Consider the following 55,558-nt stretch of genomic DNA (forward strand, 5'->3'; position numbering starts at 1 on the left):
GACCGCACCCGGCTGCACGCCGAGCGGCAGCTCAGCTCCTTCGTCATGGAGAGCCGCAAGCGCCGCCGCCAGGAGGCCCGGCAGGCCCAGCGGCAGGCCGACGCCGACCTGCTCGCCACCACCGCGACCGGCCGCCGGACCCGCCGCGAGGACGCGCCGCTGGTTGCGGCGGACGGGCCCCGCGGGCCGGTCGGCGAGCTGCGGCTCCCGCGCAAGTGCTACGTCTGCAAGCAGGCCTACCGCCAGGTCGACGGCTTCTACCACATGCTCTGCCCGGACTGCGCGGCCGACAACACCGCCCGCCGCGCCCTTGGCACCGACCTGCGCGGGCGCCGGGCGCTGCTCACCGGCGGGCGGGTCAAGATCGGCTTCCAGCTCGCGCTGATGATGCTGCGGGACGGCGCCGAGCTGGTCGTCACCAGCCGCTTCCCGCAGGACACCGTCCGCCGCTTCCGGGCCGCGGAGGGCAGCGGGCAGTGGTGGGAGCGGCTCACCGTCGTCGGCATCGACCTCCGCGACCCGCGCCAGGTCATCGGCCTGACCGACCGGTTGCGCGCCGAGGGCCGCCCGCTCGACATCCTGGTCAACAACGCCGCGCAGACCCTGCGCCGCCCGCCCGAGTCGTACGCGCTGCTGGCCGCGGGCGAGCAGGACGCCCTGCCCGCCGCCGACCGCCGGGCGATCGGCCACGCCGCACCCGGATTCCGTCCGGTCACCGGCCTCGCCCAACTCCCGTCCGGCGCCGGTTCCTTGCTGGATCTCACCGACGAGGCCGGACTGCTGCCCGACCTCGCCCCCGCCAACTCCTGGTCCGCCACGCTCGGTTCGCTCGACCCGGCGGAGGTCCTGGAGACCCAGCTGGTCAACGCGCTGGCCCCGGCCCTGCTCTGCGACCGGCTGCTGCCCCTGCTGCTGGCCTCGCCGCACCCCGCCCGCTACATCGTCAACGTCACGGCAGTGGAGGGCCGGTTCGCCGTCCGCAACAAGACCGCCCGGCATCCGCACACCAACATGGCGAAGGCCGCGCTCAACATGCTCACCCGCACCAGCGCGGCCGAACTCGCCGACCGGGGCGTGCACATGTGCGCCGTCGACACCGGCTGGATCACGGACGAGAACCCGGCGCCGAAGAAGGCCAGGATCGCCGCCCACGGGTTCCGCACCCCGCTCGACGTCGTGGACGGCGCGGCCCGGATCTACGACCCGATCGTCCGCGGCGAGGCCGGGGACCCGGTGTCGGGGGTGTTCCTCAAGGACTACCGGGTGGCGGAGTGGTGACGCCCGGGCGCCCCGGCGCGGCGGCGGCTCAGGTGTCGTAGCAGCCGCACCAGGGGGCGTCGAAGCCGAGGCCGTCGGGGTACAGCTCGAAGTGGATCCGCTCGTCGTCTTCGGCCTCCTCGCCCTCGTCGTCCGGCTCGTAGTCCTCGCGGACCAGGCCGAACATCTCGCCGTCGACGCGCACGGCGAACGGGGCGATCACGATGTCCCGGTACTCCCGGCCGGGCAGGCCGTCGAGCTCTTCCACCAGCAGGCGCTTGGCCTCCGCCGCGTCGCCGGCCGAGCGGATCCGCGAGCCGAGGTGCCGGCCGGCGTCGTCGAAACGGTGCAGGACGGCGTAGTACCGGCCGACGCCGAGGCAGACGGCCGAGGCGAAGAACTGGCCGCCCTGCCAGCGGCCGATGGTGTCGGTGCGGTAGTCGGGCCGGTGGCTGATCGGGATGACGTCGGGAGCGTTCACGGTCGCACCGTACGGGTGGCCTGTGACAGGGGACCGCTCAGCGCCCGGTGGGGAGGTTGGCCCCGCCGGTGCAGTCGAACACCACCCCCGTGACGAAGCTGTTGGCGGCCAGCATGTGGATCGCCCGGGCGACGTCCTCCGCACGGCCGACCCGGCCGACCGGGGTGGTGGCGGCGAGGCCATCGAACAGCGCGGTCCGCTGCTCGGCCGGGACGCGGTCCCACCACGGCGTGTCGATCACGCCGGGCGAGACGGCGTTGACCCGCAGCGGGGCGAGTTCGACGGCCAGTGGCGGGACCATCGCCTCCAGCGCGCCGTTGATGGCGGCCAGTCCGGCGGTGCCCGGGATGGCGGCGCGGGCCGAGGCGGCAGTAATCAGCGTGACCGAGCCGTCCGCGCGCAGGTGCGGCAGCGCCGCCTGGAGGACGCGCACCTGCGGCCAGAACTTGGCGTCGAAGCCGGTCGCCAGCTCGGCCAGGTCCAGCGCTGCGAACGGGCCGGCGCCGGCCGCGCCGCTGACCGCGACGACCAGGTGGTCCACGGTGCCGGCGCCGGCGAAGAACTCGGCGAGGGCGGCCGGGTCCGCCGCGTCCAGTCGGCGACCGGTGCTCCGGCCGCCGATCCGGGCGACGGCGGCGTCCAGCCGGTCGCGGTCGCGGCCGGTGACCACGACCTCGGCACCGTCCGCGGCGAAGGCGGTGGCCGCCGCCTCACCGATGCCCGAGCTGCCGCCCATCACGACGACGTGCTGTCCGGCGAAGAGGTTTGACGCAGTGCTCATGGTGGGGCCTTCCGCTTGTCGAGACCGCTGGTTCCGGCAATGATGCTTGTCGAGACTGTTAGTCTTGTCAAGCGAGGGCAGGAGGAGAGGAAACCCGATGAGCGACACCGCCAAGGCCTCCAAGGCGTCCAAGGCCGAGGCCGCCGACAGCGCCGTGAGCACTGACGCCGCCGAAAGCGCCGAGACTGCCGGGGCCACCCCGGCCGTACGCCCGCACACCGGGCGCCGCCGCAACGAGGCCGCCCGCCGGGCGATCCTCGACGCCGCCCTGCGCCTGCTCGCCGAGTCCGACGGCACGCCCGTCACCATCGACGCGATCGCCCGCACGGCCGGCGTCGGCAAGCAGACCGTCTACCGCTGGTGGCCCTCCAAGGGCGCCGTCCTGCTCGACGCCCTCACCGACCGCGCCGACCAGGACGTCCACGGCCCCGACACCGGCGACCTCCGCACCGACCTGCGCACCTTCGTCACCAGCACCTTCGAAGCGGCCCAGCGCGGCACCACCGCCTCCGCCCTGCGCACCGTCGCCCGCGAGGCCGCCCGCGACCCGCACCTCGCCGAACTGATGCGGACCTTCACCGCCGCCCGCCGCACCGCACTGCGCGACCTCCTCGCCAGGGCACGCGACCGCGGCGAACTGGCCGGGACCGCCGACCTGGACCTCATCGCCGACCAGGTCTACGGGGTGTTCTGGTACCGCTTCCTGCTCGGCCACGGCCCCCTGGACGCCGACACCGCCGCACGCCTCGCCGACTCCCTCATCCCCTGACCCGCAACCCCGCCCGAACCCGAAGAAAGCCCTCTTCACCCTCGCCGACTACTACGGCACACCACCTCCCGCCGCTGCGCAGGAAGTCGGCCCGCCCGACTTCCTGCGCAGCGGGCCGCCAGGCGCCGGCCGTAGAGGTCGCAGGGGCCGCAGCGCGAGTGCGCGGCCAGAAGAAATATGTCGACCGATCCACATACTCGAAGACCAGCCCAGCACAGGCATCCGGCCCAGCCGACTTCTCGCGCCACACAGCAGGATCAGCCACAGAATATGACGGTCGGTCTACACAGCCCCATCCCAACGCACTACCGGGCGCACAGAAAGTCGGCCCGGCCGACTTCTCACGCAGAAGGCCAACGCAAGACCAGCAGAAATAGACTAACCGGTCTACATATTCACTCAGGATGCGGCCAACACAGAAGCCGAACAGGCCGGCCGCACCGCACCTGGCCGGAGAGCGCGAGTAGGCGGGCGGCGATGCTGCGCGCAGGAAGTCGACCCGGCCGACTTCCTGCACAGCGAACCCGCAAGGCGCCAGACCCGCAAGCCGGCCACGCGGCCCAACAAGAACACGAGGCCTGCTACAGATGCTGGGAGCAGGCCACGCAGGAAGGCGCCCGGCCGACTTCTCGCGCCGCACAGCAGGATCGGCCACAGAATATGACGGTCGGTCTACATATCTCCCACCCCACGCACTTCCCGGCGCACAGAAAGTCGGCCCGGCCGACTTCTCACGCAGAAAACCAACACAGGGCACCAAGAAATAGACCAACCGGTCGACATATTCGCCTCGGGATGCGACCACCGCAGAAATCGAACATGCCAGACCTCGCAGAGGGAGACGGGCGGCAATGCCGCGGCGCAGGAAGTCGGGCCGGCCGACTTCCTGCGCAGTGAAATGCCGGGCGGCGGCCTGCAAGGTACGTGCACGGCCCGGCGGAACATGGCGTCCGATCTACACGCGCTGGAGGCAAGCCGCAGCGCTGGGATTTCAAATTGGTCGGCCTCTCGCGCGGCGCTAAGCAGGGTCGGGCATCGAATATGACGGCCGGTCTACATATAGCGCCCAGGCCCGCTCAGCAGTGCGCACAGGAAGTCGGGCGGGCCGACTTCCTGCGCAGGGTTCAGGGTGCAGGGTGAAGGGGCAGCAGGCGGAAATGCGGCCTGGTCGAGAAGTCGGACGGGCCGACTTCTCGCGCTGTGTCTCGGGGAGGAGGGGTAGATGGGACGAGCTCATGCGGCGGCTGGGCTTCGGCGGCGGCGGTGGTAGGCCCAGGCCAGGGCGAGGGTGATCGGGCCCCAGAGCATTGCCGTCGAGGTGCAGATCCGGCCCAGGGCCAGCCACCAGCCGTTGCTGAAACCGACCTCTTCGAACAGGCCCAGCCAGGCGAGGGGCATACCGTCGAAGAGGACCACCAGGACCAACCCGCCCAGCACGGCCGGGACGACCGCCGCGAGTGGCGGCACCCGGCGGCCCCGCAGCACCGGCACCCAGCGCGGGAACACCTCGCCCCACCCGCTGACCAGCCCGAGGGTCAGGATCGTCAACGCCTCGGTGACCACGCTCAGGCCGATCACGTACGGGGTGGACCACCGGACGTAGGCCGGGGCGGCCGGGTCGACGGTGCCCATCCGGAAGTCGAACGCGAACGGCAGTCGCCACAGGCAGTGCGGCAGCACGATGAACGGGAGGGCCTTGGCCAGTCGCAGGGCCCACCGGGGAACGGGGCGTTCGGTGTCGCCCACCGGGATGTTCTTCAGCATGGATCCACCGTCCCGGACACCACACCCGCCCCACGTCCACCGCAAGGCCCCTTCGCCTCCCCCACGCGAGCCAACCGGCCGTCAGCACAGAGGTCGAGACGGGCCGTCAGGCCCGGAGCTCCGGGCCGACGGAGCCTTCAGCAGACCGAGGCGGTACACCCAAGAGGTGCGGTGCGTGTGCGGCGCCAGGCTGGTCGCCGTGCTCCTCCGACGTGACGCGATCCGCCCCCGCCCGTCCGGCTGAGGGCGGAAGGCTCTTCGCGCCGGAACTCACCTGGACGGCGTGACCGGGGCCCGCATGCCGAGCCACTGCTCGGCGCCCCAGGCCTCGAACCGCTCCACCTCGGTGAATCCCAGCTTCGCCGCGAGGCGCAGCGAACCGGTGTTGGCGGTCTGGGTGGTGAGCACCACGGGCTCGCCGGGCAGGACGCCGTCGAACCAGCCGAGCGCCGCCGCGCACGCCTCGGCGGCGTACCCGGATCCCCACGCCCACGGCAGGAAGAGGTAGCCGAGGTCGGCCTTCCCCGCGGCAGCGGGGCGGCGGTGTCCGGTCGCCCTCCTGAGCAGGATCCGGCCGATCATCGCCCCGTCGAGATCGACGACGAAGCTCCCGGGCCACCGCCCGGGCGCCTCGGGCATCTCGCGCTCGAGCTCGTCACGCGGGCGGGGACCGCCGAGGTAGGTGTGCACCTCCGGCGAGGCAAGCAGTTCGATGAACGCCTCGCGGTCCCTCGCCTCGGGCTCACGGAGCACGAGCCGCTCGGTCCTGATCGGCTCCGGCGGCCACGCCACCACTCCTAGATCCTCCATCCGGGCACGCTAACAGATGGTCATACCAGCCGAACGGGGAACGGACGACGGCCGCCTACCCGGGGCGGGCCAAGCGGCGGTACCACCAGAACTCCTTACGCCAGCTTCGCCGATGAGCGAACGGGTCCGGCAGGGTGCGGCGCAGGAAGGCGGCGTCCAGCGGCCGGAGCACCTGGAGGAGCTCGGCGCGGGGCCGGTCCGGCAGCCTGGTCAGGACCTCCTCCAGCACGTCGCGCGCGTGCCGGACGTCGACGAAGGAGCAGCCATGGCAGGAGCACGCGAAGTCCTGCGGGTAGAGCGGGCGCCGGCCCGGCGGGTGGAGGAACTCCCGGTAGCGCCGGAGGGCTCGCTCGGTGCCGCCGGGATGGATGAGGTAGCTGCCGCCCTGGTGCTCGGCGAGGAGCACAGCCAGGCTCGCCGTGGCGGAGAGCCCGTGGATACGGGCGGGCGGGGCTGGCCCCCAGACACGGGGAACCGCTCGTTCGGCGCGTCGCTCACGTGGCCGCTCACGCGGCAGCCGATCACGCGGCATCTGCCTTTCGACATGTGGTCACGGCAGCCATCGTGCCAGCCCCGACCGGGCGGCCGGCACCGCACTCGGTTACGGGAAGCCCCGGTCCCGGCCGGCTTCACTCGGGCCGAGGCGCCCGCAGCCGACGGGGGCGTGCGCGGTCAGTCGTAGATCCCGAGATGCAGGATGGTGGCCCGGTCGTCGGTGACCAACAGCATGTTGCACCGCCCTACGCAACCCCTGCGCGGGTCGCTGACGTCGCCGGAGCAGCGGACGGGGCCCAGGTGCGCCTCGATGAGGTCGGCGATGCCGTCGGCGACTTCGCCTGCCCGCCGGATCCCAGCGGGGGTGCGCAGGTCGGGGTCCGAGTACCTCACCGCGGGCTGCATGAACCCTCTGGTCACCGCCCCGCGGAAGACGCCCCGCCAGGCCCGTGGTGACACGAGCGGGCCGACGAACGCCTGGTGTCCACTGCCCGCGTACACGGCTTGGGCGAGATCCCTCATCCGGTCGAGGCCGGATGCCGTCCCAGCCGCCGGGACCACGGAGAACAGCTCGATGGACGCCACGTGGTGGCAGTCGTCGAGCAGATCCTGGAGCGGTTCGGCTGCGGCCGCCACCGCGTCCGCAGCGTCGAGCGGGTTCAGCACGGGTGTCCCCCGGCTCCTTCGTACGGTTCTGCGTTTCGGCCTCGGTGTGGCGGCTGAGCACGTTCATGCTGCGAGGTTGGCGAGAGCCGGGCCCTGTTCAGAGGGCGGCTTCGTGCTCTCGTCACGGACGCGGGATCGGGCCTCCTGGCCGGCGGCGCCGGCTGTGACCGTGAGGTGCTCTCGAACGTCGGCCCGGACGAGAAGCTCGGACAGCACTCAGAGGGCACGCCGCTCGGCGGGCGTGGCCAGCAGGCAGACGTAGGAGCGGTTATCCCGCTCAGGGTTGGGCTGTTCAAGCCTGGTGGTGACGGTGAACCCGGCCTCTTCGAGGAGTTCGACGAGCCGCCCGGCCGGCACGAGGTACGAGGCGTACGACACCGGATGGCCGTAGGCCTGGGCGGGGCGCAGCAGTTGGGGCTCGCCGACGTGGCCGCCGAGAAGGAGGTGGCCGCCGGGCGCGAGGACGCGGCGGAACTCGGCGAACAGCGACGGCAGTTGCTCGGCCGGGGTGTGGTGGACGGAGTACCAGGCGAGGATGCCGCCGAGGCCGCCGTCGGGGAGGTCGAGGGCGGCCATCGAACCGTGCAGGAAGCGCAGTCGGGGATAGGCCCGACGGGCCAGCGCGACCATCTCGCCGGACACGTCCACCCCGAAGGCCGACAGCCCCAGACCGGACAGGTACGCCGTCACCCGCCCCGGCCCGCACCCGAGGTCGGCGACCTCGCCGCCACCCGACTCCCGCACCAGCTCCGCGAAGGCGGCGAGCATCGCCCGGGACAGCGGGTCCATGCCCTCGGGCGGGACGACGAGGCGGACGTAGTCGGCGGCGACGGTGTCGTACGACTCCCGGACGGCGGCGAGGTGCGCGGGCTCGGTCACCGGTCCAGTGTGGCAGCCTTGGCGGCGCGCTCGGCGAAGACCTTCTCCCGCCGGTCGGCGGCCTGCTTCAGCATCCGCTTGCGGTCGCGGGCGGAGAGGCGGTCGATGTAGAGCCCGCCGTTCAGGTGGTCGGTCTCGTGCTGGAGGCAGCGGGCGAAGTAGCCGGTGCCCTCGATGGTGACGGGCTCGCCGTGCTGGTCGACGCCGTGCACCACCGTACGGGCCGGGCGGGCGAGCCTGGTGTTGGCGCCGGGCACGGAGAGGCAGCCCTCGACCTCCTCGATCAGCGCGCGGCCGGGCTCCTGCTCCTCGACCACCGGGTTGAGGATGTGCCCGGTGTGCCGGACGCCGTCGTCGTCGGGGCAGTCGTAGACGAACAGGCGCAGGTCGACGTCCACCTGGTTGGCGGCGAGGCCGCAGCCGTCGGCGACGTGCATGGTGACGAACATGTCGTCGATGAGCCGCGCCAGGCGCTCGCTGCCGAAGTCCTCCTCGGTGGCCGTACGGCAGGTGCGGCGCAGGATCTCCTCCCCCACCTCGGTGATCCGCAGGACGGTCGGACGTTCACGCAGCTCGGACACGAGCGCTCCCTCGACGGACGATGGACTTGCTGTCGACTTTGCAAAGTAGCAGACTTTGCAAAGTGACCGAAGACCTCGTCAGAACCGGCTCCCTCCCCGAGCACGCCGTCCGCACCGCCCTGCTGGAGCTGCTCGCCGCGCACGGCACCCTCACCTCCACCGAGGCCGCCGCCCGACTCGGGCTCAGCTCGGGCCTGTGCTCGTTCCACCTGCGGCAGCTGGCCCGCTACGGTCTGATCGAGGAGGCCCCGGCCACCGACGGGCGGGCCCGGCCGTGGCGGCTGCCGACGGCCCGACCTCCGGCGGCGGAGGAGGAGTTCGGGGAACTGGCGCGCGGCCTGGAGGACGAGAGCTACCAGCGCTGGCTCGCCCGGCGCGCCGAGGCCCCGGCCGAGTGGCGGCAGGACGAGGCGTTCAGTGCCGTCGTCTACCTGACGCCCGGGGAACTGGCCGCCGTCGGCGAGGAGGTCCGCCGGATGCTGGCCCGCTACCGGGGCCGCGAGGCCGACCCGGCCACCCGGCCCGCCGGGGCCCGCCCGGTCGCCGCCGTCACCCGGCTCTTCCCGCTCCTCGACCAGTAGCCCGGGACCAGTGGTCCGGGGCACTCAGGCGGTGCGCACCCGTACCGCCCGTACCAGCGGTCCGACCGCCAGCCCCAGCGCCGCCCCCAGGGCAGCCCCCTGCACCCCGTCCCAGACGTCCTGCACATCGCAGGCCCGGCCGATCGCCGGCACCGCGTAGTGCACCGCCGACACCGCGAACGGCAGCGCCGCCGCGCCCAGCAGTGCCACCGTCGTCCGCCGCCGGGTGCCCGCCAGCGCGGCCGCGAAGCCCACCGGGGCGAAGGTCGCCAGCTTCAACTCGATGTGCCGGACGTGCAGCAGCTCGTACGGCGAACGCGGCCGGCCGCCCTCCACGGCGCAGTGCCGCACGGCGCCCTCCGTGAGCCGGAACGCCTCCGGCAGCAGCGTCGCCACGACCACCCCGCCGAGCCCGAGCAGCAGCACGAAGCCCACCGCCCAGTGGGCCCGCAGCAACCGCCCCACCGGCCGGTTCAACAGGGCCGCGGGCACCAGCGAGAGCAGCAGCCCGGGCCAGAACATCGGCATCCCGCCGAGCACCGCACTGATCACGCCTCAAACGGACGCCCCGCACGGCCGCCCGGTTCTCGTCCGGGGCGGGAAATCCGGGCGGGGTCGGGGCAGGAAATCCGGGGCGGACCCGGGCCGCGGAATCCGGGGCGGATCCGCAGCGGATGAGACCGCCGGGCGGTCACCCCCGCGCGACCGCCCGAACCCGACGGGCCGGCTCAGTGCGGGATCGAGGAGATCAGCTCCTGCGCTCCCTGCCGCTTGAGCGCCAGCGCCACCGAGGTCCCCAGGTCCTCCGGGCTGAGCGCGCCCGCCCACTCGTGGGCGTCCAGCACCTGCTTGCCGTCCGGGGTGAAGACCCGGCCGCGCAGGGAGAGCCGGCCGTCCCGCTCGGACCGGGCGAAGCCGGCGATCGGGCTGTTGCAGTGGCCCTGGAGCGCGTGCAGGAACATCCGCTCGGCCGCCGCCTCGCGCCAGGTGTCGTGGTGGCCGAGGGAGGTGACCGCCTCGATGGTCGCGGCGTCGCCCTCGCGGCACTGCAGGACGAGGATGCCGGCGCCGATCGGCGGGCACATCGCCTCGATGCCGAGCACCTCGGTGATCCGCGCCTGCTCGCCGATCCGCTCCAGGCCGGAGACGGCGAGCAGCAGCGCGTCGACGTCCCCGGCGTCCAGCTTGGCGAGCCGGCTGTTGGCGTTGCCGCGGATCGGCACGCACTCCAGGTGCGGGTGGGAGGCGGCGAGTTGGGCGACCCGGCGGACGGAGGAGGTGCCGATCCGGGTACCGGGCGGGAGCGCGGCCAGCGGCAGGCCGCCGGGGTGGACGAGGGCGTCGCGGATGTCGTCGCGGCGCAGGTAGGCGGCGAAGACGGTGCCCGCCGGCAGCGGGCGGTCGGCGGGCACGTCCTTGAGGCAGTGGACGGCGACGTCGGCCTCCCCGGCGAGCAGCGCGGCGTCGACCTCCTTGGTGAACGCGCCCTTGCCGCCGAGCTGGGCGAGATCACCCGTCCAGCGGTCGCCCGAGGTGGTGACGGGCACCACCTCGGTGCGCAGGCCCGGGTGCAGGGCGGCGAGTTCGGTGCGGACCCGCTCGACCTGGGCGAGCGCCATGGGCGAGGAGCGGGAGACGATGCGGATCAGCTCAGCGGTGGCCATGGCGCGATGATAGGCGCCCGCACACCGGGGATTGAGCATGCGTCAGTGCCATGACACGCGCGGCGGAGGTTTCCGCAAGCTCGGACAACGCGGACGCCCGGTCGAACGGGCCCGACCGGCCGTTCGAACCCGGGGACGGGCCCGAGGACAAGCCCGGGCAAGTCCCGACGACGGTCCCGGGCAAGTCCCGACGACGGGCCCGGGCAAGTCCCGACGACGGTCCCGGGCAAGTCCCGAGGACGGTCCCGGGCAGGTTCCCGAGGACGGGCCCGGGCTGGTCCCCGGGCCCCTCCCCCGGGCTCACTCGTTGTGCAGCACCTCCGCGATCGGCAGCCGGGCCGCCGACCGCGCCGGGAGGAGCGCGCCCAGGACGGCGATCGCGACGCCCGCGAGGGCGAGGCCGGTGAGCAGCGGGGCGCTCCAGACGTCGAGGGTCTCCTCCGAGAACAGGATGGTCCCGGCGTTGTCCGCGATCAGCCGGTGGGCCAGCACCCCGACCGGGATGCCGACGGCCCCGCTGACCACGCCCTGCCAGGCCACCGAGGTGACCGTCATCGCCACCACCTGCCGGGGCGTCATCCCGATGGACTTCAGCATGCCGAGGTCCCGGCGGCGCTCGCGGACGGTGAGCAGCAGGGTGTTGAAGACGCCCAGCGCGGCGACCACCGACAGCAGCACCGTGAAGACGGTGGTGAAGCCGATGACGGCGACGACCTGCCCGGGCGGTCCGGGCTCGACCACCGAGGGCGAGAGGCTCGGGTCGGCGGCCGAGACCGCCTTCCGGTACGCCTCGGCGTCGGCGCCGTCGGCGAGCTTCACGTCGTACTCGACCACGTGCGGGTCGTCGGTGAGCGCGGCCCTGGTCGCGTCGTTGGAGGCGAACGCCCGGGCGTTGCCCTGGGCCTCCTCGCCGACCACGGTGACGGTCAGCCGGCGGCCGTTCAGCTCCAGGGTGAGCCGGTCGCCGATCCGCAGGCCGTGCTGTGCGAGGAAGGACGGCCCGGCCTCGATCTCGTTCGGACCGGTCGCCGCGCGCCCCCTGACCACGGCGAGCCGCTTGGGGTCGGCGATGTCGTCGCCGCCGTAGAAGTCGGCGAACGCGAGCTGGGTGTGGCCGACCAGCGCGACCTGGACCAGCCCCCGCGAGCTGACCCGCTCGGCACCGGGGGCGGCCCGCAGCATCGCCGAGGTCTCGGCCGGGGTGAGCCCGGGCTCGATCCGGTTACCCGAGAAGGCGGCGGTCTGGACGTTGACGTGGGTCCGGCCGTCGCGGTGGTCCGTCGCCTTGGTCAGGGTGCTGCCCAGACCGGTCGTCACGGTCACGGTGGCCACGCCGAGCACGATCGCCGCCATGGTCAGCGCGGTCCGGGCCGGGCGGGCGAAGGGCTGGCCGAGGCCCATGCTGACGGCGCGCGGCAGCCGGGTGCCGCCCAGCCACCGCTGGACCCTCAGCCCGCGCCCGGTGCGCGGCGCGCTGCCGGCCGAGATCGCCTCGGCGGCGGACAGCCGGTGGGCGCGCGCGGCCGGGACCAGGGCGGCCAGCACGACCAGCACGGGGAGGCCGACCACGGTGGCCAACGGCAGCCAGCCGGCGGGCCGGATCACGGCGGTGCCGGTGACGATGCCGGAGAACGCGGACCCGAGGATCGGCTCCGAGGCCACCCAGCCGGCCGCCGTACCGAGGACGGCGCCGACGACGGCGGGCACCGAGACCATGGTCAGGTAGACCGTGACCACCTGGCGCGGGGTGAAGCCGATCGCCTTCAGCACACCGATGTGCCGGTAGCCGGAGACCACCGCACCGCTCACCACGTTGCCGACGATCAGCGCGGAGACCACCAGCCCGAGCACGCCGAAGACCGTCATCAGCGGGAGGTAGGCGTCGGCGCCCGCCGAGAAGGCCTGCTTGAGCACCAGGTACGACTGCGCGCTGACGACCGCGTCCCGGGGCAGGCCCTCGGTGGCCGTGGCCAGGGCGGCGGTGAGCTCCCGCTCGCCGTCGGCGCCGGCGTCTCCGCCGGCGGCGGTGAAGCGGTAGAGCATCTGCCGGCCGGTGGGGTGCAGGGCGGCCGCCTGCTCGGGGGTGACCCAGCCGCCGGCGCTCTGGCTCATGCTGGTGGCGAAGCCGACCATGGTGAGCTTCAGGCCGGTGCTGGTGGTGACCGGCTGTCCCAGCAGCCTGGCCGCGGCGCCCCCGAAGGGGCTGTTGACGACCACCTCGCCGGGTGCGGCGGCCCAGCGGCCGGACAGCAGTTCCACCCGGTCCACCGGCCCGGCCGGGTCGGCCCGGCCGACCAGGGTCAGCGGACCGGGCGGGTGGCCGGCCCAGTCGGTCGGGATGTCCACCACGGCCTGGTCGAACGGCCCGGCGGCGGCCTCGACGCCCGGCCGGTGGGCGGTGGCGGCCAGCTGCTCCGCCGAGACCCTGGCCGGGTCGAAGGCCGCCACGACGTGCGCCCCGCGCTGGCCGCCGAAGGCCGCGTCGAAGGGGGCCCGGGCGGCGCTGATCACCGCCAGGGCGAGCAGCACGGTCGTGGTGGAGCAGAAGACGACCAGGCCGATCACGAGGGTCTGCACCCGGCGGCGCTTCACGGCGGCCCGGGAGGCGCGCCAGACGGCCCCGGTCATGCGCCCACCTCGCCGCGCTCGGCGGGCGCTCCGCGCAACGCGCGCCTCTCGACGGTCGTCCCGCGTCGCTCGTTCACGACTGCGCCTCCAGCATCCGCTCGCGCGCCACGCGGCCGTCCGCCACCTCGACCAGCCGGCTGGCGCAGCGGGTGGCCAGGGCGGGGTCGTGGGTGACGATCAGCAGCGTCTGGCCGATCTGGTTGAGGTCGATCAGCAGGTCCATCACCTGCTCGCCCGAGCGGCTGTCCAGCGCGCCGGTGGGCTCGTCCGCGAGCAGCAGCGCCGGGCGGTTCATCAGGGCCCGGGCCACCGCGACCCGCTGGCGTTCGCCGCCGCTGAGCGCGGCCGGGTAGACGTCCTTGCGGTGGGCGACGCCGAGTTCGTCCAGCAGTTCCAGGGCCCGGCGGCGGGCCTGCCGGGCGCTGGTGCCGGTCAGCTGCGCGGCCAGGGCGACGTTGTCGAGGGCGGGGAGGTCGTCGATCAGGTTGAAGAACTGGAAGACCATGCCGATGTGGCGGCGGCGGAACAGCGCCAGTCCGGTCTCGTTCAGCCGCCCGAGGTCCTGCCCCTGCACCCGGACGGTGCCGGCGGTGGGCCGGTCCAGTCCGGCCACCATGTTCAGCAGGGTGGACTTGCCGCACCCCGAGGGGCCCATCACGGCGACCGCCTCGCCCGCGCGGATCCGCAGGTCGACGCCGTCGAGCGCCTTGGCGTCGCCGAACTCCTTGTGCACCCCGGACAGCTGGACGACGACCTGCGCGTCGCCCGGCCCGGAGGTCCCGTCGTGGTTGCTCATGGTGGACGACCGTAGGGGCGGGGGCGCCACCGGTACGTCCCACCCCGGGTGTAACCGCGGGCGGCCGTAGTACCCGGGATGTACGGAGGCGGCACCCCCGGATGATGTGGACCACGCCCTGACCTGGGAGGCTGGCGCCGTGTGGGGAACGGGGTGGGACTGGGCGGCGGCCGCGACGGCCGCTGCGGCGAGCAGCGCGGCCGGGTGGCTGGCGGTGGCGCTCGCCCGGGCGCGACGGCGGCACCGGACGGCCGTCGGCGAGCGCGGCTGGCTGCTGGAACGGGAGCGGGAGAGCGCCGCCCGCACCGCCGTGGACGCCGAACGGGCCCGGATCGCCGCCGAGTTGCACGACATCGTGAGCCACAACGTGAGCCTGATGGTGGTGCAGGCCGGGGCCGCGCGCGAGGTGCTGGCCACCATGCCCGCGGAGGCGGCGGCCGCGATGGCGGCGGTCGAGGCGGCCGGGCGGGACACCATGACCGAACTGCGGCACCTGCTCGGCCTGCTCGCCCCCGCCGCCGACGGTGCCGAGGAACCGGCCGCGGACGGCTTCACGCCACAGCCCAGCCTGAGCCGGCTGAGCCCGCTGATCGACCGGTTCGCCTTCGCCGGGCTGCCGGTCGAGGTGCGGATCTCCGGCGAGCCGCGGCCGCTGCCCGGCGGCATCGACGTGACGGCGTACCGGATCGTCCAGGAGGCACTGACCAATGCGCTCAAGCACGGGGACGGGGTGACGGCGGAGGTGACGGTGCGCTACGCGGACCACTACCTGCGGGTGGAGGTGCTCAACAGCGGCCCGAGCGTGCTCTCCGGGGCGCCCGGCCCGGCCCCGCGGCCGTCCTCACGGCCGACGACAGGGCCGACGCCACCGCCCACGCCACGACCGGCGCCACGACCGGCGCCACGACCGGCCGACGGCGCCGGGCGCGGGCTGATCGGTCTGCGCGAGCGCGTCGCGGTGTACGGCGGGGACCTGGACGCCCGGCGCCGGCTCGGCGGCGGCTTCCGGGTCCGCGCCCGCATCCCGCTGGACCGGCCGTGACGGCGGGCCCCGTGGAGCACGACGAGCCGCGCCGCCCGCGCGTGGTGATCGCCGACGACCAGGAGCTGGTCCGCACCGGCTTCCGGATGATCCTCACCGCACGCGGCATCGACGTGGTCGCCGAGGCCGCCGACGGCGCCGAGGCGGTGGCCGCCGCCGTGCTGCACCGCCCGGACGTCGCCCTGCTGGACATCCGGATGCCCGGCACGGACGGCCTGGAGGCCGCCCGGCGCATCCTGGCCCAGGTGCCGGACTGCCGGGTGATCATGCTGACCACCTTCGACCTGGACCACTACGTCTACGCCGCGCTGTCCGCCGGGGCCAGCGGCTTCCTGCTCAAGGACGTCACCTCGGCCCATCTCGCCGCCGCCGTACGGCTGGTGGACACCGGCGACGCGCTGCTCGCGCCCTCGATCACCCGGCGCCTGGTCGAGCGCTTCGCGGCCGGCGCCCCGCGCCCGGCCCCCGGCGCCGACGGCCCGCCGCTGCACCGGGACCTCGCCCCGCTCACCCCGCGCGAGGCGGAGGTGCTCACGCTGCTCGGGCGCGGGCTGTCCAACACCGAGCTGGCGCGCGAACTCACCCTCAGCGAGTCGACGGTGAAGACCCACGTCGCCCGGATCTTCGCCAAGCTCCACCTGCGCGACCGGGCGCAGGCGGTGGTGCTCGCCTACGAGACCGGGCTGGTGGCACCGGGCGGCTGACCGCCAACTCGCCCGCACCGTGCCCCAATTCGCGTGACTATCATCCGAATCTCACTCCTTAGAGCTAACTCTTCGCCGAATCCGCCTTTTTGCCAGTTCATGGGGCACCATCTGCATGTCCACGCCCGAACAGGACCGACGCCTCGGGCACCGCCACCGGCATGACGAGAACACTTGGACCGGCCCGTGACCACCACCGCCCCCGTGTGGGACTGCCCCTTCCACCACACCGACGGCCTGGAGTTCGACCCCCTCCTGAAGCGGCTGCTCACCGAAGCCCCGGTCGCCAGGATCCGGCTGCCGTACGGCGAGGGCGAGGCCTGGCTGGCCACCCGCTACGAGGACGTCAAACTGGTCACCACCGACCGCCGGTTCAGCCGCGCCGGGGGCATCGGCCGCGACCTGCCCCGGATGACGCCCGCCCCGATCGCCCAGGCCGAGGCGATCAACCTGATGGACCCGCCCGCCCACAACCGGCTGCGCCGGCTGGTCGCCCAGGGCTTCACCAACCGCCAGGTCGAGCGGATGCGCCCGGCCACCCAGCGCACCGTCGACGGCTACTTCGACGAGATGACCGAACACGGCGCCCCCGCCGACCTGATGCACTTCCTGGCCAACCGCCTCCCGCTCACCACCATCTGCGAACTGCTGGACATCCCCGCCGCCGACCGCGCCGAACTGCGCGGCCACGCGGTCGCCATGATGCGGATGGGCCCGGGCAGCCGGGACGGCCAGGAGGCCGCCAAGACCGCGCTGCGCGGCTACTTCACCGAGCTGACCGCCGAACGCCGGGCGCACCCCCGCGAGGACCTGATCAGCGCCCTGGCCACCGCCCGCGACGGCGACGAACTGCTCGACCCGGACGAACTGACCGTCATGGCGATGGTCCTGCTGGTCACCGGCCACGACACCAGCACGTACCAGCTCGGCAACCTCACCTACACCCTGCTCACCCACCCCGAACAGCTCGCGAAGCTGCGCGCCCGCCCCGAGACGCTGCCGAGCGCCCTGGAAGAGCTGCTGCGCTTCATCCCGTTCCGCCAGGGCGTCGGCATCGCCCGGGTCGCCACCGAGGACGTCGAACTGGGCGGCGTGCTGATCCGGGCCGGCGAGGCCGTGCACGTCTCCTACCTCACCGCCAACCGGGACCCGGCCTTCTACGAACGCCCCGACGAGCTGGACCTCGACCGCGGCGCGCCCACCCACATGGCCTTCGGCTACGGCCAGCACCACTGCCTCGGCTCGCACCTGGCCCGGATGGAGCTGCAGGTCGCCATCGGCACCCTGCTGCGCCGCTTCCCCGGCCTGCGGCTGGCCGTCGAGCCGTCCGAACTCGACTGGAACTCCGGCTCGATCTGGCGCTTCCCGCGCACCCTGCCGGTGGCCTGGTAACCGCCTCCCCTCCAACCCACCGTTCCCGCAGCACTGGGGAGACCCGCACCATGGCAACTCTCTGCCGCCCGGCGATCGCCGTGCCCGAGCACGTCATCACCCTCGACGAGACCCTCGACCTCGCGCGCACCCTGCACGCCGGCCACCCCCAGCTCGGCCTGGCGCTGCGGCTGATCGAGAACACCGGGGTGCGCACCCGGCACCTGGTCCAGCCGATCGAGCGGACACTCACCCACCCGGGCTTCACGATCCGCAACGAGGTGTACGAGCGGGAGGCCAAGCGGCGCGTCCCCGAGGTGGTCGAACGGGCCCTCGCCCACGGTGAGTTGACCGCCCAGGACATCGACCTGATCGTCTACGTCTCGTGCACCGGCTTCATGATGCCGTCGATGACCGCCTGGCTGATCAACACCATGGGCTTCCGCTCCGACACCCGCCAGGTGCCGATCGCCCAGCTCGGCTGCGCGGCCGGCGGCGCCGCCGTCAACCGGGCGCACGACTTCTGCCGCGCCTACCCGGGCGCCAACGTGCTGATCGTCGCCTGCGAGTTCTGCTCGCTCTGCTACCAGCCGACCGACCTCGGCGTCGGCTCGCTGCTCTCCAACGGCCTGTTCGGGGACGCCGTCGCCGCGGTGGTGATGCGCGGCAACGGCGGACACGGCGTCCAGGTCGAGCGCAACGGCTCGCACCTCGTCCCGCACACCGTTGACTGGATCTCGTACGGGGTGAAGGACACCGGCTTCCACTTCCAGCTGGACAAGCGGGTGCCCGGCACCATGGAGATGCTCGCGCCCGCGCTGCGCGGCCTGGCCGGGGACCACGGCTGGGACGTCTCCGGACTCGGCTTCTACATCGTGCACGCGGGCGGCCCCCGCATCCTGGACGACCTCTGCCGCTTCCTCAACCTGGAGCCGGCCACCTTCCGCTACAGCCGGGCGACGCTCACCGAACGCGGCAACATCGCCAGCGCCGTGGTCTTCGACGCGCTGGCCCGGCTGTTCGCCGACGGCGGCGTGCCCGAGGGCACCACCGGGCTGATCGCCGGCTTCGGACCGGGCATCACCGCCGAGATCTCCCTCGGCAGTTGGGTCGGCGTCGCGGCCGAGGGCCCGCGCCCACGCCTCCCACGCGCCACCTCCACCCCCGACATCGCCCTCGTCCATCCGACCGCCCCCCGCCGTTTCCCGGCCGGCACTACCATCACCGAATGACCGACACCACGGACCGCGCCGACGCCTCCGCCAGATCCGCCGAACTCGCCTCGCTGTTCCCCGCGTTGCACGCGCCGCAGTACTGGGGTTGGGGGCGGTTCGACGCACAGTTCTCCACCGAGCTGCCGCCGGACGCGCTGGTCACCAACATCCACCTGGTCGGCTTCGTGGACGGCCGGGTGGTGCTCTGCCGTGACGACCGGGACCACTGGTTCCTGCCCGGCGGCACCCGGGAGCAGGACGAGAGCATCCCCTCCTGCCTCGCCCGCGAGCTGCGGGAGGAGGCCGGCGCCCGGCTGCTCGGCGAGCCGTACTGGCTGGGCGCGCACCGCTGCCGCACCGAGGACCCGGTGCCGTACCGGCCGTGGCAGCCGCACCCGGAGAAGGCCTGGCTGTGGGGCTGGGCCGAGGTCGCGCTGGACTCCGCGCCGACCAACCCGGCGGACGGCGAGCAGGTGGTCGAGGTGCGGCCGGTGGCGCCCGCGGAGGCCCGGCGGCTGCTGCTGGCCGGGCACGACGCCTGGTGGGGCGAGCTGGTCGAGCTGGCGGTGGAGCTGCGGCGGCGGGCCGGGCTCGGCTGAGGCCCCCTCCCGGAGGCCCCCGCGGCCTTCCCGCGCCGCGGACATTCCCGTCGGAGCGGATATTCCCGTCGGGGCGGAAGACCACCGGAACAGCCGAACAACGGAGAGTCGTGTCCGTTTTGCGGTGATATGACTCGGCCATGGAGACCAAACTGCTGGCCGTGGACTACCCGGTGCTCAACATCTTCTGGACGATGCTGGAGCTGTTCCTCTGGATCCTCTGGTTCTTCCTGCTGTTCAAGATCATCACGGACATCTTCCGCAGCCACGACCTCAGCGGCTGGGGCAAGGCCGGCTGGCTGGTCCTGGTGATCGTCCTACCGCTGATCGGCGTCCTCGCCTACCTGATCGCCCGCGGGCAGTCGATGGGCAGACGGGACGTCGAACAGGCGCAGCGGTCCGAGGACGCGTTCAGGGCCTACATCCGGGACGCGGCCGGGTCGGCGCCGGGCGGCGTCGGCGCCACCGCCACCGGCGTCGGCACCGCCACCGGTCCCGGTGCGGGCCGCAGCCACGTCGACGACCTGGCCAAGCTGGCGGACCTGAGGGACCGGGGCGCCATCTCGGACGAGGAGTACCAGAAGGCCAAGGAGAAGCTCCTGGTGTGACGGACGACGGCCGGGGGCCGGCGGGTGCGTCCTGCGCCCACCGGCCCCCGGCCGTGGTGTGTCGTGCGGTCGCGCGGTCGCGTGTCGTGCGGTCGCGCGTCCTCCGTGCCCGGGGCGGCTCAGCGCCGCCCGGAGCGGCGGTCGCCCGAGCCGCCGTCGCCGCCGGTGAGGCCCGCGCGGCGCAGCGCGTCCGCCATGGCGCTGTTGGCCGGAGCGCCGCCGCCGAAGCCGCCGCGATCGCCGCCCTGACCGCCGCCCTGACCGCCGCCCCCGCGCCGGTCCTGGCCGCCGCGGCCGCCCTGGCCGCCGCTGCGGCGCTCCTGGCGCGGCGGGCGGGCCTGGCGGTCACCGCGGTCGCCGCGGTCGCCGCCGCGCTCGCGGCCGACCTCGTCGTCCAGCCGCAGGGTCAGCCCGATCCGCTTGCGCGGCACGTCCACCGTGAGCACCCGGACCTTGACGATGTCGCCGGGCTTGACCACCTCGCGCGGGTCCTTGACGAAGTTCCTCGACAGCGCCGAGACGTGCACCAGCCCGTCCTGGTGGACGCCCACGTCCACGAAGGCGCCGAAGGCGGCGACGTTGGTGACCACGCCCTCCAGCACCATGCCGACCTCCAGGTCGCCGATCTTGTCGACGCCCTCCTTGAAGGTCGCGGTGCGGAACGCCGGACGCGGGTCGCGGCCCGGCTTGTCCAGCTCGCCGAGGATGTCGGTGACGGTCGGGACGCCGAAGGTGTCGTCGGCGAAGTCCGCCGGACGCAGCGCCCGCAGCCGCTCGCCGTTGCCGATCAGCTCGCGCAGCTCCCCGCCGGTCGAGGCCAGGATGCGGCGCACCACCGGGTAGGCCTCGGGGTGCACGCTGGAGGCGTCCAGCGGGTCCTCGCCGTCGGGGATGCGCAGGAAGCCGGCGCACTGCTCGAAGGCCTTGGGGCCGAGCCGGGCGACGTCCTTGAGCTGCCTGCGGGTGCGGAACGGCCCGTTGGCGTCGCGGTGGGCCACGATGTTGTCGGCCAGGGTGCCGGTGATCCCGGAGACCCGGGTGAGCAGCGGCGCCGAGGCGGTGTTGACGTCCACGCCGACGGCGTTGACGCAGTCCTCGACCACGGCGTCCAGCGAGCGGGAGAGCTTCACCTCGCTCAGGTCGTGCTGGTACTGGCCGACGCCGATCGACTTGGGGTCGATCTTGACCAGCTCGGCCAGCGGGTCCTGGAGCCGGCGGGCGATCGAGACCGCGCCGCGGATCGACACGTCCAGGTCCGGCAGCTCCTGCGAGGCGAAGGCGGAGGCCGAGTAGACCGAGGCGCCGGCCTCACTGACCATCGCCTTGGTGAGCTTCAGCTCGGGGTGGCGCTTGAGCAGGTCCTCGGCGAGCTTGTCGGTCTCCCGGGAGGCGGTGCCGTTGCCGATCGCGACCAGGTCGACGTCGTGCTTCCTCGCCAGGGCCGCCAGGGTGGCCAGGGCCGCGTCCCACTTGTTGGCGGGCTGGTGCGGGTAGATCGTGTCGTACGCGACGACCTTGCCGGTGGCGTCGACCACGGCGACCTTCACGCCGGTGCGGAAGCCCGGGTCCAGGCCCATGGTGGCGCGGGTGCCGGCCGGGGCGGCGAGCAGCAGGTCGCGGAGGTTGGCGGCGAAGACCCGCACCGCCTCCTCCTCGGCCTCGGCGCGCAGCCGGGCCCGCAGGTCGATGCCGAGCCGGACCAGGATGCGGGTGCGCCAGGCCCAACGGACGGTGTCGCCGAGCCACTTGTCGGCCGGGCGGCCGCGGTCGGCGATGCCGAAGCGGGCGGCGATCCGCTGCTCGTAGTCGTTCTCGCCGGGCAGGTCGCCCTCGGACTCGCCGTCGTACGGGGAGAGTTCGAGGTCGAGCACCTCCTCCTTCTCGCCGCGCAGCATCGCCAGGATGCGGTGCGAGGGGAGCTTGGTGTACGGCTCGGCGAAGTCGAAGTAGTCGGCGAACTTGGCGCCGTCGCCCTCCTTGCCGTCGCGGACCTTCGCGACCAGCCGGCCGCGGGTCCACATCCGCTCGCGCAGCGAGCCGACCAGGTCGGCGTCCTCGCCGAAGCGCTCGACCAGGATCGCCCGGGCGCCCTCCAGGGCGGCACTCCGGTCCGCCACGGAGTCGTTGAGGTACTGGTCGGCCAGCGCGGCCGGGTCCTGGTCCGGATCGGCGAGCAGGGTGTCGGCGAGCGGCTCCAGGCCGGCCTCGCGGGCGATCTGCGCCTTGGTGCGCCGCTTCGGCTTGAACGGCAGGTAGATGTCCTCCAGGCGGGCCTTGGAGTCGGCGGCGAGCACCTGGGCGCGCAGCGCGTCGTCCAGCTTGCCCTGGGCCTCGATCGACTCCAGGACGGCCGCCCGGCGGTCCTCCAACTCGCGCAGGTAGCGCAGCCGCTCCTCCAGGGCGCGCAGCTGGGCGTCGTCGAGGGAGCCGGTGACCTCCTTGCGGTAGCGGGCGACGAAGGGCACGGTCGCGCCGCCGTCGAGCAGGTCGACCGCCGCCTTCACCTGCCCTTCGCGGACGCCCAGTTCCTCGGCGATCTTCCGCTCGATCGCCTGCTGGGCCTGCCGGGCCCCCTGTTCGACTGGCGTGGTCACGAAGCCGGTCACCTTCTCCTTCAGTGCTTGCGCCGTACGCCCTGCATTCTGGCAGGTGCCGACGACGGCGCCCGGCCGCACCCGGGGCGGCCGGGCGTGGCGCGCCGTCGCGGGACCGGTCCCGGGACCGGCGCGGGGCTCCACCGGGGCTCGGGCGGGGCTCGGTTGGGGCGCGGTTGGGGGTTCCCCGGCCGACGGGCGGGGCCGGGAACCGCCCGCCGCCCGCCGTCCGCTGACCGCTGACCGCTGACCGCTGACCGCTGACCGCTGACCGCTGACCGCTGAGCATCCCATCAGCTGAGAAGTTCGGGCAGTTCGGGAATCCTGCTGAACGGCGACGACCGGCGCTGTACGCTGCCGGGCATGTGCGCTGCCACCCGGATGCACCCCGACGGACCGGTGGTCGACGCGCCCCTGGTGCGGCGGCTGATCTCCGCCCAGTTCCCGCAGTGGGAGCGCCTCCCCGTCACCCCCGTCCCCGTCCCCGGGGCGGACAACGCGATGTTCCGGCTCGGACCCGAACTCGCCGTCCGGCTGCCCCGGGTGGGGTGGGCCGCCGGGGGCCCGCGGCGCGAGCAGCAGTGGCTGTCCCGGCTGGCGCCGCGGCTGCCGCTGCCGGTCCCCGCGCCGCTCGCGGTCGGCCGGCCCGCCGCCGGCTACCCGTGGGAGTGGTCGGTGCTGCACTGGCTCGACGGCGCCAACCCGGTGGTCGGGGCACTGGCCGCGCCCGAGGGCCTGGCCCGCGACCTGGCCGGCTTCGTCAACGCCCTGCGCGCCGTCGACCCGGCCGGCGCTCCGGCCTCCCAGCGCAGCGCGCCGCTCGCCTCCCGGGACGGCGCCACCCGCGCGGCCATCGCCCAGCTCTCCGGCTCGATCGACACGGCGGCCGCAACCGCGCTGTGGGACAAGGCACTTCGCCTCCCCGAGTACGCCGGCCCGCCGGTCTGGCTGCACGGCGACCTCACCCCCGGCAATCTGCTGCTCGCCCGCACCGGCCGGCTCTCCGCCGTCATCGACTTCGCCCTGATGGGCGTCGGCGACCCGACCGCCGACCTGATCGCCGCCTGGAACCTGCTGCCCGCCACCGCCCGTCCGGCCTTCCGCGCCGCCCTGCACGCCGACGATGCCATGTGGGCCCGCGGCCGCGCCTGGGCGTTCTCCATCGCCCTGGTGACGATCCCGTACTACCGCCACACCGACCAGGCGCTGACCGCCAACGCCCGCCACGTCGTCCGCGAGGTGCTCGCCGACCGCAGCGTGTAGAGCGGGGCGTGTAGAGCGGGGCGTGTAGAGCGGGGCGCGGCGCGGGCGCGTCCGCTTCCGCGACCGGCGCCGTGGTGAGCCATCGTCCCTGGCAGATCGAGCGGCTTCGACGTCGGCGATTCCGTCGACCAGTACGGCGACCACGACGCCGGCATCGTCAAGAACCGGGCGCCCGTCGTCCCGCAGGCCGCCCTGCGCGAACTCGCCACCGCCATCCGGCGGTTGCGCGACCAGCTGCCGGCCGAGGACCGCGAGGTGCCGGACGAGTCGCTGGAGGCCGCCGGCGACGGCACCGCCTCGCCGGTCACGGCGGGTGCACCGGTGGTGGAACCGGTCCGCCAGAGCACGGGCTCGCTCACGGCCTGAGACGGTGAGGACGCTTCCGGAGCTCCGGCCCGGGACGCGTCCCGGGGCTCCGCGGATTGTCATACCGGGCCAGAAACCTGCCCCGGTCAATCCCCGCTGTTAGCCTGTCCCGCATGAGCGGACTGCGGGAGCGGAAGAAGGAGCGGACCCGGCGGGTCATCTCCGAGGCGGCCATCGCGCTCTTCCTGGAGCACGGCTTCGACCGGGTGTCGGTGGCGGACGTCGCGGCGGCCGCCGAGGTCTCCAAGCCGACGCTGTTCTCCTACTTCCCCACCAAGGAGGACCTGGTCGTCCACCGCTTCGCCGACCACCAGGAGCAGGCCGCCGAGGTGGTCCGCGGGCGGCTGCCCGGCGAGCCGGTGCTCGACGCGCTGCTGCGGGACTTCCTGGCCGGCCTCGCCCGGCGCGACCCGGTCACCGGCCTCAACGACCACCCCGCGGTGCTCGCCTTCACCGCCCTGGTCTACGGCACCCCCAGCCTGGCCGCCCGGGTCGGCGAGTACGTGGCCCGCGCCGAGCGGTCGCTGGCCGAGGCGCTGCGCGAGGCCGCCGGCCTGCCCGGGCCGCAGGACCTCGCCGCCGCCCTGCTCGCCGCCCAGGTCACCGCCACCCAGCGGGTGCTCGCCCTGCACAACTGGCGCCGCATCCAGGACGGCCGCAGCGCCGACGACCTGCACGCCGAAGCCGTCGGCGACGCCACCCGCGCCTTCGACCTGCTCGCCCACGGCTACGGCCCGGCCGCCGGGAACCGGACCGGCGCCGGGGACCGGACCGGTGGCGGGGACCGGCCGGCCGCCGGCTGAGGCCCGCTGGCTAGAGTGCGCGCATGACAATGCGCCACATCCCCTTCGACGCCCTGCACAACTTCCGTGACCTGGGCGGCTATCCGACCGCCGACGGACGGTCCGTCCGGTGGGGGCTGCTGTACCGCTCCGACTCGCTCGGCAAGCTCGGCACCCCCGAGGACCTCGACCGGCTGCGGGCCCTCGGGGTGCGGACCGTGATCGACCTGCGCTACCCCTGGGAGATCGCCGCCAAGGGCCGGGTGCCGGAGTTCGAGGGCCTGGAGTACCACAACCTCTCGATCGAGCACCGCCCGTACGACCAGGCCGAGATCGACCCGGAGCTCGACCCCTGGCGCTACCTCGCCGACCGCTTCGCCGAGGTCGCCGAGGACGGGGTGAAGGAGATCCGCCAGGTCCTGGACGTGATCACGGCCGCCGAGGCCCCGGTGGTCTTCCACTGCGCCTCCGGCAAGGACCGCACCGGGCTGATCGCCGCCCTGCTGCACACCCTGCTCGGCGTCGGCGAGGACGACATCGCCGCCGACTTCGCGCTCACCGAGCTCGCCACCCCGCGCCTCGTCGCCGAGTGGCACGCCGCCCACCCCGGCCGCGCCCTGCGCTGGCCCGGCTACGGGCGCGCGCCGGAAACCGTCATCCGGCTCGTCCTGGCCGACCTCGCCGAGCGCCACGGCTCGGTCGAGGGCTACCTCACCGGCACCCTCGGCGTCGACCGCGACCAGATCGAGGCCCTGCGCGCCCGGCTGCTGACCGCCCGAGCCGCATACTGACCGACGGCCCGGCCGGCCCATAGCAGATTGCCGGGTGCCGGACCACGAACCGGCGCCGGGCGGCTACCGTTGGCAGCACAGGGCCCGGCACGGCGCCGGGCCGGCCGACGGGAAGGGGTTGGTGGGACATGACCGCCCAGCCCTCCGAACACGGGCACGGCGGGGGCCGCCGGGGCCTGCCGCCGATGGACACGGTCCAGGAACTGCGGGCCGCGCTGCGGGCCGGCCACGGCTACCCCGGCGACGCGCAGCGCTTGGACGCCGAGCTCGCCGAGCAGTTGCTGCGCCGGGTGCCGGTCGACCAGCTCGGCCAGGTCGGGGAGGTCGGCAAGGTGGTCGACCTGGTCACGGTCGCCGAGATCGTCGCCGCCTACCGGGGCCGGGTGCTGATCGCCGCCGACCGCGAGGCGGCCGACGCCGTGAACGAGGCCGTGAACGACCTGCTGGTCCGGCAGGACTCCGAGTGAACGATCCGCACGGACAGGGCGATCCGGCTGGCCCGGCGGTCGCGGCCGTCACCGATCGCGCCGCCCAGCGGGCCAAGGAACTCGACGTCACCGAGGCCCTGGAGGCACTGCGCGCCGAGCTCGAACACCAGCCCCGGCTCGGTCGCCACATCCGAACGGTCACCGAAGGCGCGCAGCGGGTCGAGCTCTACTCCACCCGCATCGAGGGGGTCCCGCAGCCGGGCGCCCGGCCGTGAACGTCGTGCACGCGTTCGCCCCCGCACCACCCTGGCCCCCGGCCGTGCGAATCGCCGCGGTGGTCCTGAGGACCCGCTCCACCCCGGGAGCTGACGAGCAGCAGGGCGGCAGCAGGACCGGAGCGGCCCGGCCCTAGGACCGACGCGGTCGGCCCGAACGGCCGCCGCCCTGCGCCCTGGTCCCGCCGCGTGGCTTTCGCGGGGCGCCGACCGGCAGGGCCTTCTCGGGCCAGTGACCGGGCCGGGTGAGGCCCGCCGGGAGGCGGGTGGTGGCGTCGCCGCGGGCGGCGTTGAGCTGGGCCTGGGTGAGGAAGAGGGCCGTGGTGAGGTCCGCGCCGGCCAGGTCGGCGTCCCGCAGGTCCGCACCGACCAGGTCGGCGAGGCGCAGGTCCGCGCCGGAGAGGTCGGCCGCGACGAGCAGGGCGCCGCGCAGGTTGGCCCCCCGCAGGTCGGCGCCGCGCAGCCGGGCGCCGAAGAGGTCGGCGCCCCGGTGCTCGCGGCGGCGCGGGACGGCGGCGCGGACCAGTTCGCTGGCGCGCAGCAGCAGCTCGCTGACCCGCTGCCGGTGGGCCGGGACGTCGACGGCGAGGATCTCCTCGGGGGCGCCGCCGGCCAGCCGGTCGGTCTCCGCCAGCGCCTGCCGCAGCTCGTCGTGGACGGCTCCGGCGGGTTCGAAGGTGAGCGCCTCGGTGAGGTAGTGGAGCAGCTCGTGCAGCTGCCGCACGATCGGGAAGACGTCGAACATCGGCTTGGCGCTGTCCGGCTCCTCGCGCCAGCTGCGGCCGCCGAAGGTCACCTGGGAGACCCGCTGCCCGGCGCCGAAGCAGTCGTAGACGGTGCAGCCCTGGAAGCCCCGGTCGCGCAGCTGGGCGTGGATGCCGCAGCTGAAGTCGGTCCGGAGGTTGTGGCAGGCGCTGCCGGCGGCCTTGTTCATGGCGAAGTCGCTGCCGACGGCGAACGGCAGGGCGACGCAGCAGAGGCCGAAGCAGCTGCCGCAGTCGGATTCGAGCGGGGTCGGCGCGGCCGCCGTGGGGTTCTGCGGCGGTTCGGTCTCGCGCACGTTCCGGTCCTTCCTACAGCCGAGCGCCGGACGGCGCGGTGAACCCGGAAATCCTACTGGGCAGACGGCCCTCGGCGCCTGTAAGGTACGCAGGGACCTTTGGACTATTACACATAGGGGTGGGCGCCATGCAGGACCCGGGCATCAGGGAACTCGTCCGGATGTGGATCTCGGGCTGGACCGTCTCGCGCGGCTCCGCCGAGCCCGTCGACCAGCCCTGGGGCTGGAGCATCGACGTCGGGGCACCGGCCGGCGAGGTGGGCCGGCACGTGCTGCCCGAGCCGACCGAGGCCGACGTCCGCAAGCTCGGCGAGACCGTCACCGCGCCGACCACCTGGCTGAAGCTGTTCACCGAGGACGCGACCGTGCGCCCGTGGCTGGACGAGCGGTGGCGCCTGGACGTGCCGGGCTTCCTGATGAGCGTCCCGCTCACCGCCGAGCGGCCCCGGGCCCCGGCCGGCTACACCGTGACCACCTGGGAGCGCGGCGGAGTCCTCCGGGCGCTGGTGCGCACCGGGGAGGGGCACCTCGCCGCCCGCGGCCAGGCGGGCCTGGCCGGCCCGGTGGCCGTACCGGACCAGATCACCACCGTGCCCGAGCACCGCCGCCGGGGCCTGGGCGCGCTGGCGATGCGGACGCTCCAGTCCGCCGCGTACGAGCGGGGCGCGCGCACCGGCGTGCTGGTCGGCACGCCGGAGGGCCAGGCGCTCTACACGGCGCTCGGCTGGACCACCCACGCCCCGATGGCGAGCCTGGTCCTGCAGCCGGAACGCCCGGAGGCCTAGGGAGTGTCTGACAATTGGCGTCGGATCAGCGAGCGGCGTTGGGGTGCGTGCATCGCAAGGCGGAGGAGGGAGCCACTGCGGAGCATTGGCGACCGACGACAACGCGGCGAGGTGCGTGCCCCGGCGTCGCTCGCCCGGCGGGAATTGTCAGACACTCCCTACAAGTAGGGCAGTAGCTCCGGCCGCTTCGCCGGGCGGCCGTCGCCGGAGGAGCGGCCGGTGAGGCGGCGGCCGATCCACGGGCCGAGGTGGGTGCCCAGCCAGCGGGCGTCTGCGCGCAGCCGCTCGGCGCGGCCGGCCGGGGCGGCGGCGGGCAGCGGGGCGCGCCAGTCGAAGGCGGCGGGGCGGCCGAGCGCCTCCAGCACGCCCGCGGCGACCCTGCGGTGGCCCTCGGGCGCGAGGTGCAGGCGGTCCTCGGCCCACAGCCGGCGGTCGTCGAAGCAGGGCGCGGAGAACAGGTCGACCACGACGAAGCCGTCCTGCCGGCCCAGCTCCTGGACGAAGGCCTTCATCCGCAGGATCGCGGGCAGCAGCCGGGCGCTGCCCGCCAGGCGGCGGGTGGGGTCGGTGCTGGTGAACAGCACGACGGTGGCGCCGCCGGCGCGCAGCTCGGTGGCGCAGCGGCCGAGCTGCCGCTCGACCGCGTCGATGTCGCAGCCGGGGCGCAGCACGTCGTTGAGGCCGCCGGCCAGGGTGACCAGCTCGGCGCCCATCGCGAGGGCGGGGGCGAGCTGCTCGTCGTGGATCTGGCCGATCAGCTTGCCGCGGACGGCGAGGTTGGCGTACCGGAAGCCGCCGTTCCCACCGGCCGGCGCCGAGGTCCCACCGGCCGGCGCCGAGGTCTCGCCGGCCAGCGCCGAGGTCTCGCCGGCCAGCGCCGAGGCGACCCGGTCGGCCCAGCCCCGGTAGTGGCCGTCGGGCAACAGGTCGTCGCCCATGCCCTCGGTGAAGGAGTCGCCGACGGCGACGTAGCTGCGGTAGGGGGTGGGCACGGGCTGGCCTCCGCTCTCCTGGTCTCCCGAGTGGTCTCCCGAGACGGCTTCGCGATCCGACGATCGTACGTGTGTGCCCACTCGGGAACGGCGGCGGGCCCGGCGCTCATCGCACGTCGAGTGTTCGTTTATCGGCCCGGGCCATCGTGGGGCCACGGGGCGGCGGCCGGCGACGGGGGCCTTGCCGCCGCCCCGGTCCCCTCCGGGCACGCCCCGCGGGCATCGGCCGCCGGCCGGCGCGACCACCGTCAGCCGGCCGGGACCGCCGCCGTCTCCTCCGCCGCCTTCCGGGGCGTGAACCAGTGCTCGCGCACGGCGTCGGTGGGCCGCTGCTCGCCGAGGGCGGCGAGCCCCCACTCCCCCAACGCCTCGACGACCGACCGCAGTTCGCGGCCGCGCCCGGTCAGTTCGTAGACCATCGCGTTGGCGGGCCGTTCCAGTCGGCGGCGGACGACCAGCCCTTCCCCCTCCAGCTGCTTGAGCCGGGTGGCCAGGATGTCGGTGGAGACGCCGGGCAGGTCGGCGTGCAGGTCGGTGTAGCGGCGCGGGCCACCGAGGAGCTCACGGACGATCAGGAGGCTCCAGCGCTCCCCCACCGCGTCCAGGGCGCGGGCGACGGCGCAGTACTGGTCGTAGCTTCGGCGTGACATGCGGATCAGCATAGCCAAGAGGTTGGACTTTCCAAGTACACACTTGGTAGAACAAAGCTGAAGCAGCGGAGCGGTGGTGACGGTCGGGAGGCCGCAGATGGAGTTTCGGCAGTCCAGCAAGCTGAATGACGTGTGCTACGAGATCCGCGGACCGGTGGTCGACCAGGCCAACGCCCTGGAGGAGGCCGGGCACAGCGTGCTGCGGCTGAACACCGGCAACCCGGCCCCGTTCGGCTTCGAGGCGCCCGAGGAGATCATCCAGGACATCATCCGCAACCTGCCCAAGGCACACGGGTACAGCGACTCGCGCGGCATCCTGCCGGCCCGCCGCGCGGTGGTGCAGTACTACCAGCAGCGCGGGGTCGAGGGCGTCACCGTCGACGACGTCTTCCTCGGCAACGGCGTCTCCGAGCTGATCCAGATGGCCGTCACCGCGCTGGTGGACGACGGCGACGAGGTGCTCGTGCCGATGCCCGACTACCCGCTCTGGACGGCCGTGGTGCGGCTGGCCGGCGGCAAGGCCGTGCACTACCTGTGCGACGAAGGGGCCGAGTGGTACCCGGACCTGGACGACATCGCCGCCAAGATCACCGCCCGCACCAAGGCGATCGTCGTCATCAACCCCAACAACCCCACCGGCGCGGTCTACCCGAAGGAACTGCTGGAGGGCATCCTCGACCTGGCCCGCCGCCACCACCTGATGGTGCTGGCCGACGAGATCTACGACAAGATCCTCTACGACGGCACCGAGCACCACTGCCTGGCCGCCCTGGCCGACGACGTGCTGACCCTCACCTTCAACGGCCTGTCCAAGTCCTACCGGGTGGCCGGCTTCCGCAGCGGCTGGCTGGTCGTCTCCGGGCCCCGGCAGCACGCCACCGACTACCTGGAGGGCCTGACCATGCTCTCCGGCATGCGGCTGTGCCCCAACGTGCCCGCCCAGTACGCCGTGCAGGCCGCACTCGGCGGCCACCAGTCCATCAACGACCTGGTGCTGCCCGGCGGCCGGCTCACCGAGCAGCGCGACATCGCGGTCAAGGCGCTCAACGAGATCCCCGGCGTCAGCTGCGTCAAGCCCAAGGGCGCGCTGTACGCCTTCGCCCGGCTCGACCCGGCGGTGCACCGGATCGTCGACGACGAGCGGTTCGTGCTGGACCTGCTGCTGCGCGAGAAGATCCACGTCGTCCAGGGCACCGGCTTCAACTGGCCCCGCCCGGACCACTTCCGCTTCGTCACCCTGCCCCGGGCCGACGACCTGGAGACGGCCGTCAACCGGATCGGGCGCTTCCTGGCCACCTACCGCCAGGGCTGAACGGCCACGGCGTCCCCGTACGCTCGGGGCCATGGCCGTCCTCCGCTCCGTCGCCCTGTTCGTCCTCGCCGCGCTCGCCGAGATCGGCGGCTGCTGGCTGGTCTGGCAGAGCGTGCGCGAGCAACGGCCGTGGTGGCTGGCCGGGGTGGGCGTGGTGGTGCTCGGCGCGTACGGCTTCGTCGCGGCGCTGCAGCCGGACAGCCACTTCGGCCGGGTGCTGGCCGCGTACGGCGGGGTGTTCGTGGCCGGTTCGCTGCTGTGGGGCGTGGTGGTGGACGGCTTCCGGCCGACCCGCTACGACGTGCTGGGCGCGCTGATCTGCCTGGCCGGGGTCGCCGTCATCATGTACGGGCCCCGGCGCTGAGGCGTACGGCGCTGAGGCCCCCGGCACTGAGGCGTACGGGCCCGCGCCGGGACGGCCGGCGCCGGGCGGTGCGGGCCCCGGCGCCGCACCTCCGGCGCCGGGGCCCCGCCGGGCCCGCCGGGACTACCAGCCCCAGCCGCCGCCCTGGCCGTCGTCGTCCCGGTTCGAGTCCCAGCCCTCGCCGACCTCGCGCAGGATCGTGTAGTTGTCGATCTGCGTGCCGTCCTCGGCCAGCGCGGTGACCTTCATGACCGACTTCTGGCCCAGGTGCTTCGGGGTGACGTCGACCTTGATGAAGGAGTAGCCGGTGTAGCGCACCCGCGACCACTGGATCGTCTCAGGGGTCTTCACCCGGCCCTTGCTCCAGTAGTAGGTGCTGACCTCGTCCTGGTGGTTCTCGTGCCCCTCGTAGGTGTCCGGCACGTCGAACTTGTACAGGCTGCGGCCGGCCGCCCCCGCGGTGACGTAGACCACGCCGTCCTTGGCCGGCTCGATGGTGGCGCCGCTCGGCACCTGCTTCGAGACCTTGTTGCCGAGGATCGCGTCGGTGCGTTCGTAGATGTGGTTGTGGCCGTTGATGACCAGGTCCACCCGGTACTTCTCGAACAGCGGCACCCAGGCCTCGCGGACGCCGCCCTCGGAGGCGTGCGCGACGGTGGTGGAGAAGGCGCAGTGGTGGAAGAAGACCACCACGAAGTCGACGGTCTCGTCGCCGCGCAGGTCCTTGAGGGTGCGCTCCAGCCACCTGGTCTGCTTGTTCGCCGAGATGCCCAGGTTGGCCGGGATCTCGTAGGAGACGTCGTTGGCGTCCAGCGAGATCACGCCGACGTTCTTGTAGCGGAAGGTGTAGACGCCGGGGACGGCGCGCGGGTCCGGGCCGTTGTCCGGCAGGAAGAAGCGGGCGTTCTCGCCGCCGTAGCCGTTCGGCGAGTACCAGGCCTCGATGTCGTGGTTGCCGTACGCGACCATCCACGGGACGTCGGCGGCGACCGGCTCGGTCTGCACCAGGAAGTCGTCCCAGGTCCGCGCGTTGAAGACGGACTTGTCCGGGTCGGTGCCGGAACCGGCCGGGTCGGCGTAGCAGATGTCGCCGGCGTGGAGGTGGAAGGCCGGGTTCTGGGCCTTGATGACGTGGTCGTTGCCGGCCGCGTGCGCGCTGACGCCCTGGTCGCCGAAGGCGGTGAAGGTGAACGGCTCGTACACCTTGCCCCAGCGGTGGTCGCGGGCGGGCGCGGTGCGGAAGGTGTGGAGGGTGGAGATCCGCTGCTGCGAGGCCGGGTCGAAGCCCTCGTGGCCGACACCGTAGTAGTACGTGGTGTCGGGGCGCAGGTCCTCCAGCGCCACGTGCAGGTAGTACTGGTCCACCGGCCGGCCGTTCGGGGTCAGCGCGGGGGTGTGCAGGGCGCGGACCTCGGCCTGGACCTTGTGGCTCAGCTCCCACGGGGTCCTCCCGAAGCGCAGGAAGGGCTTCCTGACCGGCGCCGGCACCTGCCAGGAGATGCGGAACTGGGTGTCCGGCTCGGGGCCGAACTGCAGGTGGCGGCCGGTCGGCGCGACCAGCGAGCCGTCGACGCCGTCGGTCGTGCCGCCGGTCAGCAGCTGCGGGCCGGCCGGGGCGGCGAAGGCCGTCCCGTTGCCCAGCGCGCCGCCGACGGCGACGGCGCCCACGGTCACGGCACCGGCGCGCAGCATCCGGCGGCGGGAGAAGCGGGCCCGCAGGTACTCGTGCTGCTCGGCCATGCTCATGCGGTCGGCGAGCTCGGCCGGCACGCCCATGTTGGGGATATCCATGCGCGGGACTCTTCCAGCGGTTCGTTGATCGCGCACGGACGCCGGGTGAACGGGTCGCAGCGTGCCGGTCATTCGAACGCAATTGTTCGACCATGATTCGGCAAAGGGCGTGTCCGTACCGTCCCGACGCCGCATCATGGCCCCCTCGCGCCGCCCGGTCTGAGCGGGTGTCGGCGGCGGCCCCGGCTGGTCGGCAGGAGCCCGGCCGGAGGGTCAGCCGGAGGGCTCGTCCCACTGGTTGGCGGCCCGGTTGCCGGTGCCGTCGCAGGTGCGGCAGATCTCGTCCCGGTAGGCGTGCTTGGCGCCGGTCGCGTCCACCCGGTAGCGCACGTACACCCCGGTGCCGTCGCAGAGGAAGCAGTTGCCGCCCCCGCCGCCCACCTCGGTGGTGCCGGTGCCCTGGCAGGTCCGGCAGCTGAGACCGGCGGTCCGGCCGGTGCCCGCGCAGATGCGGCAGACCGTCGTCATCGGCTTCCTCCCTCGCGCGGAAACGGCTCGGTGCCGTCCGAAGACGGCTCGGCGCCGCCCGGAACGGCCGGACACCACCGGTCATCGTAGTGGTGAAGGCCGCGAACCACCCCCGGCCGATGTGATCTGACGATCAGTCAATCGGCCCGGCGGGCGGCCTCGGGCGGCCTCACTCGGGCAGGCCCTCGCGGACCCGCCGGGAGACCGAGATCAGCTGGAGGTCGAGCAGCCCGGGCGGGTCGGCCAGGCCGGGACCGCCCGCGCGCACCCAGGCGGCGATGTCGTCGATCATCTCGTCCATCAGCACGAAGCCCAGCCAGACCGGCCGGCCGCCCGCCGCCCGGCCCTCGGCCGAGGGGCCGACCACCACCACGTTGGACTGGGTGCACACGTCGAGGCACTTGACCGCCCGCACCCGGCCCGCCGGGCCCACCGCCGTCCGCAGCCGCTCGTACTGGCCCGCGTGGTCGACCCCGGGGTGCTTCGCCTCGGTGCCGCAGCAGCAGCCCCGGCAGACCGTCACGGTCACGGGGGCGCCGGCGCCCCGCTTGCGGTCCCGGGCACCGTCGCGGTCTCGGCGGCTCATCGGTTCTCCTGCCCCCCCCTGGTCTGCGGCGCCCTGAGCACCGGCCTCCGCACTGTACCCGTCACCCCGCCGCGGCCCCGCCGCGGGGCGGATCCGGTGCGGTCCGCACGGGGGAGGGGCGCACCGGGGCACGACCCCGGAGCGCTCCCCGTCCCCGCGCCCGACAGGGCCCCGGCCGCCCGCCCGCGCCCGACTGAGCCCAGGGCCGATCGCCCGGCTGACCACGCTGACCGGCCGCCCGCGCTAGCCGACCGCCCGCGCCGCCGCCCGTCCCGCCGTGCGGCCGGAGAACAGGCAGCCGCCCAGGAACGTGCCCTCCAGCGAGCGGTACCCGTGGACGCCCCCGCCGCCGAACCCGGCCGCCTCGCCCGCCGCGTACACCCCCGGCAGCACCTCGCCGTCCGGCCGCAGTACCCGGGAGGACAGGTCGGTCTCCAGCCCGCCCAGCGACTTGCGGGTCAGGATGTTCAGCCGGACGGCGATCAGCGGGGCGGCGGCCGGGTCGAGGATGCGGTGCGGGGCGGCGGTGCGGATCAGCCGGTCGCCGAGGTGGCGGCGGGCGCCGTGGATCGCGGTGACCTGGAGGTCCTTGGAGAAGGGGTTGGCCAGCTGCCGGTCGCGGTCCTCGACGGTGCGGCGCAGCTCGTCCGGGGCGATCAGCGACCCGCCGGTCCTGGCGTTCATGCCGCGGGCGAGGTCGGCGAGGTTGCCGGCGACGACGAAGTCCGGCCCGTGCCGCAGGTGGGCCCGGATCGGGCCGGGGGCGCCGGGCAGCGCGCGGCCCAGCACGCCGCGCACCGACTTCCCGGTGAGGTCGGGGTTCTGCTCGGAGCCGGAGAGGGTGAACTCCTTCTCGACGATCCGCTGGTTGAGCACGAACCAGGTGTGGTCGTACCCGGTGGTCATGATGTGTTCGAGCGTCCCGAGGGTGTCGAAACCGGGGAACAGCGGGACGGGCAGCCGCCGGCCGCGCGCGTCCAGCCAGAGCGAGGAGGGGCCGGGCAGGATGCGGATGCCGTGCCGGGCCCAGATCGGGTCCCAGTTGGCGATGCCCTCGGTGTAGTGCCACATCCGGTCGCCGTTGATCAGGTTGGCCCCGGCCCGGCCGGCGACCTCCAGCATCAGCCCGTCCACGTGCGCGGGCACGCCGGAGAGCAACCGGGCGGGCGGGGTGCCGAGCCGGGCCGGCCAGGCCTTGCGAACCAGGTCGTGGTTGCCGCCGATGCCGCCGGAGGTGACGACCACCGCCTGGGCGCGCAGTTCGAAGCCCCCGGCGACCTCGCGCGAGCTGGCCTCGCCCCGGCCCGCCGGGCTCGGCACCAGCACCTCGCCGGTGACGGTGTCGACGGCGCCCGCGGTGGCGGACAGGCCGGTGACCCGGTGCCGGAAGCGCAGGTCCACCAGGCCGCGCGCGGCGGCCGCGCGGACCCGCCGGACGAAGGGCGCCAGCAGCCCGGGCCCGGTGCCCCAGGTGATGTGGAAGCGCGGCACCGAGTTGCCCGGCCCGTCGGCGAGGTACCCGCCGCGTTCGGCCCAGCCGACCACCGGGAAGAACCGCACGCCCATCCCGTGCAGCCAGGAGCGCTTCTCGCCCGCCGCGAAGTCCACGTACGCCTCGGCCCAGCGGCGCGGCCAGGCGTCCTCGGGCCGGTCGAAGCCGGCCGTGCCGAACCAGTCCTGCCGGGCGAGGGCGTGCGAGTCGCGGATCCGCATCCGGCGCTGCTCGGGCGAGTCGACCAGGAAGAGGCCGCCGAAGGACCAGTGCGCCTGGCCGCCGAGACCGGTCGCGGGCTCCTGGTCGAGCAGGATCACCTTCCGTCCGGCGTCGGCGAGTTCGGCGGTGGCGGCGAGGCCCGCGAGGCCCGCCCCGATGACGATGACGTCGGCGTCCAGGGCCATGCGCAGTCCTCCGTCGCGGCTCGCGGTGGCGGCGCGCCCGGGACGCGCCGTCGCTGTGCGCCCGATAGTGCGGTCTGCGGTGACGTCCGGTCAACCCGCGGGTAACGAGCGCCGGGCCGAATTCCGCTCCGGGTCGTTTCGGAATTGCCGTAGGGGGCCGAACGATACGCGGTGGAGCGAAATGCGAAATGCCGTCCGGGGCCGTCTGACGGAATATCGGCGATTTCCGCGCGAACCATGGACGCCCGGGAAACCTGGCAGTAACTTACCTGCGAGTAGCTGTGGCCCGGCTCGGCACGACCCCCACCCGTCGTTTCTCTCCCCCAGGAGGAACCGTGCTCCGCCCTGCCCGGAAATCCCGGCACCTCCGGAATTCCACCGCGCTCGCCGCCGTCGCCCTCGGCGCCGCGCTCGCGCTCACCTCCACCACCGCCCAGGCCGCCGTCGCGGCGCCGAGGCACTACGTGGCGCTCGGCGACTCCTACGCCGCCGGCGCCGGCGTGCCGGGCCAGTCGGCCGGCCTGTGCCTGCGCTCCGACCGCAACTACGGCCACCTGGTCGCCGCCGCCCTCAAGGCCGGCCGGTACAGCGACGTCACCTGCTCCGCGGCCAAGATCAAGGCGATGACGCAGCCCCAGTACGACGCCTTCATCCGGGTCAACGACCCGCAGCTGGACGCGGTGACCGCCGACACCGACCTGGTCACCCTCGGGATCGGCGGCAACGACCTGGCCGCCAGCGACCTCGGCCTCGGCGAACTCGTCGCCACCTGCATCGCCGGCGCCGTCGTCAACCCGTTCGGCACGCCCTGCAAGGACGTCTACCACCACGGCTACTGGGACTGGAGCACCATGTCCTGGCAGTACGGCACCGACGACCTGGCCGAGCGGATCCGCACCACCATCACCCCGCAGCTGGCCGACACCCTCAGGCGCATCCACGCCAAGGCGCCCGGGGCCAAGGTGCTGCTGGTCGGCTACCCGTCGGTGCTGCCCGCCGACGGCTCGACCTGCGTCCTGCGCCAGCCGGTGACCCCGGGTGACGTCGAGTACATGCACGGGGTGCTCGACACGCTGAACGCCGCCCTGAAGTCCACCGCGGCCGCCAACGGCGCGACCTACGTGGACACCGCGACGCCGACCCTCGGGCACGACGTCTGCTCGGACGACCGCTGGATCGAGGGCGCGCTGCCCGGCTCGCCCGCCGTGCCGTTCCACCCGAACGCGACCGGCGAGCAGGTGATGGCGCAGGCGGTGCTCGCCGCGCTGAAGTAGCGCCGCCCGCGCCGCGCCGCGCCGGCCCGCCCGGGCCCGACAGCCCCGAGGGCCGGTGACCAGACCCCGGTCACCGGCCCTCGGCTGCGCGGGCGCGCTACTCGGACTCGCCGGAGGCGGTGGCGGAGGCGGCGGCCAGCCCGGCCGACCACTTCTCCTCGACGTTGCCGAACTTCCAGTAGGCGATCGCCGCGGCCCAGGTGAGCACGAACAGTCCGACGATGGCGTAGCCGACGAAGTTGAGGTCCAGCCCGCCGATCCAGGCGATCGGGCCGCTGGTGACGTCCAGCTTCTCGCCGAGCAGGCCGATCAGCTCGATCGAGCCGATCACCAGCGCGACCAGCACCGACAGCCCGGTGACGGTCAGGTTGTAGTAGATCTTGCGGACCGGCTTGGAGAAGGCCCACTCGTACGCGAAGTTCATGAACGAGCCGTCGATGGTGTCCAGCAGGCTCATCCCGGCCGCGAACAGGATCGGCAGGGTGAGCAGCGCGTACCAGGGCAGCGAGAAGGCCGCCGCGCCGCCCGCCAGCACCAGCAGGGACACCTCGGTGGCGGTGTCGAAGCCCAGCCCGAACAGCAGGCCCACCGGGTACATGTGCCAGGGCTTGGTGACGGCCCTGGTGACCCGGCCGAGGATGCGGTTCATCAGCCCGCGCCGCTCCAGCTGGCGCTCCAGCTCCGCCTCGTCGTAGTCGCCGTGGCGCATCCGGCGGAAGACCTTGAGGATGCCGTTGAAGGCGCCGAGGTTGATCAGGCCGAGCAGCAGCAGGAAGGTGCCGGAGACGGCGACGCCGATCAGGCCGGTCAGCTCGTGCAGCGCCGAGTCGTCGGACTCCACCTGGCCGGCCAGCGAGCGGACGCCGAGGGCCAGCAGCGCGCAGAGGCCGAAGACGATCGAGGAGTGTCCGAGCGAGAACCAGAAGCCGACCGACAGCGGGCGCTTGCCCTGGCCCATCAGCTTGCGGGTGGTGTTGTCGATGGCGGCGATGTGGTCCGCGTCGAACGCGTGCCGCATGCCGAGGGTGTAGGCGGTCAGGCCCATGCCCGCGCCGAACACCTGGCCGCCGACGTCGTAGTGCTCGGGCTCGACCAGCGCGATCAGGGTGAACCAGCCGATGACGTGCAGCGCGAGGATGAAGCCGCCCATTCCGGCCAGGCGGATCCACTCCTCACGGCTGAGCCGGTCGCGCCAACGGGGGGCGGTCATCGTCGTGTCCTTTCGTTCGGGCGGTCGGAGCTGGGCCATCTTTCCGTCTCGATGCACGCAGTTGCAAGTCATGCGCAATTACGGATTCGTCTCCCCCGCCGCCACCCCCCTCCCGGAGATCGTCACGACCCGTGCAAGGCTTCGTAACCTTCCAGGGCTTTCACCACGGGCTCTACGCGCGGATACTTCCGTTCTACGCGCGAAACCTGAGCGCCGAACCCTCAACTCCCCACGGAGGAACGGCCCATGACGATCCGTATCCGAACCGCCGCGGCCCTGGCCGGCGCGGCGCTGCTCGCGGCCGGTCTCACCGCCCCCGCCACCGCCGCCCCCACCGCCACCGCTCCCGCCGCCACGGCCGCCGCGGTCAGCGCCACCCCGCACCGGGTGCTGTTCGACAACAGCAAGGCCGAGACCGCGGGCAACGCCGACTGGATCATCAGCACCAGCCAGCCCGACCCGCTGGCCCAGAACGCCGCCCCCACCATGGAGAAGAGCTGGACCGGCGCCCTGTCCGCCTGGGGCGTCGCCCTCCAGAAGACCGGCCAGTACAGCCTGAAGACCCTCCCGGCCGGCTCCACCATCAGCTACGGCACCGGTGCCGCGCTCGACCTCGCCAACTTCGACACCTTCGTGATCCCGGAGCCCAACATCCGGTTCAGCGCGAGCGAGAAGACCGCGATCATGAAGTTCGTGCAGAACGGCGGCGGGCTGTTCCTGATCTCCGACCACCTCAACAGCGACCGCAACAACGACGGCTGGGACTCCCCGAAGATCATCAACGACCTGCTGACCAGCAACGGGGTGAACAACAACGACCCCTTCGGCTTCTCGGTCGACCTGCTCAACATCTCCACCGACAACCCGCGCGCGACCAGCGACGCCACCGACCCCGTGCTGCACGGCACCTTCGGCACCGTCACCGGCTCGATCCTGCGCAGCGGCACCACCTTCACCCTCAAGCCCGCCGACAACCCGACGGTCAAGGGCCTGGTCTACCGGACCGGCTACAGCGGCAACACCGGCGCGTTCTTCGTCACCAGCACCTTCGGCTCCGGCCGGGTCGCGATCTGGGGCGACAGCTCCCCGGCCGACGACGGCACCGGCCAGTCCGGCAACACCCTCTTCAACGGCTGGGACGACCCGGCGGGCACCAACGCCGCGCTCGCCCTCAACGCCACCGCCTGGCTGAGCAAGGCCTGAGCCTGACCGGCCGTGCCCCCGCCGCGCGCCCCTCACCGCCCGCCGCTCGGCGGGAGGGGCGCGCCCGCCGGGAAGCCGCCCGTCGGGGAACCGCCCGCCGGGGAGCCCCGGCGGGGCCTCCGTTCACCAGGCGTTCACCAGGCCCCCTCATCAGGAAAAGGTCCGCTCCCTCCCCTACTGTCGGATTACCGACGCCCGGGACCGATGGGAGCGGCCATGCCGTCCTACCCCTTCCACACCACCCGCGAGGACCTGCGCATCCCGCTGCCCGACGGGACGCGGCTGGCCGCCCGGCTGTGGCGGCCGGTCGGCGACGAGCCCGGCCCCGCGGTGCTGGAGTACTCCGGCGGCCGCCTCACCGACCGGACCGCCGCCGAGGACGCCCGCCGCCACCCCTGGTTCGCGGGCCACGGCTACGCCGCCGTCCGGGTCGACACCCGCGGGCACGGCAACTCCGAGGGCGTCCCCGGCGAACCCGGCGGCGACCAGGAGCTGGCCGACGGCGCCGCCGTGATCGACTGGCTCGCCCGCCGCCCCTGGTGCAACGGCCGGCTCGGCCTGCTCGGCGTCGGCGCGGCCGGCACCACCGCCCTGCGGCTCGCCGCCCGGACCCCCGACACCGTCGGCGCCGTGGTCACCGCCTGCCCCGAGGGCGGCCACCGGCTCGGCGGGGCCGTGCTCGCCGCCGACCTGCACACCCGGCTCACCGCCCTGGTCGCCGACGCCGCCCTGCCGCCGGACCCGCGGCACGTCGGCGACGCCTGGCGGGCCGGCTGGCTGGCCCGGCTGGAGTCGCTGCGCCCGCCCGTCGAGGACTGGCTCGCGGCCGGCGAGAGCACCGTCCCGGTGTCCGTGCCCGCCCTCGCGGTGGCCGGCTGGGGCGACCCGTCCTGCTCCTTCGTGCTGCGGCTGCTCGCCGAGTCCCCCACCGCGCGCGCCCTGATCGGCCCCTGGCCGCACGGCCTGCCCGAGGACGCCCTGCCCGACGCCCTGCGCTGGTGGGACCACTGGCTGCGCGGCGCCGACACCGACGCCCTCAAGCAGCCCGCCCTGCGCAGCCGGCTCGGCGACCGCTGGACCGGCGACGAGGCCTGGCCCTCCCCCGACGTCCGGGAGATCCACTACGGCCTGGACGGGCCGCTGCGCGCCGCCGGCACCGCCTCCGACGAGCGGTACGTCCGGGTCCGCTCCCCCCAGCACACCGGCCTCAACGCCGGCGCGTACGTGCCGCACGGCCGCCCCGCCGACCTGCCGCCGGACCAGCGCGAGGAGGACGGCCGCTCGGTCTGCTTCGACTCCCAGCCGCTGCCCGAGCCGGTCGAGCTGCTCGGCACCCCGACCGTACGGCTGCGGCTGCGCGAGGACGGGGCGCCCGTCCAGGTCGCGGTACGGCTGTGCGCGGTCGGCCCGGACGGCACCTCGGAGCTGGTCACCCGGGGCGTCCTGGTCGCCGAGGGGCCCGACGCCGAGGTCGAGCTCGCGGCCTGCGCCCGGGCGGTCCCGGCCGGACACCGGCTGCGGCTGGCGCTCTCCTCGGTCTACTGGCCCTGGGTGTGGCCCCCGGCGGAGGACACCGGGTACGGCGTCGACCCGTCCCGCTCCGTGCTGAGCCTGCCGGTGCGCCACCTCGCCGCCGACGTCGGCGCCCCGCCGCTCACCTTCGAGGCCCCGGCGCTGCCCGATCCGCTCGACGTCCACCTCACCGAGCCGCTCACCGCCCGGCCCGAGCACCTCACCGTGCACGACATCGGCCGCCGCGAGTGGCGCACCGAGCTCTCCCCCGCCACCGACGGCACCCGCACCCACCCCGACGGCCTGGTCCGCGACGAGCACACCGTCACCGCCTACCGGGTGCTCACCGGCGCCCCGCTCAGCGCCCAGGCCCGCACCGACCACACCGTCCGGCTGGAGCGGCCCGACATCGGCTGGGACGTCACCGTCCAGACCCGCACCCAACTGCGCTGCGACGCCGGGCACTTCATCAGCGTCGTCCAGCTGCGGGCGCTGGAGGCGGGCTCCGTGGTGTTCGCCCGGGAGTGGCAGCACCGGGTGCCCCGGTAGCCGGACCGGGCACGGGCCGTTCGCGGTGTGACAACGCCCGTACCAGGAGCACGGGGCCGGGGAGGACGAGCGTGCTGGACGAGACGGTGTACCGGACCGAGGGCGTGCCGCCGCCGGACCGACTGGCATACTCCTTCGACACCGAGGGGTCCGACGCTCACCTGTTCCCCTACGAGTGGCGGCTGCCGGACGGGGAGGCGTGATCGGCCAGCACCTCGGCGACCACCCGGCGGGCGATGCCGGTCATCCTCCGGTCGCTGTCCCGGTAGTAGGCCACCTCCAACAGGGCGATGGACAGGGCCCAGCCGCGGGCCCGGCCCCACATCGCGTCGTCGGCGGCCACGGCCGTACGGAAGGCGGTGCGGGCGGCGGCGGGCAGGACGTACCAGGCGGGGATCAGGTCGACGGCCGGCTCCCCGAGGCCCGCGCAGCCGAAGTCGATGACGGCGCCCAGCCGGCCGTCCGGGTCCACCAGCAGGTTGCCGGGCTGGAGGTCGCCGTGGATCCAGACCGGCGGGCCGGCGGGTGCGGGCGCCCGCAGGGCGTGCTCCCAGGCGGCGGTCACGGCGGCGGCGTCGACCAGGTCGGGCACGGCCGCGACCGCCGTCCTGGTCGCGGCGTCGCGCTCGGCCAGCGACTCGCTGCGGTAGGCGGCGGGGGCGCCGGTCGGGTCGATCCGCCGGATGGCGGTCACGAAGGCCGCCAAGTCGGCTGCCAGCAGGAGCGGTTCGGCGATCCGTCCGGGGTCCGGGGTGGTGCCGTCGAGCCAGCGCAGCACCGACCAGGGCCAGGGGCAACCGTCCACCGGCCCGCCCACGGCCAGCGGGACGGGCACCGGGACCGGCAGCCGCGGGGCCAGGCGCCGCAGCCAGAGGTCCTCCTTGGCGATCTCCTCGACCACCCCGGGGATCCGCGGGACGCGCACCACCAGCTCCGGCCCCAGCCGGTACATCGCATTGCTGGTCCCGGCCGGCAGCACCGGCTCGACCGGCAGGCCGGCCCACTGCGGGAAGTGCTCGGCGACCATCCGGCCCACCAGCGCCTCGTCGATGTCCAGTTCGTCCGGGTGCAGCTTGCGGGAGGAGGCCATGGGGCCCGACCCTGCCACCGGACGGGCGGGCCCGGCAACCGGATTGGCGCCGGGCGCCCCGCCCTCGGGGCCCGCCTGGGCACCTTGGCCACCGGAGCGACCGCTACCAGGGCACCGCGTTCCCCTCGTGGTCCAGGAACCGCAGGCCGGGCCGGCCGCGGTGGCGCTCGATCGTCGCCACCACCCCGGGGACGCTCTGCTCCACGCTGAGTTCGGCGTCGGGCCCGCCGAGTTCGGTGCGCACCCAGCCCGGGTCCATCAGCAGCAGGGACCGCGCGCTGCCGGCCTGGCGGACGGCGTAGCAGCGCATCAGCTGGTTCAGCGCGGACTTGCTCGCCCGGTACAGGTCCTGCCCGCCCTCGGTGTTGAGGGAGACGCTCCCCTGGTCGGAGGACATCACACCGATGGTCCCGGCCGGCGCGACCAGCGGGCCCAGGGACTCCACGACCCGCATCGGGCTGAGCGCGTTGGTCACCATGACCTCGGTGAACATCTCCGTCGGCACCTCGCCGATCGGCAGGTCACCGCGGGTGACGGCGGCGTTGACGAAGAGCAGGTCCAGGGTGCGCCCGGCCAGCCGCTCGCGCAGGGCCGCAGTCTGCTCCGGGTCGGTCATCTCCAGGGACTCCACGGTCAGCCGTCCGCCGGCGGTCTCCGCGAGCTCGTGCAGGCCGGTGCGTTCGGCGCCCCGCACGGTGCCGATGACGTCCCAGCCGAGGCGGAGGTACTCGGCGGCGATCCCCAGGCCCAGGGTGCGCGAGGCGCCGATGACGAGGGCGGTCCCGGTGCGGCCGGCGTCGGCGCGGTCGGTGCGGTCGGTGCGGTCGGTGCGGTCGGTGCGGTCGGTGGTGTGGGTCATGGGTCGAGTCTCGGAGCGCCGGGAGCGGGCGTCCAATGCCCTTCCGGACGCGTTGATACCGTGCGGGCATGGATCTGGACCTGCGCAAGCTCCGCTACTTCGTCGCGGTGGCCGAACACCGGCAGTTCGGCCGGGCGGCGCAGGAGCTGTTCATCACCCAGCCGGTGCTCAGCCGGCAGATCCGTTCGTTCGAGCGGGAGTTGGGCTGCCGACTGTTCACCCGGACCACCCGCACCGTCGAACTGACCGAGGCCGGGCGGCAGTTGTACCAGGAGGCGGCGCTGATCGGCACGGTGGTCGGCACCGCCCTGCGCCGCGTCCGGGAGGCCGCGCGCGGCGAGCAGCGGCTGGTGGTCGCCTTCTCCCCCGGCCTGCACGTCTCGGAGGCGATCCGGGCGTTCACCGCGCGCCACCCGCAGGTCGCGGTGGACGTCCTGCCGCTGCGCTGGTGGGAGCAGGACGCCCCGCTGCGCGACGGCCGCGCGCACCTCGGGCTGCTGCGCCGGCCGTTCGACGACACCGGGCTGCGCACCGTCCCGGTCGGACAGGAGGCCAAGGTCGCCTGCCTGCCCGTCACCCACCCGCTGGCCGGCCGCACCGCCCTCACCACGGCCGACCTCGACGGCGAGCCGGTCCTCGACGCCCGGACGCGTCGGACCTCCTCGCTGGACGAGAAGTTCGAGCTGATCGCCTCCGGGCAGGGCATCGCGCTGGTCCCGGTGAGCGTCGCGGGCTCGTACTCCCGCCCCGGCCTGGTCTACCTGCCGGTCACCGACTCGCTGCCGGTCGGGATCTGCCTGGCGGTGCCGGAGGGCGACCGCCCGGGCCCGGTGGCGGCCTTCCTGGACATCGCCACCGCCACCCTGCGCCCGCCGCCCGGCGGGGCGCCCCTGGCGGACGGCCCCACGCCCGCCGCCACGCCCGTCCGGGCAGGCACCGCCGGTCAGCCCCGGACCGCGAGGTCCTGACCGCCCACCACCTTCAGCAGCCGCAGCGCCGAGTGCGAGGGCGTCCCGGGAGCCGCGGTGTAGAAGATCGTCCACTGGTCCCGGTGCGGGTCGTGCAGCGCCTCGCAGTCGAGGTCGAGCGGGCCGACCACCGGGTGGATGATCCGCTTCCTCGTCGAACGGTGGACCTCGACGTCCTGCCGTGCCCACAGCTCCCGGAACTCGGCACTGTGCGCGAGCAGCCGGTCGACCAGGGCGCGCAGCCCGCTGTCGGCGGGGTAGCGGGCGGTGGCGGAGCGCAGGTCGGCGACCGCCCCGCAGGCGAAGGCCGCGGCGCCTTCGGGATCGTGCAGGGCGCGGGCCACCGGGTCGGTGAAGAACCGCCAGACCAGGTTGCGGTCGGCCGGCGGCAGGGCGGAGAAGTCGCCGAGCAGCGCGGCCGCCATGGCGTTCCAGGCGAGCACCTCGCGGGTGGCGCTGCAGACCATGGCCGGGGTGTCGTCCAGGCGGTCGAGCAGGTGCAGGATGCCGGGCCGCACGTCCCGGACCGGTCCGGGCGGCGGCAGCGGCGACTCGCCCACCAGGTGGTGCAGGTGGGCGCGTTCGTCGTCGGACAGCCGCAGCGCCCGGCCGATCGCCCCGATCATCTGCCGGGACGGCCGCGGCCCCCGGCCCTGTTCGAGGCGGATGTAGTACTCCACTGACATGCCCGCGAGCTGCGCGACCTCCTGGCGGCGCAGGCCGGGAGTGCGCCGCCGCCCGCCGGCCGGCAGGCCGACGTCGGCCGGCTGGACGCGGGCGCGCCAGCGCCGCAGGAAGGCGGCCAGCTCCGCCCGGTCGACGTGTTCCACGCCGCCAGTCTGCCCCGACACCGGCCCCCGCCACCATGGGACCGCCGGTACCACCCTCGACAGGGCTCTCCCGGCCCCCGCCGCACCCGGCCAGGGTGGGGCCATGACCACTTCAGCGCAGCACCGCATCGCCCTGATCACCGGCGCCAACAAGGGCATCGGCCTCGCCACCGCCGGGGAGCTCGCCCGCGCCGGGCACACCGTGCTGATCGGCGCCCGTGACCCGGAGCGCGGCACGGCGGCCGCCGCCGCACTCACCGCCCGGGGCCTCGACGCCCGCTTCGTCCGCCTGGACGTGACCGACCCGGCGACCGCCGCCGCCGCGGCCGAGCTGATCGACGCCGAGTACGGCCGGCTGGACACGCTGGTCAACAACGCGGGCGTGGCCCGGGACTGGCAGCGGGCGCCGGAGGAGCTGCCCGTCGAGGCCGTGCGCGAGACGTACGAGACCAACGTGTTCGGCGTCGTCACCGTCACCAACGCGATGCTGCCGCTGCTGCGCAGGTCGCCGGCCGGGCTGATCGGCAACGTCTCCAGCCGCCTCGGCAGCTTCTCCTTCCTGGGCGACCCGCAGGACCCGATGTGGGAGCACGCGGCGCTGCTCGCCTACAACTCCTCCAAGGCCGCGCTCAACGCCGTCACCCTGGTGTACGCCCGGGTGCTGCGCGACTCCGGCATCAAGGTCAGCGCGCTGGAGCCGGGCTACTGCGCGACCGACCTCAACGAGCACAGCGGTCCCGCCAGTGCCGAGGAGGGCGGCCGCCGCATCGCCCGGCAGCTCGGCGAGGCGGCGGCCGGGGCGAGCGGGTCGTTCTTCCACCCGGAGGGCGGCACCTACCCCTGGTGAACCGCGCCGGCGGCGATCAGCCCGGGCAGGGCCCGCATGTCGTCGAAGACCACCGTGCCCGGCCCGGCCAGCCGCTCCGCCGCCGTGACGCCGCCCGCGTAGCCGAGCGCGCGCATCCCGGCGGCGCGGGCGGCCTCGACGCCGGGCCGGCTGTCCTCGACGACCACGCAGGCGGCCGGGTCGACGCCCATCGAGCGCGCGGCGTGCAGGAAGAGGTCGGGTGCGGGCTTGCCGCGCTCGACCTCGGTGGCGCTGAAGATCCGCCCGGCAAAGCGGTCGTACAGGCCGGTCCGGCCCAGGGTGTGGCGCATCTTCTCGTGCGTGCCGCTGGAGGCCACGCAGGTGGGCAGGGTGATCGCCGCCAGCGCCTCCGGCAGGCCGTTCACGGGGGTCAGCCCGGCGTCGACCTCCTCGGCGTGCAGCTCGACGAAGCGCTTGCTCCACACCGCCGCCGTGTCCCCGCCCAGCCGCTCGGCGACCGTCGCCCGGTTCACCGCCTCGGACCGCCCGACGAACCGCTCGATCGCCTCCGCGGCGGTCAACGGCCAGCCGTACTCCTCCCCCAGCCGCACCAGCACCCGGACGGCGATCACCTCGCTGTCCACCAGGACGCCGTCGCAGTCGAATATCACCAGCTCAATCGGCTTGATCATCCGCCCAGCATAGGGCGGCCCCGGCCCGTTCCGCCGACTTCCGGACGGTGTACGGGAGTCGGCGGCGGCAGAACCGGAAAGGCCCGGCGGTTACGGCCGCCGGGCCTTCGGGACGCTACCGGTTCAGCTGGTCTGGACGGCGGTGTCGTCGATCAGGAAGCTGGTCTGGAGCGAGGCGTCCTCGGTCCCGGCGAACTTCACGGTGACCGTCTGGCCCGCGTAGGCCGACAGGTCGAAGGTGCGCTGCTGGTAGCCGGCCGCGGCGTCCGCGTTGGAGTAGGTCTTCAGCGCGGTGCCGTTGACCGTCACGGTCAGCTTGTCGTACGCGGTGCTGCCCGACTCGGCGGTGTCGATGTGCAGCCAGAAGCTCAGCGTCGCCTTGCAGCCCGCCGGGATGCTCACGGTCTGCGACAGCGAGTCCGAGTGGGTGGAGCCGTAGCCGTTCAGCCACGCCTTCCAGGAACCGCCGTGGGCAGCCTGCGAGGAGCTGTTGTCCACCACGCCGCTCGACGCCGTCCACGGGGTCGCCGTGCCCGACTCGAAGCCCGCGTTGCCCAGCAGCTGGGCCGGCGTGCAGGTGCCGCCACCGCCGCCGGTCACCGCCCAGGTGAAGGAGGTCGAGGCCGACTTGCCCGCGGCGTCCGTCACGGTGACGGTCACGGTGGCGCTGCCCGCGGTGGAGGCGGTGCCGGTGATCACGCCGGTGGAGGAGTTGATCGACAGGCCGGCGGGCAGGCCGGTCGCGGCGTAGGACAGCGGGGCGGTGCCGCCGGAGGCGTTGATCTGGAGGTTGACCGCGCCGCCGACGGCGGTGGACTGGTTGCCCGGGTTGGTCACCGACACGGCGCCGCTGCCGGCCGGCTTGGTGAGCAGGCAGCCGGAGACGTTGAGGTCGATGACCCGGCTGGAGTTCAGGCAGGTGGTGAACCAGTACGTCTGCTCGCCGTAGCTCTGGCCCTTGTAGGCCTTGGTGGTGCCGTCGGCGGCCACCTCGCACGGGTTGTTGAGGGTGCACATGGCGCCGTCGTCGTTGCCGGTGTTGTTGATGCCGATGATCCGCCCGCTGGCGGAGTCGACGATCGGCGAGCCGGAGGTGCCGTGCGTGGTGTTGCAGCCGGAGCTGTAGCGCAGCGAGTCGTGCCAGGTCCACTCGTCCTCGCGCAGGGTCGGCACGAAGCCGTTGACCGAGCAGTTCCAGACCTGCTTCCAGTACGACGAGGGTATGTACATCGACGCGCCGTCGGTCGGGTGGGTGTCGCTGATGGTCAGCGCGGCGGCGCCGTACTTGGAGCTGATCGACCCGTAGGTGTCGGTGAGTTGGTAGAGCGCGACGTCGGTGCCGGTCATGGTCGCGTAGAGCAGCTTGTCGGCCTGGACGGTGCCCAGGCTGCCGCCGGAGGCGTTGAGCAGGGTGCCGCTGCGGCTGGCCGTGGTGTTCTGGATGACCTGCCCGGCCGCGGGCATGGTCGGCAGGCAGTGTCCGTTGGTGAGCATCATCGCCCGGTCGCCGGCCACCGAGGTGGGGTAACGGACCAGCGAGGCCGAGCAGTTGCTCAGGGCGATGGTGGACGTCAGGTCGGCCGCCTGGACGGCCTGCGCGGGGGCGGCCGCGAAGGCCAGGCCGCCCGCGACGACGGCACTCGTACCGGCCACCGCGACAAGTCTCTTGAACATGGCTCTCCTTGTGGGGGATCGCGGGGTGTACGACTGGTCGTCGACGCCCACGCCGCACGAAAGTGCCATGGTCACTTCAAAGCGGTCAACCACTCTGACCGAACTCGCACTGTCCGGGACGGGGCGTGCCATCCGACGGCAACGACCCGTCCCGGTATGCCCGTTACGGGCCGGCGCCGGGGAGCGGGACGGGGCTCCAGCCACAGCAACCGCGACGGCCGCGGCTGCGGCTGCGGCTACGGCTGCGGGAAGGCGTTCGGGTCCACGTCGCTGGTCTTGGCGTTGCCGTCGGCCACCGGCTGGAGGGTGATCTCCCAGGAGGTCGCGGTCCGCCCGGTCTCGAACGGGAAGGTGTCCTCGAACTTGGTGAAGTGGCAGTTCTGGGTGAAGGCCTTGGCGTCGGAGTCCCAGTCCGCGCCCCCGGAGACGAAGACCTCGTACGTCCCGTCCTCCACGCCCTCGACGTCGGCGTTCTGGCCCTTGCCCACGAACACCGAGTGCACGGCCTTGCCGTTCAGCGCGAGCGAGACCACCGCGTCCGTCCGGCCGCCGTTCTCGACCTTGAACACGCCCTCGCCGCGCAGCTTCCCCTTGCGGACCATGGTGCCGTTGTCCAGCGAGCGGGACTGCTGCTGGGGCAGCGGCGGGACGGCGAAGGTGGTCTGGTAGCCGGCCGCGGTCATCTTGGTGAGCGCCGCCGACACCGCCGCCAGGCCCTGGGAGCTGCCCAGTTCGGCCTCGGCCGAGCTCAGGGCGCAGACCTTGTGGGACGTGATGTCACTGCGGACCTTGCCCGCGTCGGTGGCGAGCGAGGACATCGCCGCCACCAGCTCGGTCTGCGCCGCCGTGGCCGCGGGCGGCTCGTCCGCCCTGCCCAGCGACTTGGCGGCGCCCTGGGCGCTGGTGACGATGCCGCCGAGCACGGTGTCGAGGTCGGCCACGCTCTTGGCGCCGGCCACCTGGGCGAGCGCGGTGGTGACCGGGTCGACGCTCGCGCTGAGCACCGGGCCGTACGGCACCCGGGTGGGCGTCGGCGTCGGCGTCGCGGTCGGCTTCGCGGCGGCCGACGAACCCGCCGCCCCCGCCGGCCCCGACGCGGCCGAGCCGCCCGCCGAACCACCGCCCCCGCCACCGGAACAGGCCGCCAGCACCAGCGCCGCGCCCACGGCCACACCGGCCTTCCCCACGAACCGCTCGGACCTCACGAACCTCATGCCCCACCCCCGGGAACCCGCCCTGCGCGCACACCGCGCAGCCGCACGGGCACACATGGTCCCGAGCCCGCACCACAGCGTCAACCCGATTCCCGGCCGTCACCCCGCCGGGTTACGGCTCGGGGGCGGTGCCCGCAGTCGGCCGGGTGGCCTTCATACCGTCCAGGCCGGCCCCACCGAGGCGATCAGCGGATCATCGGACGGGCCCGTCCAGGGAGCTCCCAGGTGGTCAACTACGATCGGGCCCGTGCTCAGTCTCACCGGACTCCCGCTCCAGATCATCGCCTCGGTCCTCGCGATCGCCGTCTTCGCCGCCACCATGTGGCTCTGGCCGCGGTTCGGCGGGAGGGGCTGGAAGGCCTGGCTGGGCCGGATCGGCGCGTTCCTGGCGACCCAGGTGTCGGTGCTCGCCGCGATGGGCCTGATCGCCAACAGCTACTTCGGCTTCTACAGCTCGTGGACCGACCTGCTCGGCACCAGCGGCGGCCTCGGCACGGTGGTCGACCACCAGCCCAACGCCTCCGGGGTGGCCGTCACCGGGGAGGAGAAGTTCTACTCCTCCCAGGGCTCGGACCCGGAGCGCTCCGGCCTGATCCAGAAGGTCGACGTCAGGGGAGCCGGCAGCGGTCTGACCACCGAGGCGTACGTCTACCTGCCGCCGCAGTACTTCCAGCCGGACTACGCCAAGCAGCGCTTCCCGATGGCCCTGGTGCTCACCGGCTACCCGGGCACCCCGGAGAAGCTGATCTCGCTGATGCAGTACCCGGCGTCCACGCTGAGCGCGATCGAGCAGAAGAAGCTGCCGCCGACCGTCCTGGTGATGACCCGCCCCACCCTGGTCGGCGACCGGGACACCGAGTGCGTGGACGTGCCGAACGGCCCCCAGGTGGAGACCTTCTTCACCTCCGACCTGCCCAAGGCCCTCGCCACCACCTACCGGATCGGCACCGACCCGGCCAACCGGGCGGTGATCGGCAACTCCACCGGCGGCTACTGCGCGCTCAAGTTCGCGCTGCGCAAGCCCGACTCCTACCGCGCGGCCGTCGCGCTCTCCGGCTACTACAGCGCCGCCCACGACCCGACCACCGGCGACCTGTTCGGCGGCAGCGCCCAGCTGAAGCAGGAGAACGACCTGCTGTGGCGGCTGAAGAACCAGCCCCCGGCCCCGGTCTCGCTGCTGCTGACCACCGCGTACGACGAGAACAACTACGACGAGACCAAGGCCATGGTCGCCGCCTTCAAGGCCCCCACCAAGATGTCCACCATCACCCTGGACACCGCCGGCCACAACTTCCACACCTGGACCCGGGAGATCCCGCCGGCCCTGGAGTGGCTCGGCCGACAGATCACCATGCCGCCGTCCGCGTGACGTCCGGCAGATCACACCCGCCTCACAGGTCCGTCTCACCGTTCTCTCAGTAGCGCCACCGACCGTATGGCGCATGACCACGAGCAGCTACTCCCCTCCGGCCGGCGAACCGTGGCCCGAGGCCGCGAACCACCCGCCGCCGGAGGTGCCGCGGCCGGGTCCGGCCCGGCCGGACCCGGCACCGCTCTTCCCCGAGCAGCCCCCGCCGCCCGCCGGCCCCGAGGGCCCGGCCTCCTGGTCCGGCCGGCTGCGCACCCTCCCGGCCCGCGCCTGGCGCGGTCGCGCGGACGACCCGCGCTGGGTGCGCCCGGCCCTGCTGGCGCTGCTGGCCGCGACCACCCTCCTCTACCTGTGGGGCCTGAGCGCCTCCGGCTGGGCCAACTCCTTCTACTCGGCCGCCGTCCAGGCCGGCTCCCAGAACTGGAAGGCGTTCTTCTTCGGCTCCTCGGACGCCGCGAACTTCATCACCGTCGACAAACCCCCGGCCGCGCTGTGGCCGATGGCGCTCTCGGCGCGGGTCTTCGGCCTCTCCTCCTGGTCGGTGCTGGTCCCGGAGGTGCTGATGGGCACGGCCACCGTCGGCGTGCTGTACGCGACGGTGCGTCGCCGGTTCTCCCCGCTCGGCGGCCTGTTGGCGGGCGCCGCGCTGGCGCTCACCCCGGTCGCGGCGCTGATGTTCCGCTTCAACAACCCGGACGCGCTGCTGGTGCTGCTGCTGACACTGGCCGCGTACGGGCTGGTGCGGGCGGTCGAGGCGGCGGGCACCCGGTGGCTGGTGTTCACCGGGGTGATGTTCGGCCTCGCCTTCCTCACCAAGACCCTGCAGGCCTTCCTGGTGCTGCCCGCCTTCGCGGTGGTCTACCTGGCCGTCGCGCCCACCGACCGGTGGCGGCGGGTGCGGCAGCTGCTGCTCGCGGGCGCGGCCATGGTGCTGGCCGGCGGCTGGTGGGTGGCGGTCGTCGAGCTGCTGCCCGCCTCGGCCCGCCCGTACGTCGGCGGCTCGCAGGACGACAGCTTCCTCTCGCTCACCTTCGGCTACAACGGCCTCGGCCGGCTCAACGGTGACGAGACCGGCAGCGTGGGCGGCGGCGGCCGGATGCCGGGCGGGCTCGACCTGCCGGGCGGGCTCGACCTGCCGAACGGCGCGGTGCCCGGCGGGGCGCCCGGCGGCGGGCGCGGCTGGGGGGAGACCGGACTGACCCGGATGTTCGGCACCGACATCGGCGGGCAGATCGCCTGGCTGCTGCCGGCCGCGCTGATCCTGCTGCTGGTCGGCCTCTGGGCGACCCGCCGCCACGCCCGCACCGACACCGCCCGCGCGGCGTTCCTGCTCTGGGGCGGCTGGCTGCTCTCCACCGCGCTGGTCTTCAGCTTCATGTCCGGGATCTTCCACCAGTACTACACGGTGGCCCTGGCCCCGGCCGTCGCGGCGCTGGTCGGCATGGGTGTGGACGGGCTGTGGCGGGCCCGGCACCGGCTGCCGTGGGCGCTGGTGCTGGCCGGGACGCTCGCGGTGACGGCGGTGTGGGCGTTCGTGCTGCTCGGCCGCAGCCCGGACTTCCTGCCGTGGCTGCGCTGGGCGGTGCTGGTCGGCGGGCTGGTGGCGGCGGCCGCGCTGGCCGCCGGGCCGCTGCTCGCCGGGTCGTCGGTCACCGGGCCGTCCGTCGGCGGGCCTTCGGACGCCGGGCCCTCCGCCACCGGCTCTGCCGGGGCCGCGGCCGGGCGGCTCTCCGGCCGGACCGGCGCGCGGATCGCCTCGGCGGCGGGCCTGCTGGGCCTGGCGGCGGCGCTCGGCGGCCCGGCGGCGTACGCGGTGGACACCGTGAACACCCCGCACACCGGCTCGATCGTGACCGCCGGGCCGGGCGTGGCCGGCGCGTTCGGGCCGGGCGGCGCGGGGCGCAAGGGCGGCAACGGCGCCAAGGGCTTCCCGGGCGGCGACGGCAGTGGCAACGGCCGCTGGTTCGGCCCGGGCGGCCAGGGCGGTCCGGCGGGCCAGGGCGGCCGGGACGGCCGGCAAGGCTTCCCGGGCGGCGGCACGGCCGGCGGTTCCGGCGGCGGGACGGCCGGCGGCCCGCCCCCCGGTGGCATGGGCGGTCTGCTCGACGGCCCCAAGGTGACCGACGAGGTCGCCGCCCTGCTCAAGGAGAACGCCGACCGCTACACCTGGGCGGCCGCCGCGATCGGCTCCCAGACCGCCGCCGGCTACCAACTCGCCACCGGCGAACCGGTGATGGCCCTCGGCGGCTTCAACGGCACCGACCCCTCACTGACCCTGGCCGGCTTCCAGAAGTACGTCCGGGAGGGCAAGGTGCACTGGTTCATCGGCGCGGGCGGCTCCCGACGCGGCTTCGGCGGCAGCGCGGGCGGCGGCGCGGCCGGGCAGCAGAACGAGTCCGCGCAGATCGAGTCCTGGGTGACCGCCCACTTCACCGCGAAGACCATCGGCTCGACCCCGTTCTACGACCTGACCGCCCCCACCTCCTGAGCCCGCACCCCCGAGGGGGCGTGCCGCGTTCGCGCGACACGCCCCCTTCCGCGCCCCCGGCCCGATCAGTCGGACGGGCAGTGGGTGCCCGCCGCCGGCAGCCGGTCGTCCACCAGGTAGGCGATCACCGCGTCCCGGACGCAGCCGCTCTTGTCGAACCCGGTGTGCCCGTCGCCGTCCCGGGTGAGCAGCACGCCGTGCTCCAGCCCGCCGGCGAGCCGCTGCGCCCAGGCGTACGGGGTGACCGGGTCGCCGGTGGAGCCGATCACCAGGAGCGGCGCGCTGCCCGGCGCCCGGACGGGCCGCGGCGGTTCGGGGGTGCGGAACGGCCAGGGGCGGCAGTCCGGGTCGAGCAGGGTGCCGACCGGGTCGTGTCCGCTGGTCAGCGGGGCGCGGGCAGCGAGTTCGGCGAGGGCCGGGCGCAGCTCCGCCTCGGTGGGCGGCGGCGGGCCGTCGGCGCAGGAGATGGCGGCGTACGCGTCGGCCGCGGTCCGGTAGCGGCCGTCCTCGCCGCGGCCGGCGGCGCCGTCGGCGAGGGCGAGCAGGCCGTCGGCCGCACCCCGGGTGACGGCCGGGTCGAGGGCCGCGCGCAGCCGGGGCCAGGAGCGGTGGCCGTCGGCGAGCACGTTCAGGGCGGCGTCCCAGCCGAGCGCGGCGGTGAGCGTACGGCCGCCGGCGGTGCGCAGCGGGCGGTCGCGCAGGCCGTCGAGGAAGCGGGCGAGGCGCTGCGGGGCGGCGGCCGGGTCGGCGCCGAGCGGGCAGGCCGTCCCGTCCTCGGTGGCGCAGGCGGCGGCGAAGGCCCGGAGTCCGGCCTCGGCGGCGGCGGCCTGTTCGATGCCGAGCCGGGCAGCGGGGGCGCTGTGGTCGACGGCGCCGTCGAGGACGAGCCGGCCGGTGCGCTCGGGGAACTCCTCGGCGTAGCGGGCGCCGAGGTGGGTGCCGTAGGAGTAGCCGAGGAAGTCCAGCCGGCGTTCGCCGAGGGCGCCGCGCAGCACGTCGAGGTCGCGGGCGGTGTCGCGGGTGCCGAGGTGCCCGAGCAGCTCGGCGTGCCGGGTGCGGCAGGCCTCGGCGAGGATCCGGGCGCGGTCGTGGGCCGGGTCGTCGGTGGCGTTCCACTGGTCGCGGGTGCGGTCGTCCAGGCAGTGGACGGGAGTGGTGTCGCCGGCGCCGCGCGGGTCGAAGCCGACCAGGTCGTACCGGTCGTGCAGCGGCCCCTGGTAGCCCTTCCATCCCCAACGGACCGTCTCCACACCGGAGTTTCCGGGGCCGCCGGGGTTGAGCAGCAGGGCGCCGAGCCGCCGCTTCCGGTCGGCGGCGGGCACCATGGCGAGGGCCACGTCGAGGGTGCGGCCGCCCGGGTCGGCGTAGTCCAGCGGGACCCTGAGGGTGGCGCAGCGCACCGCGGCCCGGTCCGGATCGGTGCCGTCGTCGCCGGGGCAGCGGTGCCAGTCGATCCGCTGGTCGTAGAGCGCGCGCAGGGCGGGGGCGGCGGTGGCGGCGACCCGCTCGTCCAGCGGCGGCCGGTCGGCCGGTCGGTCGGCCGGTCGGTCGGCGCCCGTGCAGCCGCCCGCCAGCGCGAGGGCGAGCGCGGCGGCGAGGGCGGGCACGGCGTGCCTGGGCGACCGGCGGTGCCGGGGAGTCTTCGGGGCCACTGCCCACGAATACCACCCGGCCCCGGACCGGGGCACACCGCACCCGCCTTCCCGGCCGGGCGTCAGCACT

At 74.1% G+C, this 55,558-nt stretch carries 51 protein-coding genes and 4 pseudogenes (1 of these 55 only partly in view); 26 read left to right on the top strand and 29 right to left on the bottom strand.

Translation table 11 applies throughout. The annotated features are described in order from the left end of the window. Nucleotides 1–1,278, top strand: partial view of an SDR family oxidoreductase gene (locus ACZ5GH_RS08190; protein WP_464333817.1) — the 3' portion only. It extends 156 nt beyond the left edge of the window; the window shows 1,278 of its 1,434 coding nt (coding positions 157–1,434); the start codon falls outside the window, past its left edge; its stop codon occupies nucleotides 1,276–1,278. 28 nt (nucleotides 1,279–1,306) lie between these two features. On the opposite strand, the gene ACZ5GH_RS08195 is transcribed toward ACZ5GH_RS08190, so the two are convergent. After that, nucleotides 1,307–1,738 carry a hypothetical protein gene (locus ACZ5GH_RS08195; RefSeq protein WP_464333818.1) on the bottom strand — a complete coding sequence of 144 codons (432 nt, stop codon included), beginning with the start codon at nucleotides 1,736–1,738 and terminating at the stop codon, nucleotides 1,307–1,309. A 37-nt stretch (nucleotides 1,739–1,775) separates the two neighbouring features. After that, nucleotides 1,776–2,519 (bottom strand): SDR family oxidoreductase, encoded by a 744-nt coding sequence (locus ACZ5GH_RS08200; protein WP_464333819.1) that lies wholly within the window; start codon nucleotides 2,517–2,519, stop codon nucleotides 1,776–1,778. A 97-nt stretch (nucleotides 2,520–2,616) separates the two neighbouring features. Between ACZ5GH_RS08200 and ACZ5GH_RS08205 the strand changes: the two genes are divergently transcribed. Next, on the top strand, nucleotides 2,617–3,288 hold the full coding sequence (locus ACZ5GH_RS08205) for a TetR/AcrR family transcriptional regulator (RefSeq protein ID WP_464333820.1): 672 nt from the start codon (nucleotides 2,617–2,619) through the stop codon (nucleotides 3,286–3,288). Between the two features lie 1,233 nt (nucleotides 3,289–4,521). Here ACZ5GH_RS08205 and ACZ5GH_RS08210 read toward each other — a convergent pair. From ACZ5GH_RS08210 to def, 6 genes are all read right to left on the bottom strand, one after another. Beyond that, a complete protein-coding gene (locus tag ACZ5GH_RS08210; protein ID WP_464333821.1) occupies nucleotides 4,522–5,052 on the bottom strand; it encodes a hypothetical protein in 531 nt (176 codons plus the stop codon). A gap of 270 nt (nucleotides 5,053–5,322) precedes the next feature. Then, complete coding sequence (locus tag ACZ5GH_RS08215; protein ID WP_464333822.1) at nucleotides 5,323–5,862, bottom strand: GNAT family N-acetyltransferase; 540 nt, start codon at nucleotides 5,860–5,862, stop codon at nucleotides 5,323–5,325. 55 nt (nucleotides 5,863–5,917) lie between these two features. Further along, nucleotides 5,918–6,268, bottom strand: coding sequence for a hypothetical protein (locus ACZ5GH_RS08220; RefSeq protein WP_464333823.1), 351 nt, complete (start codon nucleotides 6,266–6,268; stop codon nucleotides 5,918–5,920). Between the two features lie 266 nt (nucleotides 6,269–6,534). Then, on the bottom strand, nucleotides 6,535–7,023 hold the full coding sequence (locus ACZ5GH_RS08225) for a hypothetical protein (protein ID WP_464333824.1): 489 nt from the start codon (nucleotides 7,021–7,023) through the stop codon (nucleotides 6,535–6,537). 216 nt (nucleotides 7,024–7,239) lie between these two features. After that, nucleotides 7,240–7,902, bottom strand: coding sequence for a class I SAM-dependent methyltransferase (locus tag ACZ5GH_RS08230; RefSeq protein WP_464333825.1), 663 nt, complete (start codon nucleotides 7,900–7,902; stop codon nucleotides 7,240–7,242). Next, a complete protein-coding gene (def, locus tag ACZ5GH_RS08235) occupies nucleotides 7,899–8,483 on the bottom strand; it encodes a peptide deformylase (RefSeq protein WP_387758165.1) in 585 nt (194 codons plus the stop codon). Before def ends, ACZ5GH_RS08230 begins: the two co-directional genes overlap by 4 nt. Nucleotides 8,484–8,545: 62 nt before the next feature. Here def and ACZ5GH_RS08240 point away from each other — a divergent pair, with 62 nt between their 5' ends. Further along, the gene (locus tag ACZ5GH_RS08240) at nucleotides 8,546–9,064 is read left to right on the top strand and encodes an ArsR/SmtB family transcription factor (RefSeq protein WP_387758163.1); all 519 of its coding nucleotides are present in this window, start codon (nucleotides 8,546–8,548) and stop codon (nucleotides 9,062–9,064) included. 24 nt (nucleotides 9,065–9,088) lie between these two features. Here the strand turns inward: ACZ5GH_RS08240 and ACZ5GH_RS08245 are convergent, their stop codons facing one another. From ACZ5GH_RS08245 to ACZ5GH_RS08260, 4 genes are all read right to left on the bottom strand, one after another. Then, the gene (locus ACZ5GH_RS08245; protein WP_464333826.1) at nucleotides 9,089–9,616 is read right to left on the bottom strand and encodes a hypothetical protein; all 528 of its coding nucleotides are present in this window, start codon (nucleotides 9,614–9,616) and stop codon (nucleotides 9,089–9,091) included. Nucleotides 9,617–9,792: 176 nt separating this feature from the next. Beyond that, nucleotides 9,793–10,728: a hydroxymethylbilane synthase gene (gene hemC, locus ACZ5GH_RS08250; RefSeq protein WP_387758160.1), complete on the bottom strand. Its 936-nt coding sequence runs from the start codon at nucleotides 10,726–10,728 to the stop codon at nucleotides 9,793–9,795. A 300-nt stretch (nucleotides 10,729–11,028) separates the two neighbouring features. Further along, the gene (locus ACZ5GH_RS08255; RefSeq protein ID WP_464333827.1) at nucleotides 11,029–13,356 is read right to left on the bottom strand and encodes an ABC transporter permease; all 2,328 of its coding nucleotides are present in this window, start codon (nucleotides 13,354–13,356) and stop codon (nucleotides 11,029–11,031) included. A 73-nt stretch (nucleotides 13,357–13,429) separates the two neighbouring features. Then, nucleotides 13,430–14,152, bottom strand: coding sequence for an ABC transporter ATP-binding protein (locus ACZ5GH_RS08260; RefSeq protein WP_387758158.1), 723 nt, complete (start codon nucleotides 14,150–14,152; stop codon nucleotides 13,430–13,432). Nucleotides 14,153–14,291: 139 nt separating this feature from the next. On the opposite strand from ACZ5GH_RS08260, the gene ACZ5GH_RS08265 reads away from it, so the two are divergent. The 6 genes from ACZ5GH_RS08265 to ACZ5GH_RS08290 all read left to right on the top strand — a co-directional run bounded on the left by ACZ5GH_RS08265 (nucleotide 14,292) and on the right by ACZ5GH_RS08290 (nucleotide 19,690). Beyond that, the gene (locus tag ACZ5GH_RS08265) at nucleotides 14,292–15,194 is read left to right on the top strand and encodes a sensor histidine kinase (protein ID WP_464333828.1); all 903 of its coding nucleotides are present in this window, start codon (nucleotides 14,292–14,294) and stop codon (nucleotides 15,192–15,194) included. Beyond that, nucleotides 15,191–15,898 carry a response regulator gene (locus tag ACZ5GH_RS08270; RefSeq protein ID WP_464333829.1) on the top strand — a complete coding sequence of 236 codons (708 nt, stop codon included), beginning with the start codon at nucleotides 15,191–15,193 and terminating at the stop codon, nucleotides 15,896–15,898. The genes ACZ5GH_RS08265 and ACZ5GH_RS08270 overlap by 4 nt, the downstream gene beginning before the upstream one ends. Nucleotides 15,899–16,084: 186 nt before the next feature. Continuing rightward, the gene (locus ACZ5GH_RS08275; RefSeq protein ID WP_387758154.1) at nucleotides 16,085–17,290 is read left to right on the top strand and encodes a cytochrome P450; all 1,206 of its coding nucleotides are present in this window, start codon (nucleotides 16,085–16,087) and stop codon (nucleotides 17,288–17,290) included. Between the two features lie 50 nt (nucleotides 17,291–17,340). After that, nucleotides 17,341–18,501: a type III polyketide synthase gene (locus ACZ5GH_RS08280; protein WP_387758153.1), complete on the top strand. Its 1,161-nt coding sequence runs from the start codon at nucleotides 17,341–17,343 to the stop codon at nucleotides 18,499–18,501. Then, nucleotides 18,498–19,082, top strand: coding sequence for an NUDIX hydrolase (locus ACZ5GH_RS08285; protein WP_464333830.1), 585 nt, complete (start codon nucleotides 18,498–18,500; stop codon nucleotides 19,080–19,082). Before ACZ5GH_RS08280 ends, ACZ5GH_RS08285 begins: the two co-directional genes overlap by 4 nt. A 140-nt stretch (nucleotides 19,083–19,222) precedes the next feature. Continuing rightward, the gene (locus ACZ5GH_RS08290; RefSeq protein WP_464333831.1) at nucleotides 19,223–19,690 is read left to right on the top strand and encodes an SHOCT domain-containing protein; all 468 of its coding nucleotides are present in this window, start codon (nucleotides 19,223–19,225) and stop codon (nucleotides 19,688–19,690) included. Nucleotides 19,691–19,809: 119 nt separating this feature from the next. On the opposite strand, the gene ACZ5GH_RS08295 is transcribed toward ACZ5GH_RS08290, so the two are convergent. Continuing rightward, complete coding sequence (locus tag ACZ5GH_RS08295; RefSeq protein ID WP_464333832.1) at nucleotides 19,810–22,284, bottom strand: Tex family protein; 2,475 nt, start codon at nucleotides 22,282–22,284, stop codon at nucleotides 19,810–19,812. Between the two features lie 363 nt (nucleotides 22,285–22,647). Between ACZ5GH_RS08295 and ACZ5GH_RS08300 the strand changes: the two genes are divergently transcribed. From ACZ5GH_RS08300 to ACZ5GH_RS08325, 6 genes are all read left to right on the top strand, one after another. Then, the gene (locus ACZ5GH_RS08300; RefSeq protein ID WP_387758148.1) at nucleotides 22,648–23,547 is read left to right on the top strand and encodes an aminoglycoside phosphotransferase family protein; all 900 of its coding nucleotides are present in this window, start codon (nucleotides 22,648–22,650) and stop codon (nucleotides 23,545–23,547) included. 222 nt (nucleotides 23,548–23,769) lie between these two features. After that, the gene (locus ACZ5GH_RS08305; protein WP_387758146.1) at nucleotides 23,770–23,913 is read left to right on the top strand and encodes a hypothetical protein; all 144 of its coding nucleotides are present in this window, start codon (nucleotides 23,770–23,772) and stop codon (nucleotides 23,911–23,913) included. A 104-nt stretch (nucleotides 23,914–24,017) separates the two neighbouring features. Beyond that, entirely contained in the window at nucleotides 24,018–24,716 is a 699-nt protein-coding gene (locus ACZ5GH_RS08310; RefSeq protein ID WP_464336805.1) for a TetR/AcrR family transcriptional regulator, read from the top strand. 23 nt (nucleotides 24,717–24,739) lie between these two features. After that, entirely contained in the window at nucleotides 24,740–25,486 is a 747-nt protein-coding gene (locus ACZ5GH_RS08315; RefSeq protein ID WP_464333833.1) for a tyrosine-protein phosphatase, read from the top strand. Between the two features lie 128 nt (nucleotides 25,487–25,614). Further along, nucleotides 25,615–25,953, top strand: coding sequence for a hypothetical protein (locus tag ACZ5GH_RS08320; RefSeq protein ID WP_464333834.1), 339 nt, complete (start codon nucleotides 25,615–25,617; stop codon nucleotides 25,951–25,953). Then, a complete protein-coding gene (locus ACZ5GH_RS08325) occupies nucleotides 25,950–26,189 on the top strand; it encodes a hypothetical protein (RefSeq protein WP_464333835.1) in 240 nt (79 codons plus the stop codon). The genes ACZ5GH_RS08320 and ACZ5GH_RS08325 overlap by 4 nt, the downstream gene beginning before the upstream one ends. A 133-nt stretch (nucleotides 26,190–26,322) precedes the next feature. Here ACZ5GH_RS08325 and ACZ5GH_RS08330 read toward each other — a convergent pair whose 3' ends face one another. Then, nucleotides 26,323–27,249, bottom strand: a complete 927-nt coding sequence (locus ACZ5GH_RS08330; protein WP_464333836.1) for a pentapeptide repeat-containing protein — start codon at nucleotides 27,247–27,249, stop codon at nucleotides 26,323–26,325. 128 nt (nucleotides 27,250–27,377) lie between these two features. Between ACZ5GH_RS08330 and ACZ5GH_RS08335 the strand changes: the two genes are divergently transcribed. After that, nucleotides 27,378–28,034, top strand: a complete 657-nt coding sequence (locus ACZ5GH_RS08335) for a GNAT family N-acetyltransferase (protein WP_387758140.1) — start codon at nucleotides 27,378–27,380, stop codon at nucleotides 28,032–28,034. Between the two features lie 158 nt (nucleotides 28,035–28,192). On the opposite strand, the gene ACZ5GH_RS08340 is transcribed toward ACZ5GH_RS08335, so the two are convergent. Together ACZ5GH_RS08340 and ACZ5GH_RS08345 are read right to left on the bottom strand one after the other, a co-directional pair. Beyond that, entirely contained in the window at nucleotides 28,193–29,026 is an 834-nt protein-coding gene (locus tag ACZ5GH_RS08340; protein ID WP_464333837.1) for an SGNH/GDSL hydrolase family protein, read from the bottom strand. A 296-nt stretch (nucleotides 29,027–29,322) separates the two neighbouring features. Next, a pseudogene (locus ACZ5GH_RS08345) lies at nucleotides 29,323–29,676 on the bottom strand (winged helix-turn-helix transcriptional regulator); the annotation flags it as partial. Nucleotides 29,677–29,773: 97 nt separating this feature from the next. On the opposite strand from ACZ5GH_RS08345, the gene ACZ5GH_RS08350 reads away from it, so the two are divergent. Beyond that, nucleotides 29,774–30,988: a pyridoxal phosphate-dependent aminotransferase gene (locus tag ACZ5GH_RS08350; RefSeq protein ID WP_387758137.1), complete on the top strand. Its 1,215-nt coding sequence runs from the start codon at nucleotides 29,774–29,776 to the stop codon at nucleotides 30,986–30,988. A gap of 31 nt (nucleotides 30,989–31,019) precedes the next feature. Further along, nucleotides 31,020–31,352 carry a YnfA family protein gene (locus ACZ5GH_RS08355; protein WP_387758136.1) on the top strand — a complete coding sequence of 111 codons (333 nt, stop codon included), beginning with the start codon at nucleotides 31,020–31,022 and terminating at the stop codon, nucleotides 31,350–31,352. Nucleotides 31,353–31,475: 123 nt separating this feature from the next. On the opposite strand, the gene ACZ5GH_RS08360 is transcribed toward ACZ5GH_RS08355, so the two are convergent. The 4 genes from ACZ5GH_RS08360 to ACZ5GH_RS08375 all read right to left on the bottom strand — a co-directional run bounded on the left by ACZ5GH_RS08360 (nucleotide 31,476) and on the right by ACZ5GH_RS08375 (nucleotide 36,096). Then, a complete protein-coding gene (locus ACZ5GH_RS08360) occupies nucleotides 31,476–33,143 on the bottom strand; it encodes a purple acid phosphatase family protein (protein WP_464333838.1) in 1,668 nt (555 codons plus the stop codon). Nucleotides 33,144–33,356: 213 nt separating this feature from the next. After that, on the bottom strand, nucleotides 33,357–33,611 hold the full coding sequence (locus ACZ5GH_RS08365) for a hypothetical protein (protein ID WP_387758132.1): 255 nt from the start codon (nucleotides 33,609–33,611) through the stop codon (nucleotides 33,357–33,359). A gap of 169 nt (nucleotides 33,612–33,780) precedes the next feature. Continuing rightward, entirely contained in the window at nucleotides 33,781–34,197 is a 417-nt protein-coding gene (locus ACZ5GH_RS08370) for a (2Fe-2S) ferredoxin domain-containing protein (RefSeq protein WP_387758131.1), read from the bottom strand. Between the two features lie 243 nt (nucleotides 34,198–34,440). Next, nucleotides 34,441–36,096 (bottom strand): FAD-binding dehydrogenase, encoded by a 1,656-nt coding sequence (locus ACZ5GH_RS08375; protein ID WP_464333839.1) that lies wholly within the window; start codon nucleotides 36,094–36,096, stop codon nucleotides 34,441–34,443. A 335-nt stretch (nucleotides 36,097–36,431) separates the two neighbouring features. Here ACZ5GH_RS08375 and ACZ5GH_RS08380 point away from each other — a divergent pair, with 335 nt between their 5' ends. Then, nucleotides 36,432–37,370, top strand: coding sequence for an SGNH/GDSL hydrolase family protein (locus ACZ5GH_RS08380; protein ID WP_387758129.1), 939 nt, complete (start codon nucleotides 36,432–36,434; stop codon nucleotides 37,368–37,370). Between the two features lie 97 nt (nucleotides 37,371–37,467). Here ACZ5GH_RS08380 and nicT read toward each other — a convergent pair whose 3' ends face one another. Beyond that, nucleotides 37,468–38,580: a Nickel transporter NicT gene (gene nicT, locus ACZ5GH_RS08385; RefSeq protein WP_387758128.1), complete on the bottom strand. Its 1,113-nt coding sequence runs from the start codon at nucleotides 38,578–38,580 to the stop codon at nucleotides 37,468–37,470. Between the two features lie 246 nt (nucleotides 38,581–38,826). Here nicT and ACZ5GH_RS08390 point away from each other — a divergent pair. The 3 genes and pseudogenes from ACZ5GH_RS08390 to ACZ5GH_RS08400 all read left to right on the top strand — a co-directional run. Continuing rightward, nucleotides 38,827–39,780, top strand: a pseudogene (locus ACZ5GH_RS08390) (hydrolase); the annotation flags it as partial. Nucleotides 39,781–39,999: 219 nt separating this feature from the next. Continuing rightward, nucleotides 40,000–41,844: a CocE/NonD family hydrolase gene (locus tag ACZ5GH_RS08395; RefSeq protein WP_464333840.1), complete on the top strand. Its 1,845-nt coding sequence runs from the start codon at nucleotides 40,000–40,002 to the stop codon at nucleotides 41,842–41,844. Between the two features lie 71 nt (nucleotides 41,845–41,915). Beyond that, the gene (locus ACZ5GH_RS08400; protein WP_387758125.1) at nucleotides 41,916–42,047 is read left to right on the top strand and encodes a hypothetical protein; all 132 of its coding nucleotides are present in this window, start codon (nucleotides 41,916–41,918) and stop codon (nucleotides 42,045–42,047) included. Here the strand turns inward: ACZ5GH_RS08400 and ACZ5GH_RS08405 are convergent. Both ACZ5GH_RS08405 and ACZ5GH_RS08410 read right to left on the bottom strand, forming a co-directional pair. Beyond that, nucleotides 42,014–42,934, bottom strand: a complete 921-nt coding sequence (locus ACZ5GH_RS08405; protein ID WP_464333841.1) for an aminoglycoside phosphotransferase family protein — start codon at nucleotides 42,932–42,934, stop codon at nucleotides 42,014–42,016. The two genes, ACZ5GH_RS08400 and ACZ5GH_RS08405, sit on opposite strands and share 34 nt — an antisense overlap. 103 nt (nucleotides 42,935–43,037) lie before the next feature. Continuing rightward, complete coding sequence (locus tag ACZ5GH_RS08410) at nucleotides 43,038–43,793, bottom strand: SDR family NAD(P)-dependent oxidoreductase (RefSeq protein WP_464333842.1); 756 nt, start codon at nucleotides 43,791–43,793, stop codon at nucleotides 43,038–43,040. Nucleotides 43,794–43,861: 68 nt separating this feature from the next. Between ACZ5GH_RS08410 and ACZ5GH_RS08415 the strand changes: the two genes are divergently transcribed. Further along, entirely contained in the window at nucleotides 43,862–44,761 is a 900-nt protein-coding gene (locus ACZ5GH_RS08415; protein WP_387758121.1) for a LysR family transcriptional regulator, read from the top strand. On the opposite strand, the gene ACZ5GH_RS08420 is transcribed toward ACZ5GH_RS08415, so the two are convergent. Continuing rightward, nucleotides 44,737–45,591, bottom strand: coding sequence for a helix-turn-helix transcriptional regulator (locus ACZ5GH_RS08420; RefSeq protein ID WP_464333843.1), 855 nt, complete (start codon nucleotides 45,589–45,591; stop codon nucleotides 44,737–44,739). The genes ACZ5GH_RS08415 and ACZ5GH_RS08420 overlap by 25 nt on opposite strands. A gap of 103 nt (nucleotides 45,592–45,694) precedes the next feature. Between ACZ5GH_RS08420 and ACZ5GH_RS08425 the strand changes: the two genes are divergently transcribed. Then, complete coding sequence (locus tag ACZ5GH_RS08425) at nucleotides 45,695–46,438, top strand: SDR family NAD(P)-dependent oxidoreductase (RefSeq protein WP_387758118.1); 744 nt, start codon at nucleotides 45,695–45,697, stop codon at nucleotides 46,436–46,438. On the opposite strand, the gene ACZ5GH_RS08430 is transcribed toward ACZ5GH_RS08425, so the two are convergent. The 4 genes and pseudogenes from ACZ5GH_RS08430 to ACZ5GH_RS08445 form a co-directional block, all read right to left on the bottom strand. Continuing rightward, nucleotides 46,426–47,091: an HAD family hydrolase gene (locus tag ACZ5GH_RS08430; RefSeq protein WP_387758116.1), complete on the bottom strand. Its 666-nt coding sequence runs from the start codon at nucleotides 47,089–47,091 to the stop codon at nucleotides 46,426–46,428. The genes ACZ5GH_RS08425 and ACZ5GH_RS08430 overlap by 13 nt on opposite strands. 123 nt (nucleotides 47,092–47,214) lie before the next feature. Next, nucleotides 47,215–47,934: pseudogene (locus ACZ5GH_RS08435) on the bottom strand (Ig domain-containing protein); the annotation flags it as partial. Nucleotides 47,935–48,147: 213 nt separating this feature from the next. Beyond that, nucleotides 48,148–48,897 (bottom strand): annotated as a pseudogene (locus ACZ5GH_RS08440) (trypsin-like peptidase domain-containing protein); the annotation flags it as partial. 104 nt (nucleotides 48,898–49,001) lie between these two features. Then, the gene (locus tag ACZ5GH_RS08445; RefSeq protein WP_387758115.1) at nucleotides 49,002–49,979 is read right to left on the bottom strand and encodes a hypothetical protein; all 978 of its coding nucleotides are present in this window, start codon (nucleotides 49,977–49,979) and stop codon (nucleotides 49,002–49,004) included. Nucleotides 49,980–50,226: 247 nt separating this feature from the next. Between ACZ5GH_RS08445 and ACZ5GH_RS08450 the strand changes: the two genes are divergently transcribed. Both ACZ5GH_RS08450 and ACZ5GH_RS08455 read left to right on the top strand, forming a co-directional pair. Next, nucleotides 50,227–51,348 (top strand): alpha/beta hydrolase, encoded by a 1,122-nt coding sequence (locus tag ACZ5GH_RS08450; protein ID WP_387758114.1) that lies wholly within the window; start codon nucleotides 50,227–50,229, stop codon nucleotides 51,346–51,348. 73 nt (nucleotides 51,349–51,421) lie between these two features. Then, the gene (locus tag ACZ5GH_RS08455) at nucleotides 51,422–53,836 is read left to right on the top strand and encodes a glycosyltransferase family 39 protein (protein ID WP_387758112.1); all 2,415 of its coding nucleotides are present in this window, start codon (nucleotides 51,422–51,424) and stop codon (nucleotides 53,834–53,836) included. Nucleotides 53,837–53,901: 65 nt separating this feature from the next. On the opposite strand, the gene ACZ5GH_RS08460 is transcribed toward ACZ5GH_RS08455, so the two are convergent. After that, the gene (locus ACZ5GH_RS08460; protein ID WP_464333844.1) at nucleotides 53,902–55,488 is read right to left on the bottom strand and encodes an alpha/beta hydrolase; all 1,587 of its coding nucleotides are present in this window, start codon (nucleotides 55,486–55,488) and stop codon (nucleotides 53,902–53,904) included. Nucleotides 55,489–55,558 lie beyond the last annotated feature (70 nt).

The organism is Kitasatospora sp. Xyl93, assembly GCF_055383135.1.

What these genes read in the sequence shown, in the direction of transcription:
- ACZ5GH_RS08355 (WP_387758136.1), top strand. Translation starts at nt 31,020, where the DNA reads ATGGCCGTCCTCCGCTCCGTCGCCCTGTTCGTCCTCGCCGCGCTCGCC.
- ACZ5GH_RS08300 (WP_387758148.1), top strand. Translation starts at nt 22,648, where the DNA reads ATGTGCGCTGCCACCCGGATGCACCCCGACGGACCGGTGGTCGACGCG.
- ACZ5GH_RS08280 (WP_387758153.1), top strand. Translation starts at nt 17,341, where the DNA reads ATGGCAACTCTCTGCCGCCCGGCGATCGCCGTGCCCGAGCACGTCATC.
- ACZ5GH_RS08375 (WP_464333839.1), bottom strand. Translation starts at nt 36,096, where the DNA reads ATGGCCCTGGACGCCGACGTCATCGTCATCGGGGCGGGCCTCGCGGGC.
- ACZ5GH_RS08350 (WP_387758137.1), top strand. Translation starts at nt 29,774, where the DNA reads ATGGAGTTTCGGCAGTCCAGCAAGCTGAATGACGTGTGCTACGAGATC.
- ACZ5GH_RS08335 (WP_387758140.1), top strand. Translation starts at nt 27,378, where the DNA reads ATGCAGGACCCGGGCATCAGGGAACTCGTCCGGATGTGGATCTCGGGC.
- ACZ5GH_RS08425 (WP_387758118.1), top strand. Translation starts at nt 45,695, where the DNA reads ATGACCACTTCAGCGCAGCACCGCATCGCCCTGATCACCGGCGCCAAC.
- ACZ5GH_RS08445 (WP_387758115.1), bottom strand. Translation starts at nt 49,979, where the DNA reads ATGAGGTTCGTGAGGTCCGAGCGGTTCGTGGGGAAGGCCGGTGTGGCC.
- ACZ5GH_RS08415 (WP_387758121.1), top strand. Translation starts at nt 43,862, where the DNA reads ATGGATCTGGACCTGCGCAAGCTCCGCTACTTCGTCGCGGTGGCCGAA.
- ACZ5GH_RS08215 (WP_464333822.1), bottom strand. Translation starts at nt 5,862, where the DNA reads ATGGAGGATCTAGGAGTGGTGGCGTGGCCGCCGGAGCCGATCAGGACC.
- ACZ5GH_RS08370 (WP_387758131.1), bottom strand. Translation starts at nt 34,197, where the DNA reads ATGAGCCGCCGAGACCGCGACGGTGCCCGGGACCGCAAGCGGGGCGCC.
- ACZ5GH_RS08410 (WP_464333842.1), bottom strand. Translation starts at nt 43,793, where the DNA reads ATGACCCACACCACCGACCGCACCGACCGCACCGACCGCACCGACCGC.
- ACZ5GH_RS08315 (WP_464333833.1), top strand. Translation starts at nt 24,740, where the DNA reads ATGACAATGCGCCACATCCCCTTCGACGCCCTGCACAACTTCCGTGAC.
- ACZ5GH_RS08430 (WP_387758116.1), bottom strand. Translation starts at nt 47,091, where the DNA reads ATGATCAAGCCGATTGAGCTGGTGATATTCGACTGCGACGGCGTCCTG.
- ACZ5GH_RS08210 (WP_464333821.1), bottom strand. Translation starts at nt 5,052, where the DNA reads ATGCTGAAGAACATCCCGGTGGGCGACACCGAACGCCCCGTTCCCCGG.
- ACZ5GH_RS08205 (WP_464333820.1), top strand. Translation starts at nt 2,617, where the DNA reads ATGAGCGACACCGCCAAGGCCTCCAAGGCGTCCAAGGCCGAGGCCGCC.
- ACZ5GH_RS08200 (WP_464333819.1), bottom strand. Translation starts at nt 2,519, where the DNA reads ATGAGCACTGCGTCAAACCTCTTCGCCGGACAGCACGTCGTCGTGATG.
- ACZ5GH_RS08255 (WP_464333827.1), bottom strand. Translation starts at nt 13,356, where the DNA reads ATGACCGGGGCCGTCTGGCGCGCCTCCCGGGCCGCCGTGAAGCGCCGC.
- ACZ5GH_RS08395 (WP_464333840.1), top strand. Translation starts at nt 40,000, where the DNA reads ATGCCGTCCTACCCCTTCCACACCACCCGCGAGGACCTGCGCATCCCG.
- nicT (WP_387758128.1), bottom strand. Translation starts at nt 38,580, where the DNA reads ATGACCGCCCCCCGTTGGCGCGACCGGCTCAGCCGTGAGGAGTGGATC.
- ACZ5GH_RS08285 (WP_464333830.1), top strand. Translation starts at nt 18,498, where the DNA reads ATGACCGACACCACGGACCGCGCCGACGCCTCCGCCAGATCCGCCGAA.
- ACZ5GH_RS08360 (WP_464333838.1), bottom strand. Translation starts at nt 33,143, where the DNA reads ATGGATATCCCCAACATGGGCGTGCCGGCCGAGCTCGCCGACCGCATG.
- ACZ5GH_RS08320 (WP_464333834.1), top strand. Translation starts at nt 25,615, where the DNA reads ATGACCGCCCAGCCCTCCGAACACGGGCACGGCGGGGGCCGCCGGGGC.
- hemC (WP_387758160.1), bottom strand. Translation starts at nt 10,728, where the DNA reads ATGGCCACCGCTGAGCTGATCCGCATCGTCTCCCGCTCCTCGCCCATG.
- ACZ5GH_RS08455 (WP_387758112.1), top strand. Translation starts at nt 51,422, where the DNA reads ATGACCACGAGCAGCTACTCCCCTCCGGCCGGCGAACCGTGGCCCGAG.
- ACZ5GH_RS08290 (WP_464333831.1), top strand. Translation starts at nt 19,223, where the DNA reads ATGGAGACCAAACTGCTGGCCGTGGACTACCCGGTGCTCAACATCTTC.
- ACZ5GH_RS08260 (WP_387758158.1), bottom strand. Translation starts at nt 14,152, where the DNA reads ATGAGCAACCACGACGGGACCTCCGGGCCGGGCGACGCGCAGGTCGTC.
- ACZ5GH_RS08405 (WP_464333841.1), bottom strand. Translation starts at nt 42,934, where the DNA reads ATGGCCTCCTCCCGCAAGCTGCACCCGGACGAACTGGACATCGACGAG.
- ACZ5GH_RS08365 (WP_387758132.1), bottom strand. Translation starts at nt 33,611, where the DNA reads ATGACGACGGTCTGCCGCATCTGCGCGGGCACCGGCCGGACCGCCGGT.